The following is a 57,671-nucleotide window of genomic DNA, read 5'->3' as shown; positions in this document are numbered from 1 at the left end:
CAGCCTGACCCTGACCCCACCGACCTACTACCACGGCCAGTTCAACCTGACCGTGACCTCGACGTCCACCGAAGCCCTTGGCGGCTCGGCGGTCAGCACGGCGCAGATTCCTGTCACGGTGTATCCGGCCACCTACAACGCAGTCACCGCCACGTCCGGCAGCGACAACGTCACCGGCACCGACGGCAACGACATTGTGGTCGCCGACATCGGTGGGCTGACCGTGGTGCCAGGGGTCAACTACAACATCGCCTTCATGGTCGACAGCTCCGGCAGCATGAGCGACTCGTCCATCGCAGCGGCGAAGGCCTCGCTGACTTCGGTGTTCAACACCCTCAAGCAGAGCCTGGGCAGCAACTCCGGGACGGTGAATATTTTCCTGGCGGACTTCGACAGCCAAGTGAACAACACGGTCTCGGTCAACCTCAACGACTCGAACGCCTTGACCCTGCTCAAGGGCCTGCTCGACTCGATGGTGTCCGGTGGCGGTACCAACTATGAAGACGTGTTCAAGACCACGGCGAACTTCTTCAAGAGCACCGAAGCCCTGAACAACACCGGGGCGAAGAACCTCACGTACTTCATCACCGACGGCAAGCCGACTTACTACCAGACCGACGAACAAGGCAACCCAACGCTTTACGGCACCGTCAAGCTCGACGACGTCTTGAGCGCGGCCAACTACAGCGTCGGCAAGTACTACACCCAGACGATCGACAGCACACACAAGTACACCATCTACGAAAACGGCGAGATGTACCTGTCGACCAAAAGCGGCAAGAAATGGATCGACAGCTATGTGGGCACGGTGCATGCCGAGGGCAATGGCACCTTCGAAGTGTCGAACCAGGGCGGCACCGGTTATGGCGAGTACTGGAACTATATCGATTCGGCGGCTGGCTCGACCGATAGCTTCACGCTGCTCAAAGGCTTGAGCAACGTCGAAGCCATCGGCCTGAACAGCGATGTCACCCTGAACGACCTGAAGCCGTACGATTCGGACTCGGCACCACAGACCAACATCGACCCGAACAACCTGGCCAACTCAATCATCGGCCACACCGAAGCGACCCTGCCGGGTGCCGATACGGTCAACGGCGGCGAAGGCAACGACATCCTGTTCGGCGACCTGGTGAGCTTCAACGGCATTGCCGGCGAGGGCTACCAGGCCATCCAGGCTTTCGTCGCCCAACAGAGCGGCGTGGACGTCAGCAAGGTCACCACCAGCAATGTGCACCAGTACATCACCGAGCACTACACCGCGTTCGATGTGTCCGGTGCCCACGATGGCAATGACACCCTGTTGGGCGGCGCCGGCAACGACATCATTTTCGGCCAGGGCGGCAACGACACACTCAACGGTGGCAAGGGCAATGACATCCTGTTGGGGGGCACGGGTAACGACACGCTGATCGGCGGCCAGGGCAATGACACCCTGATCGGCGGCCTGGGGGGCGATACCTTTGTCTGGAAGTCCGGCGACACCGGCACCGATGTGATCAAGAACTTCAACGCCGGCGAAGGCGACCGGATCGACCTGCGGGATCTGTTGCAGGGCGAAACCGGCAGCACCATCGACCACTTCCTGAAAATCAGCACGGTCGATGGCGTATCGTCGCTGCAAGTCAGCACTTCCGGTCAGTTCAACGGGGCCAATGGGGCCGCTGCGACGCCGGACGTAACGATCAAGCTCGAAGGCAACAACTGGTCGAACGTGAACCTGAACTCGTTGATCGCCGGCAGCGACCCGACCATCAAGGTCGATCACAACAACAGCTGAGGCTGACACAAAAACCGTGGCGAGGGAGCTTGCTCCCGCTGGGGCGCGAAGCGGCCCCTGTTTTTTTGGGCTGCTGCGCAGCCCAGCGGGAGCAAGCTCCCTCGCCACAATAAGTGTTCATACTCCCCCACAGTTGGCCTATGCTGCCCAGCATGACGCCGCTTCATACATGAGGGATGCCCGATGTTTTATGTGCAACGCGATGCACAAGGCCTGCTGGTGCGCGTAGAAGCCACCGCATACGCCGAGGCCACCGAAACCTTGCCGGCCGACAACCACGAGATCCAGGACTGGTTCGCCAACCAGGCGGTGGAAAACAGCCTCAAGCAACTCAAGCAGAGCGACCTGGAAATGATCCGGGTACTCGATGACTTGATCCAGGTGCTGACCAGCAAAGGCGTCATCCGCGTCACCGACCTGCCACCGGCGGCCCAGGCCAAGCTGATGGATCGCAACCAGGCCCGGGAAGCCTTGGGCGGGTTGAGTCGGTTGATCGATGATGATGAGAAGGGGTTGATCTAGGCTGCCACGCCATTCCAGGCGGCACACAGCACCTGTGGCGAGGGAGCTTGCTCCCGCTCGGCTGCGCAGCAGTCGCAAAAATGGACAACGCGGTCAGCCTGGAAAATGCAGGGGCCTGCTTCGCAGGCCAGCGGGAGCAAGCTCCCTCGCCACAGGGTTTGGGGTTGTCTGGGCGGACGCCATCGCGAGCAAGCTCGCGATGGCAATCGCCAACTCACCGCAGGTCTGTCAGCCCGCCGCTTGAACCTCCAGCCGATCCATCGCCCGCTCCACCAACAAATGCACCCCATCGGCCATTCGGCTGATCGCCAGGATCACACTGCGGCGCGAGCCGTCGACGTCATCGGCCAGGTCGGCGGCGATGGCGCTGATGGACAGCAGGTCTTCGGAGGCATTGGCCAGCAGGGTTTCGGTGTCGATGTCAGGGGAGACCATGAAGAGCTGGGCAGTTTGGGTCTTTTCCGAGGCTTCATCGGTGGGTTTGGGATTGAGGTAGTAGTCGAGGGCGCGTTGGGCGGCTTCGTCGAGTTTTTTGGATTTCGAGGATTTGTCGGAGGCGTTGCCAGGGCTTCCTGGCGGATTCGGAGTGACCTTGAACATTAGAGATTCCCTAAACAGTTAAGTGGAAACCGTCACCGTTCGCTTGCACGCGAATAAGGGTGGCGACCGTACGCAGGTGTGCAAGACCGGGCCTGTTTAGGACACCCAGCAGATCCAAGGATCTCCTGCGTGCAGCCGCCATAAAGCCAGTGGGCAGAAGAAAGCCCCTGAGCGATGTAGCGTCGCATCCTAAACAGTTTGTTCGGACTTGCACGTCCGTGTCACCGTTTTTTCAGTGACAAACCCAGACTAGCCACGAGACAGACGCCGGACAAGTTCACCAAGTTCGCTACAACTCGAAGGAAATCTCCTAGGACGTTACTTTTAGAAGGGGTGTATATCCGTTTCTGCGGTAACGGCTGCTTAGGGTTCCGCCCTGACGGCGGGTCACTTTTGAAAAGCCCGGAAGCCGGCCCAGTCAAAAGTAACCAAAACGCTTCTGCCCCACCACTCGGCACCTCGCTTAGGCTCGGTGTGCCCGAGATCAACGTCCACCGCGAGGCGGCCTAGTAGCCGACCTGGTTCTTCATGGGGACCGCGTTTCTCCTGTGGGAGCGAGCCTGCTCGCGATGAGGCCAGCAAGCCCAACATCCATGTGACTGAACCACCGCTATCGCAAGCTCGCTCCCACAATGTTTACCGTTGATCAATCTGTGGCGTGATGGTTGGGAAGCTTTTGTGGCGAGGGAGCTTGCTCCCGCTTGAGTGCGCAGCGCTCATCGCTTTTTTAGGGCCGCTGCGCGACCCAGCGGGAGCAAGCTCCCTCGCCACAGGGTCGTGCAGTTCCCAAAAATCTTGTGAGTATCCAACACCACCGCAAACTGACCCTCCGCCTTCGCGAGCAAGCCCGCTCCCACAGGAAAAACGCGGTCCCCAGCAAGAGCCAGGCCGGCTCTCAGGCCGCCTCGCTTTTGCTTTTGATCTGGAGGCCCCGTTAACCACGATGGCCGAACGCAGGCATTGCGCAGTGGGCATCCCGGCATGGATGCCGGGATAGCCGCGCTGGGCCATGGATGGCCCTTCGCGGCGGGCCCACGGAGCAATGCCTTCGTTCGGGCATGCCGAGCCTAAGCGAGGCACCGAGTGGTGGGGCAAGCCTTTTTTGCTTACTTTTTTTGGCGTTTGAAAAAAAGTGAGCCGCCGTAAGGGCGGAACCCTAAGCAGCCGTTACCGCAGAGATGGATATGTACTCAATCAGAAGACTCACTCCCAACGCCGAGGCTCACCCACCAACTGCCCCTGCACCCCAAACAACCCCATCTCCCGAATCACCGCCAACTCCCCCTCCGTCTCAACCCGCTCAGCAATCAATGGCAGATCAATACTGTGAGCAGCCCGCTGAATGGCCTCGATGAACAAGCGCTTGTCGCTCTCCTGATCAATCGCACGAATATAACTGCCATCGATCTTCAAGTAAGCCAACCCCAGCCGCGACAGGTTGCCAATCATGCTGAACCGCCCACCAAACCGCTGCAGGCTCAAGGAGAAACCCAGCTCGCGCAATTGCCGGGTCAACTGCTCCAGCACCGCTTGCTCCGGTAGTTGCTCTTCACCAATCTCCAGGGTCAGGCGCAATCCAAGATTGGAATGCGCCCGCAGGATTTCAAAGACCTTGTTCAACGCCTGCGGATCGGCAAGCGTGGCGGAGGACAGGTTCAACGCCAGGGACTGCTCATGCCCAGCCATCTGCTTGAGCACCTGTTCAAGCATCAAGCGGTCCAGGCGCGCCGTCCAACCGAAGCGCTCCAACCAGGGCAGGAAACGCCCGGCGGGGATGGTCTGGCCCTGCTCGTCCAACAGCCGCGACAACACCTTGTAATGCAGCACCACCTGGGTGTCCTGGGCGGCCACCACCGGCTGGAAATACAACTCGAAGCGCTGATGACTCAGAGCCTGGTCGAGCAAATTGTGCCAGGCATGGTGATCATCACCGACACTGGCCGAGGCACTGTGGTCCAGGCAGGCCCAACCCGGTTCACCCTGGCTTTCGGCCTGAGCCAAGGCCTGGTCACCGAGCTGGAGCACCGCTTGCGGCGAGTCGCCATGGACGAACGGCGCCAGCCCGATGGAGGCCACCGACGCCACATCCGTCGCGCCTGTAGCGTGCAGGCTCGCCAACGCCGCTTCGAGGTTCTGCGCCAGTTGCAGCGCTTCCTCGCGCACCAGCCCCGGGGCCAGCACCGCAAACTCGCCGCCACGAATCCGCGTGACCAGGTTATGGGTTTCCGGGTAGCGGGCGCACTCACGCTGCAATTGCTCACCCACCGCCTGGAGCAACTGGTCGGTGCGCTGCCCGCCCAGCCGCTGGTTCAAACCGGCCAGGTCCTTGACCCGCAGCAACAGCAGGTAACCAGAACTGGCCTGCTCCGGGTTGCTCACCCGGGCATTGAGCTGCATTTCGAAATAGCGCCGGTTGGCCAGGCCTGTGAGGTTGTCCTGGTAGGACTCGACCCGCAGTTTCTCGCTGCGCTCGGCCTGCTCCTGGAACAGCGCCTTGAGTTTCTCGACCATCTGGTTCATCGCCTGCACCACACGGCGCAGTTCCGGGGTGCGCGGCAGTTCCGGCAGGCTCAGGAACTCACGGCGGGCAATGGCGTGGGACTGATGGACCATGTAGTCCAGCGGCTTGAGTTGACGACGCAGCAGCAAGGCCCCCAGCACCGCGCTCACGGCGCCGCACAGCAACAGCCAGCCCAGGCTGCCCAACGCGCTCTGCCACAGCTTGGCGAGGGCGAACATCGGGTGGCTGACCACTTCGACCCGCGCCGCCTGCTCCCAGCCGCGGCTGACGATGGCATCGCCACCGGCCGGCTCCAGGCCGATCAGCTTGACGAACCATTGCGGCACGCTGCCGGCGTCCGGCGTACCGGTGCGCTCCACCAGAGTCTTGTCGGTGGCCACGTCGACCACGCGGATGCTGGCGTAGTAGCCGCTGTCGAAGATCGAGCTGACCATCAACTCCACCATCGCGGGGTCGTCGATGTTCGGCGTCAACGACAGCGCCAGCGCCGTGGCCGCGTCCTGGGCGTGAGAGCGCAACTGGTTGACGTACTGGGCCCGCGAGCTTTCCAGGCTGACCATAAAGCTGCCGCTGAAGGCAACCACCAGGAACAGACAGATAGCGATCAACAGCTGTTTGAACAAGGACATCTGAGCGCGCGCTCCTAGTTAGTCGTCTCGACCGGAAAACCTTCGGCCTGCATTTTCTTCAACACATCCTGCCACCGGGACAGGCGCTTGGTGTCACCCACTTTCTTGTTGCCCTTGGCGCCCGGCAGCCACAGTCCTTCGGCATTGAAAGAGTAGACCGGGAGCAAGTCGGTTCGCTGGCTGGCCGGCTGGATACCGTCGATCAGGCTGTCGAGTACCAGCGGCATCGCCTCGGGCGTGGCGTAATAGGTGAGCACCATGTGTGCTCGGTTCTGCCGCAACGCCTTGACGTAGGTGATGCGCAGCTTGTCACTGGACACCCCGAGATGACGCAGACTGAAATACTTGGCGATGGCGTAGTCTTCACAATCGCCGGCGCCCTTCCACAAGGCCTGGATCGGGGTTTCCCAATAGTCGACCTCACGCCACAGGTCGATGTCTTCCACATAGCGCACCTGTTTGTTGAAAAACAGGTTCACCACCTTGAGCTGTTCCAGTTCCGGGATCTGTTTCTGGGTCGCCAGCAGTTGCTGCCACGCGTCGATCCGTTGCTGCCCTTCGCCCAAGGGGCCATATAACGCTTGCGCCCGCCGGCTGATCTGCGCAAAGTCCCAGTCGGCTTGCAGACCGCCCAGCATCAGGCCGGCCAGCAGCAATGCCGAACACAGCCAGCGCAAGGACCTGAGGACTGGGAAAGGTGCAGCCAAGGGAAATACGTCCGAAAAGGGCCGTTGGAAATTCGTTGGATGGTGAAGCCTGGCCCGGTAAAAAACAATGGCAGGTTGCAATCACCGCAAGCAGACTAAACTTTAGTTCAGGAACGGCGGCCGCAAGATTTTGACGGCTTGGCAATCTGTAACTAATGTTGGCCTGGATCCAATTTCGTTACTACCAGTCAGGTGTTGTCGTGACACAGAAGCCCAAACCGCTAAGCACCATCCAAGTCAACGGGCCCATCCCCGCAGACCGGGCGCGCTCGATCATCGAAGAGTCTCTGCGCGAGGCCATTCTCGACGGCCGCCTGCCTTGCGGAACCGCCCTGCGCCAGCAGGAACTGGCCGACCTGTTCGGCGTGAGCCGCATGCCGGTGCGCGAAGCGTTGCGCCAGCTTGAAGCGCAATCGCTGCTCAACGTGGTTCAGCACAAGGGCGCCGTGGTGGCGCCGTTGATCACCAACAATGCGGTAGAAACCTACGCCCTGCGTTCGGTCCTGGAATCGTTCGCCTTGCGCCTGTCCATCCCGCTGCTCGAGGAACGCGACCTGGCATTGGCCGCCCAATACATCGAACAGCTGGAAACGGAAAGCAATCATGCCGAGATCGGCAAGCTCAACCGACTGTTCCATATGTCGCTTTATCACAAGGCGCCCAACAGCAAGCTGCTGGACCTGATCGAGCGCGAGCTCAATGAGGAAGAGCGCTTCCTGCGCTTTCATCTGTCGTCCATGGGACTGGGCAAGTTGAACCAGAACGATCACCGTGCCCTGCTCGACGCCGCACGAGCCAAAGACATCGATAAAGCGATCGTCTTGCTGGAACTGCACCTGGAAAAAGCCTCCATCACCATGCGTCGGTACCTGGAACAGTCGTCGAAGCTGTGATCCCATGTCGGCGCTCCGTCCGGCGTAAAAATTTCTTACACATCCTTCCGACTCACTTGTCGCCAGCGCGGCGCGGCCTCGCCGTGGCCGCGATTCGTCGCCCCATCAGTTCAATGGCACTGCCATCGATTTGGGCTCACTCTTGCGCTTGTCGATTCAAAACAGACCTGAAGAAGTCAACGCCTGGCTGAGGCCAGGCGAATCGAAGCCAATACGCAAGGAGCGTCGTCCAACCGGCGGGATGATCGGATGTCCGACCGACGTCCTGCCCATAACATAAAACTTCTTAACTCCCCGATCCCTGAAGTGCTCCGAGTGAGGCATTCACTCGAACTATTCGATTCTGATCTCGCTAAATCGGAAGGAGCTTCTTCGCCCCAATAAAACTTATTAAACAAGTTTTAAAAGCCCTCTTCGCGCCCAATAAAAATACAACTTTAAATAATTAAAAAAGGTACTTGCCACTGACTTGCTCGATGTATTAGTTTTTTATTCGCCGCGTTACTGGCGGCCCTTTCGACTTGTGACAAGCCCAGCAAATACGGGCATCAAAAGCCGAATTAACGATTAAAAGAGAATACTTAGGCCCGTAGAGCAATTCATGGATTCCGGTTCAGGCACCCGCTCGCCTTTATTAACTAACGAGCCGCCTTCCGGACATAACATCATTGATGAGGACGTTCCAATGCAGCCATCCAAAGAACAACTATCTCTGAAAAAGCATGAACTTGGACAGCACCCGGTTTTTTCCGAGATTACATCAATCGATCTGTTACGCCGCTTTATGGAAAGCCATGTCTTTGCCGTCTGGGACTTCATGTCGCTGACCAAACGGCTGCAACGCGAGCTCACCTGTGTCCAACTGCCTTGGCTGCCGCCAGCCGACCCGCATGCGGCGCGCTTGATCAACGAGATCGTGCTGGGGGAAGAGTCGGATGACCGCCCCGGCGCCGGCTACTGCAGCCATTTCGAACTGTACCTGGACGCCATGCGGGAAATCGGTGCCGATACCCGCGCCATCGAACAATTCATCACCCTGCAGCAGGAAGGCGTCAGCCCCGAGACCGCGCTGGACAGTGTCGAGGTCGAACCGGCAGCGGCGCGGTTCGTCCGCCAGACCTTGCACACCGCCCTGCACGCCCCGGCCCACAGCGTGGCCGCCGCGTTCGTGCATGGTCGCGAGAGTGTCATCCCGCAAATGTTCCAGCGCATGTTGGACGCCTGGGGCATTGGCCTGGATCAGGCACCGACCTTTCGTTACTACCTGCAACGGCACATCGAAGTGGATTCCGAGGACCACGGGCCAGCGGCAGAAAAGCTGTTGGCTCGACTGATCAACGGTGACCCGCAGCGCGAAACCGAAGTGCTGGCCGCCGCGCTCGCCGCCGTCCACAGCCGCGCGGCCTTGTGGGATGGCCTGCGCGAGAGCATGGCCCAACCGGTTGCGCAGGTGATGCCATGAACGCCATCCCCTACCAATCCTTCGCCGACGCCTGGGAAAGCCGCGCCACGATCCGTACCCGACCACGGCGCCGGGTCGAAGACGACGACAAGTTGATCTTCCCCATGAGCCGCCAGCCGCTGGTGCACAGCCAGACTTTCCTCAGCCACTGTCCGCAACTGCGCGACTTCGTGCTGGTGCAGAGCCTCTACAAGTTCATCAACGACGTGGTGATTTTCGAGACCGAACTGGTGGACCACACCGCCCGGCGCATCGCCAAGAACCGCTTCGGCATCGAATTCCCGTTCGCCTGCCGCTACGACGCGATGACGGTGGTGGTGGACGAGGATTACCACGCGCTGGTGGCGATGGACTTCATGCAGCAGACCATCGACATGACCGGCATCGATCCCATCCCGTTGCCTGGGCAGATCGAGCTCAGCCGCGCCATACCGGCGACCCTGGCCCAGGCGCCGGAGCATTTGCTCAGCGCCGTAGAGTTGATCTGCATCGCCATTGCCGAGAACACCGTGACCAACGAAGTGGCCGCCTTCGCCCGGGACGACTCGGTCAAGGCCTCGATCAAGGGGTTGATGGCCGATCACTTGCTCGACGAGGGCCGGCATTCCGGTTTCTGGACGCGGCTGGTGCAGATCTACTGGCGCACCGCGCCCGAAGAGGACCGTGCGGCAATCGCGCGCTTGATGCCCGGTTTCATCGCCCAGTACCTGGCGAGCGACCTGCAACAAGCGTTCGATTTCGAGCTGATCGCGCACCTGCCCGTCGACGAATCGGTGCGCCAGTCGTTGCGTGAGGACGCCAGTGCGCTGGCCTATCCCATCAATCGTTTTCACCCTTTGGTGGGCAACATCACGCGTTTTTTCCGCGGCAGTTCGATGCTCGCGTCTCCCTGCGTACGCGACGCCCTCGCTGATTACCTGACCCCATGAGGACCTTCCGATGAGACGCCTCGACATTGCAGTGCCTGGCACCAGCCAGGCCATGGCCGAACTGGCCCGGGAATTGGAGCAGCACGGTCACGCGGTGGTCGACCTGCAATCGCCGGTCGACCTGTTGATCGACGACGGCACGACACCACAAGCCAATGAAGCCCGTTCATGTCTCCAGATCCGCGTGGCGCTGCGCACGCTGCCCGGCGAGGCATTGCCGCAACCGGTGCTGTTCTTTCACGACGGTGCGCAGCGGCTGTTGTGCCAGGAGACGATCGCGCCGCAACGCGATGGCAACGGTCAGTCCTTGCGCCTGCGTACGTTGGCGACGCTGGTCGAAACCGGCGCACGACTGGTCAGCCAGTTGTCCCGGGAGGAGACCTGCTTCGAGCACTGGCCGACGGTACACGCTGACGCTGCCGACCAACCGCTGCTCGGGCTCGATGCGCTGGAGCCATTGGCCTTCGAGCACGGCCTCAACCGGCCGCCGGTGCCCTGGCTGCTGGCCGCCGCCGACGTGCCGGTGATGCACAGCATCGAACAGCGCCTGCTCGATGATGCGACGCAACCGGCCCTGTGGGTCGATGGGCAATTCATCGACTACAAATCCTTGCGCGACCTGGCGCTGAGGTTGCAGCAGTCGATGTTGAAAATATTGCACCGAGCAGAACATGAAAAAGGCTTTGCTGGAGAGCCTTCCTCCCACAAGCCTTCCCACAAAGTGATCGGTGTGTGCCTGCCCAAGTCCGCACACCTGTATGCGGCGATCCTGGCGGTGCTGGGTTGCGGCGCGGTGTACCTGCCGCTGGACCCGCAGCACCCGGCGCAACGTCGGCGCTTTATCCTGGAAAATGCCCAGGCCGACCTGCTGCTGCACGACGGCGACAGCGACCTCGGCGACCTCTCGCTGCCCACGCTGAATGTCCAGCAACTGCCAGCGCCCAAGCCCGGCATCCCGGCCTCGCTGATCCGTCGTAGGGTAGACAGCGACGAAGCGGCCGTGGCGATCTACACCTCCGGCACCACCGGCCAGCCCAAAGGCGTGTTGCTCAGCCACCGCAACCTCAGCCATTTCTGTGCCTGGTACGGCGACTACGTCGGGTTGCAGCGCGACAGTCGGGCGTTGCAGTTTTCCACCATCAACTTTGACGCGTCGCTGCTGGATATCCTGCCGACCTTCATCCACGGCGCCTTGCTGGTGGTGCCCAGCGAAGACCAGCGCCGCGATCCGCAGCAACTGGTCACGTTGATTCACCAACAGCGCGTCAGCCACGCCTTCCTGCCGCCTGCGCTGCTGAGCGTCATGCCCTTGGAGACGCCGTTGGGCCTGGCGCACCTGATCACCGGCGGCGATGTCTGCGAGCCGTTCGTGATCGAACAGCTCGCACCCCAATGCCACTTCCACAACATCTACGGCCCGACCGAAACCACGGTGTTGGCGACCACGCGGCGCTTCGGCGTCGGCGACAACAACCGCAACCTCGGCGTGCCCATCGCCAACGGTCGGGTGTTGATCCTGGACGAACAACGGCAACCGGTTCCTCAGGGTGTCCCGGGCGAGCTGTACATCGCCGGCCCTGGCGTCGGCCTGGGTTATCTGAACGACCCGACGCTGACCGCGACGCGTTACCTCGATCTGACGCTGCCCACCGGGCAAGCGCTGCGGGTCTATCGCACCGGCGACATCGGCCAGTGGACCGACAACGGCATCGAACTGTGTGGCCGCCGCGATAACCAGGTGAAGATCCGCGGTTTTCGAGTCGAACCCGAGGAAATCGAACACTGCCTGCGGGAAAGCCAGTTGTTTCGCCAGGTGGCGGTGGGGGTCGATGAGCGGCGGCGGATCCTGGCGTTCCTGGTTCATCCCGAGCATGAACACCCCGGCACCGCGCTCCAGGCACTGCGCGAGCACGTGCAGAACAGCTTGCCCAGCTACATGCACCCGGCGGCCTACGTCGAACTGCCCAGCCTGCCCTACACCAGCAACGGCAAGGTCGATCGCCGGGCGTTGCTCGCCATGGCGGTGCAGGTGCAGGTCGACGGCCAGCGCCGCCAGCCGCAGAACGCCGTGGAAACGCAACTGCAGCAACTGTGGGCCGAGCTGCTTGAGTTGCCGGTCGAAGACATTGCCACTGACGAAAGCTTCTTCAACCTCGGCGGGCATTCGATCCTGCTGTCGCGACTGCTGCTGAGCATCCGCCAGACGTTCGGCCGCAGCCTGTCGATCAACCGTTTCATCGAAGCGCCGACGCTGATGACCTTGGCGAAGTTGCTGGACGACCCGGACCACAGCAGCGCATCGGTCCTCAGCCCCCAGGCCTTCATCGATGCCGAGGCCGAGCTCAACCTCGATCCGCTGCCCATCAGCCAATGCGGTGATGTACACAAGGTGGTGGTGACCGGCGCCAACAGCTTTCTCGGCGTGCACATCGTCGAAGCGCTGCTGGCCTGGGGCGCCACCGAAGTCGCCTGCCTGGTGCGCGCGAGCGCTGAGCAGAGCGCAGCCGAACGTTTCTCCCAAGCCCTGCGGGACAATCACTTGACCCACCTCGACCTGGACCGCGTCAGCGTCTATGCCGCCGACATCACCCAAGCGCAATTAGGCTTGCCGGACGACGTCTACGCCCGCATCGACCGCACCTTCGGCGCACTGGTGCACAACGCGGCCCACGTCAACCATGTGCTCGACTACGAGTCCCTGGCGCGGGACAACGTGGAACCGATTTTCGAGTGCCTGCGCCTGTGTGAAGGGCGCAGCAAGAAGATCTTCAATTTCGTCTCCACACTGTCCGCCTCCAGTGCCCTGGATGCCGAAGGCCAGGTGCTGGAACAGCCCGCCGCGAAGACGCCGCCGATCTACATCAAGAACGGCTACAACCTGTCCAAATGGGTCGGCGAACGGATCCTGCAACGGGCCAGGGATCGCGGGGTGTGGGTCAATCTGTTCCGCCCCGGCAACATCAGCTTCAACAGCCTGACCGGGGTCTGCCAGCCCCACAAGAATCGCTTGATGCTGATGCTCAAGGGCTCGATCCAGCTCGGCCAGGTGCCGGAACTGTCGCTCAATTTCGACCTGATGCCGGTGGACTTCCTGGCCCGCTTCATCGCCTTCCACGCCAGCCGCTACCAGCCCAGCCAAGCGGTGTTCAACCTGCACAACCCGCAACCGTTGAGCTGGGACGCTTATGTGGCGTCGTTCCGCGACAGCGGCCGGGAGTTTTCGCTGGTCAGCGTCGCCGAGTGGCAACGGCAATTGGCTCGGGTCGATGCCGACAATGCGCTGTTTGGCGTACTGGGTTTCTACCTCAACGGCTTCGAGGAAGACATCGGCGATATCTCGCTGATCAGCCACGACAACGCCCGCGCCGGCGTGCGGCAGATGGGCGCGAGCTACCCGGAAAAATCCCCGGCCCTGCTACGTCGCGGCGCCGATTACCTCAAGGCCATCGATTTCATCTGAAACACCCTCAACCCAAAAGCAAGGAGCAAGACCATGAGTGCATTTCAACCCGACACCCTGATCAAGAACCCCCACGCCTGCCAGGTCGAAACCTCGGTGGAGGTCGCGGCCGACGCGGCGCGCGTCTGGGACGTGGTGGGTGATTTTGGCGGATTCGACCGTTTCATCCCGGCGCTGGAGCGCATTGAAATGACCGGCAAGGGCGTGAGGTCTCTGCGCAAGAAGTTCTTCCGCGACGGGGAAAACCTGGTAGTGGAACAGCTCAACAGCCGCGACGACCAGGCCATGCACATGACCTGGACGCTGATCTACAACACCCTGGGCATCGACAACCTGTGGGCGGCCATGCGCGTCGAACCCCTGGCGGACAACCGCTGCCGCGCCACCTGGACCATCATCGCCGACCACACCGATGCCCATACGCCGTCAGGCTTCAGGGATTTCCTCCAGGGCTTCGCCGATGCAGCGATGGAGAATGTGCAGGGGATGTTCAAGTAAGCGCCAATCCCTTATGGGAGCGGGCTTGCTCGCGAAAGCGGTGGGTCAGTCAACCCAGCACCCGTGGCGAGGGAGCTTGCTCCCGCTCGGTTCTGTAGGAGCTGGCGAAGCCTGCGATCTTTTGATCTTTCGCTCCAGGCTCAATTGGCAGTGAAAAGATCGCAGCCTCGCTTCGCTCGTCAGCTCCTACAGATCCTGCGGGAGCAAGCTCCCTCGCCACAGGGGATTGGGTCGGTCAGATCTTGAAGCTGTCCACCAGTTGCTTCAACCGGTTGGCCTGTTGGGACAAGGCGTCGCAATCCTTCAGGGTTTCATTGAGGTTGGCGACGCTTTGCTGGTTCAGCAGGTTGATGTGGCTGACGTCCATGTTGAGGGTTTCGACCACGGCGGTCTGTTCTTCGGTCGCGGCAGCGACCGACTGGTTCATGCCGTCGATCTCGCCGATGCGCTGCGTCACGCTGACCAGTCGCAGGCCAGCCTGGTTGGCCACTTCCACGCTTTCTTCGCTGGAGGTCTGGCTGGCGTTCATCGTGGTCACCGCTTCACGAGAGCCAACTTGCAGCGAGGTGATCATCTTGTGGATTTCTTCCGCCGACTCCTGGGTGCGATGCGCCAGGTTTCGCACTTCATCGGCCACCACCGCAAACCCGCGTCCGGCTTCACCGGCACGGGCCGCTTCGATGGCCGCGTTCAGGGCCAGCAGGTTGGTTTGCTGGGAGATACCCTTGATCACGTCCAGGATGTGGCCGATGTTGTCGGTGCTGGCGTTCAGGGTTTCGATCTGGGTGCACGAGAGGCTGATCTTCTGCGACAGCTCGGTCATGGCCTGGATGGTTTTCTCCACCACCTGGCGACCGTCATCGGCCTGTTCGCTGGCACCGCTGGCCTGTTGCGAAGCATCGGCGGCATTGCGAGCGATTTCCTGGGTCGCGGCGCCCAACTGGTTGATGGCCGCCGCCACACTGTTGGTACGGGCGCTCTGTTCATCCGAGCCGACCAGCGAAGCGTTGGACGAAGTCATCACCCGTTGCGACAGGTCATGCACCTGGCGAGTCGCGGAAGATACTTCCGCGATCGAGGCGTGAATCCGCTCCACGAACTGGTTGAACGAACCACCCAACACCGCGAACTCATCCTTGCCCTGCACCACCAAGCGCCGGGTCAAGTCGCCTTCGCCCTGAGCAATGTCCTGCATGGCGCGGCCCATGGTGGTCAACGGACGCATCAGCACCTGGATCAGCAGGCTCAGCAGCAAGGCAATGGCGGCCACCGCAACGAACATCGCAATCAGCGCCGACGTACGGAACTGGCTCAACGGCGCGTAGGCCTTGGCCTTGTCGATCGACAGGCCGATGTACCACTCGGCGTTCGGCAGGCCGGTCACCGGGGTGAACGAAAGGATGCGGTCCTGCCCGTTCAACTCAACGTCCTGGATACCCTTGCCAATGCGCACCGGGGTGCCGGGGTAGATGTCCTTGAGGTTTTTCATCACGTGATCCTTGTCCGGGCTGACGATCACCTGACCGTCACCGCTGACCAGGAACGCATGGCCGATACCACCGAAGTCTACGGAGTTGATGATTTTCACCAAGGTTTCCAGGCTCAAGTCGCCGCCCACCACGCCGAGCAGTTCGCCGTTGTGCTTCACCGGCAGGGCAACGGTCACCACCAGGCCACCCACCGCCGCCAGGTAAGGCGGGGTCAGCATGGTTTTATCGGCACTCACCGCCTGTTTGTACCAGGGGCGCTGACGCGGGTCGTAACCATCAGGCATTTTGGCGTCCGGGCGCTGGGTGAAGACACCGTTGGCCTGGCCCACATAAGTGAACTGGAAGTTCGACGTCAGCGCTGGCTGATCCACCAGCCCCGGCAGATCGGCCGCAGCGCCCTGATGCGCGATGTTTTGCGCCAGGTTTTCCAGTACCAGGATCCGCCCACTCATCCAGTTCTGGATGCTGCTGGCCGTCAGGTCACCGGATTGCTCAATGGACGACTCAAGGCTGCTGCCAATGGTGTTGCGCTGCAAATAATCGTTGTAGAGCGTGAACAGGGCAAAAGCCAGAACCACCACACCAGAGGCGGCCAGAAGGATTTTGTGGCTGAACTTTAGATTCATTGATGGGGCTTCTTATGCAAGGAGTGGGGGTGCATTCCAGGTTGCAACGTCCATATAACAGCGCGGGCGGTTGTCACTTCGCTCCACTTTGGTGCACACGTACAAGTCTGTCGGCAAATCTGTACAAATAATTAGGGGAATAAAGAAATAGGCGACGGGAGGACACGGCGGGCGAACGGTGGTTGCAAATTCGCCGACGGCTGATGACAATGCGACCTATTATCATTTGTAACATCCAGGCCGTCGTGTCCATGTCATCTCCCGAGTTTGCAGTACAGGCGCTCTATAGCCAGCACCACGGTTGGCTCAACACATGGCTGCGCACCCGGCTGGGCAACGCCGCCGATGCGGCGGACCTGGCCCAAGACACTTTCTTGCGCCTGTTGCAGCGTAGCGAACGCCCGGAGCTTCGGGCCCCACGCGCCTTTTTGCGCACCATCGCCCAGGGCCTGGTGATCGACCATTGGCGGCGAGAAGAAATCGAACGTGCCTATCTCCAAACCATAGCTCACTTGCCGGAAGCCGAAACCCCTGGCGCCGAAGCCCAGGCCTTGATCCTGGAACTGCTCGAAGCCATTGCCAGGATGCTCGAAGGCCTCAAGCCGAAAGTGCGCAAGGCCTTCCTATTGGCCCAGTGCGAGGGCCTGACGTACAAGCAGATTGCCGAGCAGATGGGCATCTCGTTGCGCTCGGTGGAGCGCTACGTCGCCGATGCGCTGTACCACTGCTATGTGTTGCGCTATGAAAGCTGAGCCGGCGGATCATTTACAGAGCCGCCGCAACGGCCCGTCGCAACAGGTGGTCAGGCAGGCGATCAACTGGCTGCTGCGCCTGCGCAACCACACCACCCACCCCAGCCTGCGCCAACAGTGCGACACCTGGCGCGCCGCTCACCCTGAGCACGAACTGGCCTGGCAACGGGTGCAATCGCTGCACAGCGAATTGACCTCGAACCTGCGGGCCGTGCCCGGGGCCCACATCGCCTTGGATACCCTGGAAAACAGTGCCCAGCGCCTCAGTCGTCGCCAGGCCCTGAAGTTGCTGTCAGGCGTCGCCCTGGTGGGTGGCGCGACATGGCTGGGCAAGGATCTGGGCTGGCAGGCGTGGAACGCCGATTTCGCCACCGCCACCGGTGAACGCCGAGGCTTCCAGTTGCCGGACGGCACGCGACTCGAACTCAATACCCACAGCGCCGCCGACCTGGACTTCAGCGCCCGGCAGCGCCTGATTACCTTGGCCCGCGGCGAAATCATGGTCACCTGTGGCCGTGATCCGGGGCGCCCGCTGCTGGTACAAAGCCGGCATGGCCTGTTCGAAGGACTGGAGGGGCGTTTCGTCGTGCGCCAGGACAGCGATTGCACACGGCTGAGTGTCACCAGCGGACGGGTGGTTATCCGTTCGCACCCCAACAGCGATGGCTCGCCCCTCCAGGTCGAGGCCGGGCAAAGCTATCGGGTCAGCGCATCGACAGCGACCCTGGCGCCACCGCTGGACATGGACGCAGGCGCCTGGGCCGATGGCTTGATCGTCACGCGCAACATGCGCCTGGAAGACTTTCTCAACGAAGTGGGACGCTACCGCCCAGGCTATTTGAAATGCGCAGCGTCGATTGCCGACCTGCGCTTGTCAGGGGTTTTCCGCCTGGAGGATACCGACAAATTGCTCGCCGTCCTGCCCCGCACGCTCCCCGTGCAGATCCGCTATCGAACCCGTTGGTGGATCACGGTAGAACGCCAGGCCTGATTTTTTTTGGCGGGTTTCAGGCCGGCGTCCGGCTAGGACAGTAAGCAACCCTTATCTGCCTTCAGCGACTCCAACGGAACCTACAATGACTGAGCGCGTACTTCTCAAGAACCCCTTCGGCTTCTCTTCGCAACCGGGCCTGTTGCGCCAGGCCATTCATGCCGCGCTGTTCTCCACGGCATTGGGGGTCAGCGTCGTGCCGATGCTCGCAGTGGCCGCACAAAACGGCGTGACCGCCAGCCGCCAGAGCTACAACATCGCTCCCGGCCCGCTGAGCGATGTGCTGAACCAGTTCGCCCGCCAGGCCGGGATCACCCTGGCCAGCACCCCGGCGCAAACCGGCGGCGTCCAGTCTCCGGGGCTCAAGGGCGAGTACTCCCCCGACCAGGCCCTGAGCCAGTTGCTCAGCGGCTCGGGACTGGTTGCCGTCAGCCAGGATGGCAGCAGCTACGTGCTGCAAACCGAGACCGCTGGCAGCACACTGGAACTGCCGAGCACCGACATCAAGGGCTTCGCCCTGGGTAACGCGTTGGGCAGCATGGAAGGCTACAACGCCACCCACAGCCAGGTCGCCACCAAGACCAGTACCGCCCTGCGAGAAACCTCCCAGAGCGTGTCGGTGGTCACCCGCGAGCAAATGGACGACCAGGGCGCGCAAACCGTCTCCCAGGCCATGCGCTACACCCCCGGTGTACTGACCAACCCCTACGGCGCCACCCACCGCTATGACTACGTGGCGATGCGCGGCTTCAACGACGGCTCGGTGGATAACATCTACCTCGACGGCCTCAAGTCCATGGGCGACAGCGGCACTTACAGCTCCATCCAGGTCGATCCGTACTTCCTGGAGCGGGTCGATATCCTCAAAGGCCCGTCGTCGGTGCTCTACGGTCGCAGTTCGCCCGGCGGCCTGGTGGCGCTGACCAGCAAAAAGCCGCTGTACGAGGCCTATCACCAGATCCAGGCCACGGTCGGCACCCAGGGCCAACGCGGCATGGGCTTCGATTTCAGCGGCCCGGTGGATGACGACAAACGCATCACCTATCGCCTGATCGGTCTGGCGGATACCTCCGACACCCAGTTCGATCACAACAAGGAAAAGCGCTTCGCCCTCGCGCCGACAGTAAACATCGACTTCAGCGAAGACACCTCGCTGACGCTCCAGGCCTACCTGCAGCATGACCCCGACGGCGGCTACCACGGTGGCATGCCGGCCGCCGGCACCTTGCACCAACGCAACGGCCGACGGATTTCAGAGAATTTCTTCGAAGGCGAGCCGGGCGTCGACGGTTACGAACGCGACCAACAGTCGTTCGGCTACCAGTTCGAACACCGCTTCAACGATGTCTTCACCGCCCGGCAGAACTTCCGCTACCTGGACTCCGACGTCACCAACGATCAGGTCTATGCCTACGACTGGACCACGCCCACCAGCAACGAGCTGAACCGCTACTACACCGGCGCCGAAGAAAAGCTCCACGCTTTCATCGTCGACAACATGCTGCAGGCTGAATTCTTTACCGGCGCGACCCAGCACACCGTGCTGATGGGGGCCGACTACCAGCGGCGCAAAACCGTGGTCGACTGGACCAGCGGCAGCCTGGCTCCGATCAACGCCTTCGACCCGGTCTATGGCAACTCGGCCATCACCTACTTCAGCCCCACCAGCTACCTGCGGCGCCTGGAGCAGACCGGTGTCTACCTGCAAGACCTGATCGAAATGGACAAGTGGCGTTTCTCCCTCGGTCTGCGCCAGGACTGGGTCCAAACCTCGGATGAGAACCGCATCGCTGAGTCCGGTCGCCCGGAGGGCACCGAGATCAACGACAAACGCACCAAGCTCACTGGCCGCGCCGGCGCGCTGTATCTGTTCGACAACGGCCTGGCGCCGTACATCAGCTACTCCGAGTCGTTCAACCCGAACTCCTACGCCGACAGCGCCGGCAATCCACTGGCGCCCACCGATGGCAAGCAATGGGAACTGGGCCTGAAGTACCAGCCGCCGGGCACGGATGACTTGTACACCGCCTCGCTGTTCCGCATCGACCAGGAAAACCTCGCGACCAAATTGCCCCAGGAAAACTTCTACCGGGCCGTCGGTGCCGTCCGCTCGCAGGGCCTGGAACTGGAAGCGCACCTGCAGTTGACCGAACAACTCAAAGTGCTGGGCAGCTACACCTTCACCGACATCGAATATTCGAAGTCGATGGTCAGCACCCTCAGCACGCCCACCGACGTCATCGAAAACAAAGGCAACTCACCGACCCAGGCTCCGCGCCACATGGCCTCGGTCTGGGCTGACTACAAGTTCGACAGCGGCACACTCGATGGCCTGCGCCTGGGCGGCGGCGTGCGTTATGTCGGCTACAGCTGGGCCGATGCGGAGAACACCATGAAGGTGCCGTCCTACACCTTGTTCGACGCCTCGGTGGGGTATGACCTGGGCAAGGTCGGCTTGAAAGGTGTGGACGTGCGCCTGAACGCGAACAACCTGACCAACGAAACCTACGTCGCCTCGTGCGCCAGCCTGAGCTATTGCTACATGGGCGAAGAACGCAATGTGGCGGCGACGGTGAGTTACCAGTTCTGACCTGTTCCCGGTCTTAACGCATACCATTGTGGCGAGGGAGCTTGCTCCCGCTGGGCTCTGTAGGAGCTGGCGAAGCCTGCGATCTTTTGATCTTGATCTTGATCTTTCGCTTGAGATTCAAGTGTCTGGGGAAAGATCGCAGCCTCGTTGCACTCGTCAGCTCCTACACAGCTCCTACACAGCTCCAGCAGGCCCGGCGGGAGCTTCCTCCCGCACAAACCGATTCGCCCGCCCAAACGTACCGAAATCATTGAACCGCACCCCCATCTCCCGCATCACTTGGTGGGCCACCGGCACCGTCAGTTGGCGAATGTAGAACGGTTCCTTCACCACGAAATGATGAATGCCATGGCTGCTGCCGAAGTTGAAGCAGAACGCCTGCAACGGCCACAACCACCAAGGGTTGAGCACCTGGGTCTGCTGGATGACATTGCCCGGCTCGATGTCGCCGTAGTAATGCATGTTCGAGCTGACGAAATGCAGGCAAAAGGTGCGCAACACGTTCGGACCGATGATCACCACCGCCGCGATGTCGATCACCTGCATCGTCGCCAGCGTACTGGCCGACCAGTCAATTGAAGTGCCCAGCAGGCTGGCGACACCGTTGGCCCCGTGGAAACCGAGAAACACATACCAGGCGCCCCAGTGCAACAACGCCAGGGGGAAATACACCTTCAGCGTGCGCTTGAGGATGCTGCGCTTGTGTGCCCAAGTCTTGGCCCGCAGCAGACGAATGAAAGCCGACATCACGTTGTCGCCGACCATCAGCAACCGCGCCAGCCCCCAAGGTTCGCCGTTGGTGATGGCCCGCTCCTCCATGTCGGCCTCGCTCCCGGACACCTTGTGATGATTGAGGTGCAGGTGGCGGCGGATCCATGGGTTGATGGTGCTCGGCCGCGCCAGCCAGACCAGGCCCATCATCAGGTTGTGGGGCAGGCGCTGCTTGCGAAAATACATGCTGTGGATCAGGTCGTGTTCCAGCTCATGGGTCAGGGACGCGAAAAACGCGTTGAGCAACAGGCACGCCCAGCCAGCGAGGTCACCGTTGATGTAGAGCAGCGCCGAACCGATCATCCCCGCCAGGGCGAACGCCAGGATGCCCGCGCCCAGCGCATCCTGATGACGCAGGATCGGATAACGCTGGCGCAATTCCTCGCCCCGGGCGAGGACCACCTGGCGAATATGGGCCGATCGCTGTTGTGCATTCAATCGCTCGGGGCTTGCGCAAGTGCCGTGCATGGCTTACATCCTCTGTTGGAGATGTGCTCATCCTGCCGGGCGTTGCCCCACGGGGTGGTAGCCGTAAACGCCAACCTGTTGACCGCAAGCGCCAATCGTCATGACGGAACCGACCTCCCTCGCCAGTTGGACCCGCGCCCTGCGCAAACAGCTCGATGCGCTGGGCCTGGACAGCCATGCCCTGTGCGTCGAGGCCGGCCTCGACCCGCAATGGATGGACGACCCGAACGCCCGCTACCCGCTCTCGGCCACCACGCGCCTGTGGGCATTGGCCGTGCAGGCCAGCGGCGACCCGGCCATCGGTCTGCGGGTGTCGCGCTTCGTCAGCCCCACCACGTTTCACGCACTGGGTTATGCCTTGGTGGCCAGCGGCAGCCTGCGGGAAGTGTTCGAGCGGATCGTGCGCTATCACCCGGTGGTCAGCGATGCGCTGACCCTGCAATTGACCCGGGGCGAAGACCGCTACCGTTTCAGCCTCGATGTACCGGCAGGCCACCCAGCCCCGGCCTTCGAAGCGATTGATGCGTTTGCGGCGATTTACGTGCGCACCTGCCGCAACCGCCTCGGGCGCGATTACGCACCGCTGGCGGTGTACCTGCGACGACCGGAACCGACGGACGCCAGTCCATGGCACAAGGTGTTCCGCTCGCCGGTGCATTTCGGCGCCGCGCAGGATTGCCTGGAATTCAACCTCAGCGACTTCGACAGCCACCTGGACGACGCCAACCCGGAACTGGCCGAGCACAACGAAACGGTGCTCGAACGCACCCTCGCCCAGCTCAAGCCACTGACCTGGGAGCGCAAGGTCCGCGCCGCCATCGAGGCGCAACTGCCCGAAGGCGAACCCAGCGCCGAACGCATCGCCCAGGCCATGCACCTGAGCCTGCGCAGCCTGCAACGGCACCTGGCCGACGAAGGCTGCCGCTTCGACGCCCTGCTCAATGAATGCCGGGAGAATCTCGCGCTGCTGCACCTGCGCGATCCGCAATGTTCGCTGAGCGAAGTCAGTTACCTGCTGGGTTTTGCCGACGCCAGCAGCTTCAGCCGCGCCTTCAAACGCTGGACCGGGATGACGCCGGGGCAGTTCCGGGATGGGTTGCGCTAGGGGTTTGTATTGCACTGGCCCTATCGCGAGCAAGCTCGCTCCCACATTGGGAGCGGTATGAACACGATATATGCGACAACACCAACCCCCTGTGGGAGCGAGCTTGCTCGCGATGGCTTTCGCCCAGACAACCCAAGCCCTGTGGCGAGGGAGCTTGCTCCCGCTCGGCTGCGCAGCAGCCGCAAAACCGGCCTATGCGATCCGCCTGTAGGTTGCTGGGGCCTGCTGCGCAGGCCAGCGGGAGCAAGCTCCCTCGCCACGGATGCCGCGTCGGCTTTAGTTCGTGGTCAGGGCCCGCAGCCGCTCGATGTCGACGATTTCGATCTCGCCATAACCCAAATGCAGAATGCCCTGGGCCTGCAGGTCCTTGAGGATCTGGTTGGTGGTCTGGCGTGACAGCGAGAGCATCAGCGCCAGTTGCTCCTGGGGCAGTTGCAGGACCCGTCGGGCCGGTTCGATTTCGCCGTAGCCTTCGGCAATCATCAGCAGGCGATGGGCCAGGCGGGCCGGGGCGGGCATCAGGCTCAGGTGTTCGAGGTTGATGAACGTCAGGCGCAGTTTGTGGCTCATCAACAAGGCGAGATGCCGCCAATGGATCGGTTGCTCCTGCAGGAAGGCCAGCAACGGCGCCTGGGGCACGTGCAGCAGCGTGCATTGCCCCACCACGACCGCATCATGGGTCCGCGGCTGGCCATCGAACAGGCAGATTTCACCGAACCAGTGAGGCGCCTCCACCACGCTCAGCAACGCCTCCTTGCCCTGTTCGTTCACCGCACCGACGCGCACCGCGCCTTCCAGCACGGCATACAACCCGCAGGGTGGATCGCCGCGCTGGAACAGCCGGTGGCCCGGCGGCAGATGGCGCACCCGCGACATGCCCAGCAGACTATTCTGTAACTCAGCCGGCAGATGGCTGTACCAGTGGCCGGCCATCAGGTGCGAGTGCCAGGGATGCGAATTCATGGAAACTCCGGGACAAGTGTCGGCTAACTGACAGAACGCCGTGTGGTACCCGGGCATCATGCAGGCATCACCTCAGGAGGAACAACAATGAAAAGCCTCGTCGATCATCTCAGTCAATACGCCGCTTATCACCGCGACCCGCGCAACATTGCCAGCCACTTCATTGGGATCCCGCTGATTTTCGTCGCCGTCGCGGTGCTGCTGTCACGGCCCGGCTGGCCAGTGGGCGCGGTGCTGGTGTCGCCGGCGTTGCTGGCGGCGGTGGCCAGTGCCTGGTTCTATCTGCGCCTGGAGTTGCGCCTGGGGGTGTTGATGACGGTGCTGCTGGGCCTGGCGGTCTGGCTGGGCCAGGTGCTTGCCGCACAAAGCACTTGGGTATGGCTGGGCAGTGGCCTGGGAATGTTCGTGGTGGGCTGGGTGATCCAGTTCGTCGGCCACTATTACGAAGGTCGCAAGCCGGCGTTCGTCGATGACCTCAGCGGGCTGATTGTCGGGCCGTTGTTTGTGGTGGTGGAGGCGGGTTTCCTGCTGGGGCTGCGCGGCGAACTGAAGCACGCCATCGAAGAACGCGCCGGCCCCGTGGCCCTGCGCAACCAGCGTTCGGCGGCCTGAAAACAACTACGCCATCCTCTGTGGGAGCGAGCTTGCTCGCGATGGCGTCGGCACAATCAACATCACCGTCAACTGACCCACCGCTTTCGCGAGCAAGCTCGCTCCACATGGATCTCCATAGGTACACAAATAGTGTGTTCACTGAAGTTCCACTGTGGGAGCGAGCCTGCTCGCAATGCTTTTGGCTTTTAAAGGTTGGCGACCTTCTGCCAGACCTTCGGTTTGAAGAACAGCGTCTCGCCCTTCGCCAGGCCCACCAGGCTGTCATGGTCCTTTACCACTTCGGCTTCGATCAGCTCGCTCTGGCCTTCCACCTTCAGGGTCACCCGAGTGGTAGCGCCCAGTGGGCGGATGTCGCGCACCTCGGCGGCGTGGTGGTCTTCCAGCTCCGAGCGCGACAGCGAAACTTCGTGAGGGCGGAACAGCACATGCCGATCCTCCCCCAAGTGCAGGCGGTTCGAGTCGCCGAGGAAGTGGTACACAAAGTCGCTGGCCGGGTTTTCATAGACATCGCCCGGCGAGCCGATCTGCTCGATCACGCCCTTGTTCATCACCACGATGCGGTCGGCGACTTCCATGGCCTCTTCCTGATCGTGGGTCACGAACACCGAAGTCAGGTTGATGTCCTCGTGCAGCCGCGCCAGCCAGCGGCGCAGTTCCTTGCGGACCTTGGCGTCGAGGGCGCCGAACGGCTCGTCCAGCAGCAATACCTTGGGCTCCACCGCCAGGGCGCGGGCCAGGGCGATACGCTGGCGTTGGCCGCCGGACAGCTGCTCGGGGTAGCGGTCGGCGAGCCAGTCCAGTTGCACCATGTTCAGCAGTTCGTGGACCTTGGTCGCGATCTGGCTTTCGTTCGGGCGCTGGTTCTTCGGCTTCATGCGCAGGCCGAAGGCGACGTTGTCGAACACGGTCATGTGGCGGAACAAGGCGTAGTGCTGGAACACGAAACCGACGTTGCGATCCCGCACGTCGTGGCCGGACACGTCCTCGCCATGGAACACGATGCTGCCCTGGTCCGGGGTCTCGAGACCAGCGATGATCCGTAGCAAGGTGGTCTTGCCGCAACCCGACGGCCCCAGCAGCGCCACCAGCTCGCCGCTCTGGATGTCCAGGCTGATCTCGTCCAGGGCCCTGAACGCGTTGAAATTCTTGCTGACGTTACGGACTTCGATCGACATGACTTATTCCTCCGCGGCGCTGGCGCGCAGGCGGTTGATTCGGTTTTCGCTCCACTGCTTGAGCAGCAGGATGAAGAGCGCCAGGATCAGCAACAGGCTCGCCACAGCGAACGCGGCCACGTGGTTGTATTCGTTGTAGAGGATCTCGACGTGCAGCGGCAGGGTGTTGGTCACCCCGCGAATGTGCCCGGATACCACCGACACCGCGCCAAACTCACCCATGGCCCGGGCGGTACACAGCACCACGCCATAGATCAGGCCCCACTTGATGTTCGGCACGGTGACATGCCAGAACATCTGCCAGCCATTGGCGCCCAGCAGGCGCGCGGCCTCTTCTTCCTGGGTGCCTTGTTCCTGCATCAGCGGGATCAGCTCACGGGCCACGAACGGCACGGTGACGAAGATGGTCGCCAGGACAATGCCCGGCAGCGCAAACACGATCTGGATGTCGTGATCCGACAGCCACGGCCCGAACAGGCCCTGGGCGCCGAACATCAGCACGTAGACCAGGCCCGCGATCACCGGTGACACCGAGAACGGCAGGTCGATCAGCGTCACCAGCATGCTCTTGCCACGGAACGAATACTTGCTCACGCACCACGCGGCACTGACGCCGAACACCAGGTTCAGCGGCACCGAGATCAGCACGGCAATCACCGTGAGCTTCAACGCCGACAGTGCGTCGGGTTCAAAGATCGCGGTGAAGAACGCCCCCAGCCCGAGCTTCAGCCCTTGGGACACCACGATGAACAGCGGCAACAGCAAAAACAACGCAAAGATCAGCCAGCCGAGACCGATCAGCACGCGCCGCGACGTCGCACTGCCGCGACGGGCGGCGTTGGTGGAGGCTGCGGAAATAGACGATTGGGACATGTTCGCGCCTCCTTATGGGGTTTCGATGCGCCGCTGCAGCAAGTTGATCAGCAGCAACAGGACAAAGGAAACCACCAGCATCAGCACGCCGATGGAGGTGGCGCCGGTGTAGTCGTATTGGTCGAGCTTGACCATGATCAGCAGCGGCAGGATCTCGGTTTTCATCGGCATGTTGCCGGCGATGAAAATCACCGAGCCGTACTCGCCCACGCCACGGGCAAAAGCCAGGGCGAAGCCGGTCAACCAGGCCGGCAACAGCGCTGGCACGAGGATATGGCGGAACACCTGCCACGGCTTGGCACCCAGGCAAGCGGCCGCTTCTTCGACTTCACGGGGAATATCGGCCAGCACCGGCTGCACCGTGCGCACCACGAACGGCAGCGTCACGAAGGTCAGCGCCAGGGTGATGCCCAGCGGGGTGTAGGCGATCTTGAAGCCCAGGTCGGTGGCGAATTGACCAACCAGGCCGGTCGGCGCATACAACGCCGTCAGCGCGATACCGGCCACGGCGGTGGGCAGGGCGAACGGCAGGTCGATCATCGCGTCGATGATTTTGCGCCCCGGGAAGGTGTAGCGCACCAGCACCCAAGCCAGCAGCGTGCCGATCACGCCGTTGATGATCGCGGCGTACAGCGCGGTGCCGAAACTGAGCTTCAAGGCCGCCAGCACCCGCGGCGCCGAGATGATCGCCCAGAACTGTTCCCAGGTGAGTTGGGCGGCATGCACGAACATCGCCGCCAGGGGGATGAGCACAATCAGGCTGAGGTACACCAGGGTGTAGCCCAGCGTCAGCCCGAAGCCGGGTATGACGGGGGATATGCGACGCGACATAAAGGTCCTTGGTTGTGTGGCGAGGAAGCTTGCTCCTGCTGTGTTCTGTAGAGCTGGCGAAGCCTGCGATCTTTTGATCCTGATCTTTCACTCTCGATTCAATTGGCAGTCGAAAGATCGCAGCCTCGTTGCACTCGTCAGCTCCTACAGGGTTGAGCCCGGCAGGAGTTGATGACGGCGTTTACGGCCAGCTTACTGCGCCTGATAGATCTGGTCGAACACGCCGCCATCGTTGAAGAATTTCGGCTGGGCAGTTTTCCAGCCGCCGAAGTCCTTGTCGATGGTCACCAACTCCACCTTCGGGAACTGCCGGGCGTACTTGGCGGCCACGTCCTTGTCACGTGGGCGATAGTAGTTCTTCGCGGCGATTTCCTGGCCGGCCGGGCTGTACAGGTGCTTGAGGTACGCCTCGGCGATCTCGGCATTACCCTTCTTCTCGGCGTTCTTGTCCACCACCGCCACGGGCGGTTCGGCGAGGATCGACAGCGACGGCACGACGATGTCGAACTTGTCCGCACCGCCATCTTCTTTCAGCGCCAGGAACGCCTCGTTTTCCCAGGCCAGCAACACGTCACCCTGACCGTTGTTGACGAAGGTAATGGTCGAGCCACGGGCGCCGGTGTCGAGGATCGGCACGTGCTTGAACAGCGCCTGCACGTATTCCTTGGCCTTGGCTTCGTCACCCCCGTTGGCTTTCAGGCCATAGGCCCAGGCGGCGAGGAAGTTCCAGCGCGCACCGCCGGAGGTCTTCGGGTTCGGGGTGATGACCGAGACGTCGTTCTTGATCAGGTCGTTCCAATCCTTGATGCCCTTGGGGTTGCCCTTGCGCACCAGGAACACGATGGTGGACGTATAAGGCGTGCTGGCGTCCGGCAGGCGGGTTTGCCAGTCCGCCGGCAGGGACTTGCCCAATTTGGCGATTTCGTCGATGTCACCGGCCAGGGCCAGGGTCACCACATCAGCGCGCAGACCGTCGATCACCGCCCGGCCTTGCTTGCCCGAACCACCGTGGGACTGCTGGATCTTCACGCTGTCGTCCGGGTGTGCTTTCTTCCAGAAGTTGACGAATTCGGCGTTGTAATCCTGATAAAGCTCGCGGGTCGGGTCGTAGGACACGTTGAGCAGCTCGTAATCCTTGGCGACGGCGGAACCTGCAAAAACAGCACTGGCCAGCGCGGCCAGGGCGTAACGACGAATGGACGACATGGTGAAAGCTCCTGGAATTCTGGTTTCTTATGGCTTCTGAATATCGAATCACTTGTGGAAAAGATCGCAGCCTTCGGCAGCTCCTACGTCAAACTCCCCTGTAGGAGCTACCGAAGGCTCGGGCCGCGTTCGGACGATCTTCTGTTTTCAAGACGGCTTATGACTGGGTTGTTGCAGCCGGAATTTTTCCTTGCGTTCGATCTGGACCACCTGGGCGTTGTGCACGGTGATTTCCACTGCCCCAAAGCGTAGATCGCGCAACGCGCTCTGGATCTCGCGCAAGATGGTTGCTTCGTCCTGGCCGTCAACGCTACGTAGAGATGCGCTCATGCTGCTGCTCCTTTGAATGAATGCCTGGCAGTGGGCGGCACTGCTTGCGGCGTGGAGCAATACTAGATAAAGCGAGATATTCTTAAAAAGACTATTTAAGAATTTTTATATAACCAAAATAACAGAAAGTGATCGAGGTCCTACGGCAGGGGTGATTGGGGGCTTTTTACCTGCCAAATCCTCGGAGATTTCCTTCAAGACGCGGGGCTGTTCATGAACTAGGCAGCGTTTCCGAGCGCCGCTAACCTCTGTTCGTCATCGCAAAAAAACGGTGACACGGACGTGCAAGTCCGGATTGGTACGCAATTGGTTATGGCTATTGACCGAGCATTTTTTTATGCTCGCCTCCGTTATGGCAATTGTGCGTGGGAGGCCTTCGGGTCTGCCGGCGGTACCGGACCGGTCTTGCACACCTACGTACAGTTGCCACCTCTTCGAATGCAAGCGAAAGGATGTCGACCCCAACTCTGGTACATAAAATATGGTCAAGCATTCACCGAATCCGCCACAAAGCGGTCACAAATCCCGCGTCCAAACGCAGGAAGAAAAAAAGCTCGATGCCGCCACCAACCGCGCCCTCGACTACTACCTCAAGCCCAAGCCCGCCTCACCGCCCGAACCCGACAAAAACCAACTCTTCATCGTGTCCCCCCACATCGACACCGAAACCCTGCTCGCCAACGCCTCCGAAGACCTGCTCTCCATCAGCACCATCGCCGCCGACCTGGCCGATGACGTGGACGACTCACGCCGCTGCATCGCCCTGGCGATCAGCCGCATGGCCGATGGGGTGCAGTTGTTGGTTGAGCGGGCGTTGGATCATTTGGAAACCAAGGAGATGGCGGTGCCTGGAGCCAAGGGGTAGCGCTTGCATTGATGCAGGCTGAGCCGACGCCATCGCGAGCAGGCTCGCTCCCACAGGTAATGCCGTTCACTTAAGAAAAATGATGACCCTGTGGCGAGGGAGCTTGCTCCCGCTCGGCTGCGAAGCAGTCGTAAACCGGCGGGTGCGGTGTGTCTGATACGCCGCAATTGGCAGGTTTTGGGGCCGCTTCGCGGCCCAGCGGGAGCAAGCTCCCTCGCCACGGATTTGTCGATTGCCTTAAGTGAACAGCATTGCGCTTCCACAGGGGTCCTGTGTCGAACCAAATCTCAAATTCAATGCCCATCCATTGTGGGAGCGAGCTTGCTCGCGATGGCGGAGTGTCAGGCAACAACAATGCAAGCTGAACTGACGCCTTCGCGAGCAGGCTCGCTCCCACAGGAGAACCGTGATCATCCAGAACCAGGTCGGCTACCAGGCCGCCTCGCGGTGGACGTTGATCTCGGGCGCCCCGTTAACCACGATGGCCGAACGCAGGCATTGTGGAGTGGGCATCCCGGCATGGATGCCGGGATAGCCGCGCTGGGCCATGGATGGCCCTTCGCGGCGGGCCCACGGAGCAATGCCTGCGTTCGGGCATGCCGAGCCTAAGCGAGGCACCGAGTGGTGGGGCAGGAGCGTTTTGGTTACTTTTGCGCTCTTCAAAAGTGACCCGCCGTCAGGGCGGAACCCTAAGCCGCCGTTACCGCAGCAATGGATATGTACTCGGTCAACATCAACACCACTGACGATCAAGCAATGACCGGCGCCCGATCCCAATCCAACTGCGCCGCCACCATCGGCCGACCAAACCAGTAACCCTGCCCCAACTCACACGCCTGCCCAAGCAAAAACGCCGCCTGCTCACGCTGTTCGATGCCCTCGGCATGCACCTGCATTCCCATGCTATGGGCCAGGGCAATGATCACCCGGACGATCGCCGCATCGTCCTCATCCCAGGGCAGCCCCGCGACAAACCCCTGGTCGATCTTGAGCTTTTGCACCGGCAAGCGCTTGAGCCGCAGCAGCGACGAATAACCCGTGCCGAAATCATCAATGGCCAGCCGCACGCCCAACTCCCGCAGGCGATGCATCTGCTCCAGCGCCACTTCCGGGTCCTCCATCACCGCGCTTTCCGTCACTTCCAGCTCCAGGTAGGCCGGATCCAGGCCCGTGTCGTGCAACACCTGGGCGACCTGCTCGTACAACTCGCGACGGGCAAACAACCGACTCGAGACGTTGACAGCAACGAACGACAACACCACCCCCGCCTGTTGCCAGCGACACATCTGCCGACAGGCCTGGTCCATGACCCAGGCATCGACCTGGGCAATCAGCCCGGTACGCTCGGCGATGGGAATGAACTCGGCCGGCGACACCAGCCCCCGCGTGGGATGCTCCCAACGCACCAGCGCCTCGACACCGATCAGACGGCTGGTCGCCAGGTCGTGTACCGGCTGGTAATGCACGCGCAACTCCTGCTGCTGGAGCGCGTGGCGTAGCTCGAAGGCGATCTCGACCCGTTGTTGAGCGTGGGCGGTGAGCTCTTCGGTGTACAAGGCGTAGCCGTCGCGTCCGGCGCTCTTGGCCTTGAACAACGCCGAATCGGCATTGCGCAACAACTGCCCGGCGTTCAGCGCATCGCCGGGAAACAGGCTGATGCCGACGCTGGCGTTGATGAACAACGCGTGCTCATCGAACCGCAGCGGTTCTTTCAGTGCATCGAGGATACGCTGGGCCAACGCCGCTGCCTGGCCGGGCTGGGAGCAGTTTTCCATCAGCAGCGCAAATTCGTCGCCCCCCAGCCGGGCCAGGGTAACACCCGGCGCGAACAGTCCACGAAACCGCTCGGCCACGCCTTTGAGCAATTCATCGCCGACGTTATGGCCCAGGCTGTCATTGATGTTCTTGAAATGATCCAGGTCCACCAGCAGCAGGGCACAGCCACGCTTGTGCAACTGCGCCGACGCCAGGGCCTGCTCGGCGCGGTCGGAGAACAACAAGCGGTTGGGCAGGCCTGTCAGCGGGTCGTGATGGGCCAGGTAGGCCAGTTCATGCTCGGAATCCTTGATGGCGCTGATGTCCGAAAACACCGCGACATAATGGCTGGCTTGGCCGCTGTCGTCGTGAATAACGCGGATCGTCTGCCATTGCGGGTAGATCTCACCACTTTTGCGCCGATTCCAGATTTCACCGCTCCACTCGCCCAGGCTGGCCAGGGCGGCAAACATGTCGCGATAGAACTCCGGCCCATGCCGGCCAGACTTGAACAAGTTGGGGCGCTGGCCGAGCACTTCGTCCCGGGCATAACCGGTGATCGCCATGAACGCCCGGTTCACATGCACGATCAAGCCGTTGCGGTCCGTTACCAACACCCCTTCGCGGGTGCAATCGAACACGGCCGCGGCTTGGCGCAGGCGCTCGCGATCGGCACCGTGCTCACCCTTGGCGAAAAACCGCGAGATCCGCGCCCGGGCCAGGAAGATCAGCCCGGCGCTAAGCAGGATCCAGGCATAACCGTTGATCAGGAGCCAGCGCTGCCTGTCGGCGAATTGATCGAAGAAACTGCTCAATAAATAACCAATCAGCTGCAGCCAGACGACTGACAGCACGAGGTAAAGCAGCGCTACGCGCATGGCACTGCGTTGATAGGCAGGCATTCGGCCATCCATGTCCCTACAAAGAGGTGGGGATTATAGAGGAAGAAACATTCAGCCACTCTTATCTGAAAGGCCGACTGGTTTTATCTGTGGGGCTGGTGATAATGCAACGGCGGTTTCTATCTTTATCGAGGGCCCTACAGCCTATGTGGTACGAAGGTTTTCTTGGCTTGTCGGCCTGGTCACTGGTGGCAGTCACCCTGCTGATGACCCACGTCACGATCATTGCCGTCACGGTCTACCTGCACCGTTATTCGGCGCATCGCTCCCTGGAGCTCAACGCCGGTCTCAAACATTTCTTCCGTTTCTGGCTGTGGCTGACCACGGCGCAGAACACCCGCGAGTGGACCGCCATCCACCGCAAGCACCACGCAAAATGCGAAACCGAGGATGATCCCCACAGCCCGGTCATCAAAGGCTTGTCCACAGTGCTGCGCAAAGGCGCCGAGCTGTATCGCGCCGAAGCGGAAAATCCGGAAACCCTGCGCATCTACGGCAAGAACTGCCCCGACGACTGGATCGAGCGCAACCTCTACAGCCGTTTCCCGCTGCTGGGCGTGGCGATCATGGGCGTCATCGACCTGCTGCTGTTCGGCACCATTGGCATCACCATCTGGGCCATCCAGATGATGTGGATCCCCGTCTGGGCCGCCGGCGTGGTCAATGGCCTGGGCCATGCCGTGGGCTACCGCAACTTCGAATGCCGCGACGCGGCGACCAACCTGGTGCCCTGGGGCATCCTGATCGGCGGCGAAGAACTGCACAACAACCACCACACCTACCCCAACTCGGCCAAGCTGTCGGTCCGCAAATGGGAATTCGACCTGGGCTGGGCCTGGATCAAGGTCTTCAGTTTCCTGCGCCTGGCCAAGGTCCAGCGGGTTGCGCCGATCGCCCACCGGGTCGAAGGCAAGGGCCACCTGGACATGGACACGGCCATGGCGATCCTCAACAACCGTTTCCAGATCATGGCGCAGTACCGCCGGCTCGTCATCGCGCCGCTGGTCAAGCAGGAACTGGAAAAGGTCGATCACTCGGTGCGTCACCAGTTCCACCGGGCCAAGCGCCTGCTGTCGCGGGAGACCAGCCTGCTGGACGATCGTCACCACCTGCGCATCCAGAACATGCTCGAACACAGCCAGGCGCTGAAGGTGATCTACGAGAAACGCCTGGCCCTGCAGCAGATCTGGGTCAAGACCAGCAGCAACGGCCACGACATGCTCGCCGCCATCAAGGAATGGGTCAGCGAAGCCGAGGCCAGCGGCATCCAGTCCCTGCGCGACTTTGCCGATCAGCTCAAGACCTACTCGCTACGGCCTGCCACGGCCTGACCAGGCAACGCCATGGGGAGAAGGCTTCTGTGTGGCGAGGGAGCTTGCTCCCGCTGGGCCTGTAGGAGCTGCCGAAGGCTGCGATCTTTTGATCTTTTGATCTTTTGATCTTTCGCTTGAGATTCAAGCGTCAGCGGAAAGATCGCAGCCTCGCTCCGCTCGACAGCTCCTACGGGCCCAGCGGGAGCAAGCTCCCTCGCCACAGGTATCCCCCTCAGTATTCGACTCGCTAAATCCCCCGCCCTTCGTCGCCTGAAAAGGAACTTCGCCCCAAATCCCCTATCTCAAAGAGCACTTCGCCATCCAGGCGGGCTTTGGAGAAAAGTGCGTGCGAACCCACAGCAGTGCACGCTCTTTGAGATTTGTGCCGATGGTCGACAAGAACCTACAGGATTACTCCCTACCTCATTGGCCCGAAGCGGCCCAGACGCTCATGGCGCTGATGCATGCCCAGGGTGAAGTGGCGCGCCTGAGCGAGCGTGAACAGTTGTTCAGCTCGTTGCTGGTCAGCGTCAATGCCGTGCTTTGGGCATTCAACTGGGAAACCCGGCAAGTGCTGTATGTCAGCCCTGCCTACGAGCGAATCTTCGGCCGCCCCGCCGGCCTGGTCCTGGCCGACTACAACGAGTGGCGCGACGCAATCTACCCCGACGACTTGGAGTACGCCGAACGCAGCCTGGCCGAAGTCCTGGTCAAGGGCGCAGTCGAGGACCGTGAGTACCGCATCATCGCCGGTGACGGCCAGGTTCGCTGGCTGAGCGACAAGTGCTTCATCAACCGTCAGGCCGAGCCTGGGCAACCGGTGATCGTGGTCGGCATCGCCGAGGACATCACCGAAAAGAAGCTGCTGGAAAGTGAACTGCAGCGACTGGCGACCACCGATGTGCTGACCCAGAGCAGCAATCGCCGACACTTTTTCGAATGCGCCAACCGCGAATTCGAGCAGGCACGGCTGCAAGGGACGCCCATGGCGTTCCTGTTGCTGGACATCGATGATTTCAAGGTGATCAACGACACCTACGGCCATCAGGAAGGCGATACCGTGTTGCAGAAGATCGCCGAAAGTGGCCGGTCCGTGCTGCGGCGCGGTGACCTGTTCGGGCGGATCGGTGGCGAAGAGTTCGCGGCGGTATTCCCCGGCTGTGCCCCCGACATGGCCTTGCAAGTGGCCGAGCGGTTGCAACGGGAAATCCAACGCCTGATGTTCCGCTGTGGCGAGCAGACCTTCGGCATTACCGTCAGCCAGGGCCTCACCGCCATTACCCCCGAGGACCAGTCCCTGGACAGCCTGTTCGCCCGCGCCGACGCGGCCATGTACGAGGCCAAGCGCAAGGGGAAGAACCGCATCATCGCGGCTTGACGCCAATCTCAGCGCAATTGAATCCAGTCACTGCACCTGTGGGAGCGAGCAAGCTCGCTCCCACAGTGTTTCCAAGATGGAAGCCAAATTTCGGCCATCGCCAATTCCCCGTGGCGAGAGAGCTTGCTCCCGCTCGGCCTGTAGGAGCTGTCGAGCGAAGCGAGGCTGCGATCTTTCTCCAGACACTTGAGTCTCAAGCGAAAGATTAAAAGATCAAAAGATCAAAAGATCGCAGCCTTCGGCAGCTCCTACAGCGCAGGCCAGCGGGAGCAAGCTCCCTCGCCACAAGCTCTAAGTTGTCTGGACTGATGCCATCGCGAGCAAGCTCGCTCCCACAGGGTAGAGGGTGGTGCTACTTGCGGCGCAACCGTGTCAACTCCGGCAAGCCGATCTTCAGCAACCGCGCGGTGCGGCCACGGGCCAGCTCTTCAAGGCCTTCATGGGCCGGCAGATGCGCCATCTGCGCGGCCATGTTCATCACCAAGGCTTCACGGGAATACACCCCGCCCCCCAGGCTGTAGACCGCCGCGATCAACTCTCGCAGCTCCAATGGCAGGCGCCAGCGGGCACGCAGTGCCGAGCCGAAACCGGCGCCGAACTTGTCCAGCGAGTCACCGACTTCCTCCGGTTCATCCAGATCGCCACCGGCCTGTTTCCATTCTTCCAGGCAGCGCAGCAACGCCAGGTCGCCCAGGCGATGCAACAACCCGGCGCAGTAACAGCGCTCCGGCTCCAGGTCCAGTAGCCGCGCCATCGTCCGGGCGTATTCGGCCGTGTGCAGCGACAGCTCCCAGTAGCGCTCGGCATAGTCCGCCAGGCACGGGATGCTGAGCCGGGCGCAGCGCTTGAGGGTCAGGCCGAGGATCAGGTTCATGCTTTGCCCGGTGCCGAGCTGGTGCAGCGCCTGGGCCACGGTCTGCACCGGACCGCCGCCCTGGTGCTGGGCGGCGCTGTTGGCCGCAGCGATCAGCACCGCAGTGATTTGCGGGTCGGTGCGGAGTTCTTCTTCGAGCAGTTTCAGATCCAGGCCGCCAGGGTTGAGGCTGCGCTTGATCGCCACTTGTACATCGGTCATCAAGGCCGCGCCCTCGGACAGGTCACGCCGACGTTCCAGAAAGGTGGGCAAAGTCAGCCCCGGCCCCGGGACCGGCGCATCGTTGGAAGTTTCCTCACCGCCGCCCACTAACAACCCCTGCAAACGCTGGGTCAGGTTTTCCCGATTCAAGGGCTTGGTCAAATACGCGGTCGGCGCCAGCGGCAGGACCTCGCGCACACTGGCGCTGTCGTTGCGTCGGCTCATCAGGATGAACGGCAACGGCGGGGTGCGATGCTGCTGGCGAAGGCCACGCAGGATCGCCAGGCCATCGACCCCCGGCAGCTCCCAATCGGCGATCACTAGGTCATAGGGGTGGCTGGCCAGCAAATCCAACGCCTGCCTGCCCTCCCCGCATGTGTCCACCCGCGCATCGCAGCGCACACCCGACAACACCTGTTCGAGCAGCTCACGGGACGCCGGATCGGCCTCAGCGATCAACACACGCGGTACAGCGGGTAAATCCACAGCAGTCATGCAGCATGCTCCCTTGCCATACTTGCACCTTAGACGCTGGCAGCCGTTCCAGACAGCTCAAAATTCACCGGACAAGTGCGCAAGCATGAAAAAACCCGCCAAAAGGCGGGTTTTTGTGGATCAGTGCACAACCCGGGCTCAGAGCTCGGAGAAGCACTCTTCGATGATCGCCAAGCCTTTGTCCAACTGCTCGTCCGGCGAAGTCAGCGGCACCAGCACCCGCAGAACGTTGCCGTAGGTGCCGCAGGACAGCAGGATCAGGCCTTTGTCACGAGCCTTGGCGACAACCTGGGCCACCGCCGCAGCGTTCGGCTTATGAGTGTCGCCATTTTCGAACAGCTCCACGGCGATCATCGCGCCCAGGGCACGCACTTCCCCAATGACCGGGTATTTCTCCTGGATAGCCTTCAGGCCACTCACCAGACGCTCGCCCACGGCCTTGCAGCGATCCAGCAGGCGCTCTTCTTCGAACACCTCCATCACCGCCAGCGCCGCCGCACAGGCGATCGGGCTACCGGCATAGGTGCCGCCCAGGCCACCCGGTGCGATGGCGTCCATGTATTCGGCCTTGCCGCACACACCGGCCAACGGGAAGCCGCCAGCGATGGATTTGGCAAAAGTGGTCAGGTCGGCGGCAACGCCCATCTGCTCCATGGCAAAGAAGGTACCGGTACGGCCGGCACCGGTCTGCACTTCGTCAGCGATCAGCAGGATGCCGTGCTGGTCGCACAGGGCGCGCAGGCGCTTCATGAATTCTTTCGGCGCCACATAGAAACCACCCTCGCCCTGTACTGGCTCGATGATGATTGCAGCAATGTCACGCGGTTCGGCGTCGTTCTTGAAGATGCGCTCGATGCTGGCTATGGAATCGTCAATGCTCACGCCGTGCAGTTCGTTCGGGTACAGCGCGCGGAAGATGCCACCGGGCATCAGGCCCATGCCGGCCGAGTACGGCACGACTTTACCGGTCAGGCCCAGGGTCATCATGGTGCGACCGTGGTAGGCGCCGGTGAATGCGATCACACCGGCACGGCCAGTGGCGGCGCGGGCGATCTTCACGGCGTTTTCCACGGCTTCGGAACCGGTGGTGACCAGCAGGGTTTTCTTGGCGAAATCACCCGGGACCTTGGCGTTGATTTTTTCGCACAGTTCCACGTACGGCTCGTAGGCCAGGACCTGGAAGCAGGTGTGGGTCAGCTTGTTCAGCTGTGCGGTCACGGCAGCGATGATTTTCGGGTGCACGTGGCCGGTGTTCAGCACGGCGATGCCGCCGGCGAAGTCGATGAACTCACGACCTTCAACGTCGGTTACCGTGGCGTTCTTCGCCGATTCGGCAAAAATCGGGTGAATCTGGCCGACGCCACGGGGAACAGCGGCGGTGCGGCGGGCCATCAAGTCAGCGTTAGTCTTGCTCATTACAGTCCTCATTCGCCGCTCATCGGTCGGCGTGGTCCAAGGAATACATGGCGGGGAGGCAACTGCGACAGCATGCGATGATCGACTGCCGCAGCGTTCCGGCCACAAGAAACAGAACGGGTGAAACGCGCAAGGGGACAGCGCTCTCGTGCCCCTTGCGCTTGAAGCGGATCAGATACCCAGGCAGAGGTATTTGATTTCCAGGTAATCCTCGATGCCGTACTTGGAGCCTTCACGGCCCAGGCCCGAGGCCTTGATGCCGCCGAACGGCGCGACTTCGTTGGAAATCAACCCGGTGTTGACGCCGACCATGCCGTATTCCAGGGCTTCGGCCACACGGAACACACGGCCCAGGTCGCGGGCATAGAAGTACGAGGCCAGGCCGAACTCGGTGTCGTTGGACATCGCGATCACTTCGGCTTCGTCTTTGAAGCGGAACAGCGGCGCCAGCGGGCCGAAGGTTTCTTCTTTCGCCACGGCGGCGTTGTTCGGTACGTTGGTCAGGATGGTCGGCTCGAAGAAGTTGCCTTCCATCGCCTTGCCACCCGACAGAACGGTCGCGCCTTTGCTGACCGCGTCGGCGATGTGTTCCTGTACCTTGGCGACTGCCTTGCCATCGATCAACGGGCCGGTGGTAGTGCCGTCTTCCAGGCCGTTGCCGATCTTGAGCTTGGCCACCGCCGCCTTGAGTTTTTCGGCGAACGCGTCGTACACCGAATCCTGAATGTACAGGCGGTTGGCGCAGACGCAGGTCTGGCCGTTGTTGCGGTACTTGGAAATGATCGCGCCTTCGACGGCCTTATCCAGGTCGGCGTCGTCGAACACGATGAATGGCGCGTTGCCGCCCAGCTCCAGGGAGACTTTCTTGATGTCCTTGGCACACTCGGCCATCAACTGGCGACCGATCTCGGTCGAGCCGGTGAAGGACAGCTTGCGCACGATCGGGTTGCTGGTCAGCTCGCCGCCGATGTCGCCGGCGCTGCCGGTGACCACGCTCAGCACGCCTTGCGGAATGCCGGCACGGTGCGCCAGTTCCACCAGGGCCAGGGCCGAGAACGGGGTTTGCGAAGCCGGCTTGATGACCATCGTGCAACCGGCGGCCAGGGCCGGGCCGGCCTTGCGGGTGATCATCGCGGCCGGGAAGTTCCACGGGGTAATGGCCGCGGTCACGCCGATCGGCTGCTTGATCACGATCAGGCGCTTGTCAGGCTGGTGGCCGGGAATCACGTCACCGTAGATGCGCTTCGCTTCCTCGGCGAACCATTCGATGAACGAGGCGGCGTAGACGATTTCGCCCTTGGCTTCGGCCAGCGGCTTGCCTTGTTCCATCGTCATCAGGCGACCGAGGTCGTCCTGGTTCTCGATCAGCAATTCGTACCAGCGGCGCAGCTTGTTGGCGCGCTCCTTGGCGGTCAGCGCACGCCAGGCCGGCAGTGCCTTGTCGGCGGCTTCGATCGCACGACGGGTTTCGGCAGCGCCCATCTTCGGCACAGTGCCCAGTACTTCGCCCGTCGCCGGGTTGGTGACCTTGATCGTCTGACCATTGTCCGCATCGACCCAAGCGCCATCGATAAAGGCTTGCTGGCGGAACAACTGGGTGTCTTTAAGCTGCATGTCGGCTTTCCTTAACAGCACCGCGCGCACGCGGAGCGAATTAGAGTTGTAGAAAGGCGCCTCGGGGGCTGCCGTCAGGGAAATCATTCACCGGGCTGAAGCACAGAAATAACGCACATAAGCACAGACGTGCGGTTCAGCACCCAGACAAGAGCGTTTGAAATCTCAAACGAATCCTAGGGCCGATGGGGGTGAAGGACAATAGGCTGTTCGAAAAAAAGAACGAAAAAGCGGGATTTGTCCGTTTTTTCTGATCAGCGTAGCCATGAGTCGCCAAGCAGGCCGAAAACAGACGGCAAATCAGCAGCATGGACGCCCGCCACGCATATGAGTATCATGGCGCCCGCGCTGCACCAGTAGCTCAGCTGGATAGAGTACTGCCCTCCGAAGGCAGGGGTCGTGGGTTCGAATCCCGCCTGGTGCACCATATCGAAAGCTAGACCTGTCCCGGACAGTCTACGCGCTCCAAAAAACCCGCCCTGTGCGGGTTTTCTTGTTTTTGCTGCCTTGTGGCGAGGACGCTTGCTCCCGCTCGGCCTGTAGGAGCTGCCGAGCGAAGCGAGGCTGCGATCTTTCCCCTGACGCTTGAATCTCAAGCGAAAGATCAAAAGATCGCAGCCTTCGGCAGCTCCTACAGCGCAGCCCAGCGGGAGCAAGCTCCCTCGCCACGGACGTTGACTCGCCGACCTCAACGCTTCTGCAACGCCTCCAACCGCGCCGGCAAATCCTCCTCGGGAAAGCGCTTATGCAGCGCCAGCAGTTTCTCATCAGCAGCCTTGCTCTCACCCGCCTCGCGCAAGCGCAGGATCTCCAGCAAGCCTTGCTCCAGCGATGGCAGTGCAGCCGGCGCGGATTTGCTCATCTTCGCCGCTGGCTTTTCCGCCAACGATTGCACAGGGCTTGCCGGGGCCCGGGCCAGTTCGCCCTGGGGCGCCATGCGGGTGATCGGTGCTGCGGGGGCGGGCATGGCCGGTGGGGGTGCAGCGGCAGCGGCGGGCGCTTGCCGATCGGCGGAAAACTCCATCGAGGCGGGTGAGGCCAGTTCGTCGTGGGGCACGGGCGAACGCAGCACCAGGCCGATCATCAGTGCGACGCCGGCGACCGTGGCGAATGCCATTTGCCAGCGCGGCCGTTGGCAGGCCTGGAGCCAGCGTTGCCACAGGCTTGGCGTGGGTGTCGGGGCTTCGCGACGGGCAGTGGCCAGGATGAAGGCGTCCAGGGCGGCCGGCGGCTCGCCGCTGGTGTGCTGGCGAAAATGCTCGATGAGTCTTTCGTCGTCGGCATCCGGGGTGTGTTTGGGGTCGATCATGCGGGTACCTCCTCGGCCAGCAGTCGCTGCAATTTCTGCTGGGCGTAACGCAAGCGGCTTTTGACCGTTTCCAGCGGGACGCCGGTCAGGGCGGCAATCTGTGGCAGCTCCAGGTCGCCGTGCAGGCGCAGCAGGAAGACTTCACGCTGGTGCTCGGGCAAGGCCTGCAACGCGGCGTCGAGACGCGCCTGGTCGCGGCTCAGGCTCAGCTGTTGCTCGGGGCCGCTGGTGTCGTCGGGCTGGACGTGCATCTGCTCGTCATAACTGTCGTGCAACGGGTTGTGGACGCCATGTTTGCGCCAGTGGTCGATCAAACGGTTGCGGGCAATCTGGAACAACCAGGTACGAAAAGTCGCCCGGCCTTGTGGCTGGGTGGTGCTGCGAATCAGGCTGAGCCAGGTGTCCTGGAAGACTTCCTCGGCCAGTTCGGCCTTGTTGCTCAAAGACACCAGGAAACGGTAAAGCCCTTGCCGATGGCGGGCGTACAAGGCTTCGAAAGAAGCCCCGTCGCCATTGCGGTAGCGGGCCAGCAGCGATTCGTCGCTGGGAGAATCAAGCGCAGCGGGCATGTGGGTGTGGAACTCCTTTGCGGTCATTGCAACACAGTCCTGGCAGCTAACAAGGGAACCCTGTGGGAGCGAGCTTGCTCGCGATGGCGGTGCATCAGTCGACATCAATGCCAACTGGTCCGACGCTATCGCGAGCAAGCTCGCTCCCACATTTTGATCCTCGTTGTTGCCAGGATCAGCGTTTGGCCGCGGGCTCAAGGCTCTGGGCCAGTTCCACCAACTGCACAAACTCGGCGCGCAGCCCGAACGGATCATCGCCGCGGGCCGAGCGCGCCAATTGCGCGGTGTCCTTCAAGGTCATCGGCCCAGTGTAGCGCCCATCGCCCTTGAGCTGTTGGGCGAAGGCCGCCACGGCGGCGGAGAAACGCAGGTCATCGCTGGGCTTGCGGTCGTCCTGCACGCTGGCGATGGGATGCTCGATCAATCGACTGCTCCCGCCCTCAGCCGGCTTGTAGCGTACGCGCAACATCGCCAACTCCCCTGACGTGCCCTGCGATTGTGGCGCACTCCCGTAGCGCAGCGGCTCCAACCAGCCCGGCGCGCCCTTCGGAACGATTTCATACAAGGCCGTCACCGTATGCCCGGCGCCAATCTCGCCCGCATCGACTTTGTCGTTGTTGAAATCCTCACGCTTCAATGCGCGGTTCTCATAGCCAAGCAGGCGATATTCACTGACCTGGGCGGGGTTGAATTCCACCTGCAACTTCACGTCCCGCGCCACTACCGCCAGGGTGGAACTGAGTTGGTCCACCAGGACCTTGCGTGCTTCGAGCAGGTTGTCGATGTAGGCGTAGTTGCCGTCACCAGCGTCGGCCAATTGTTCCATCAGGTGTTCGTTGTAGTTATCCACACCGAAGCCCAGCGTTGTCAGGGATACCCCGCTTTTACGCTGGTCCACCGCCATCTGCTTGAGGCTGTCGAAATCACTGATGCCAACGTTGAAGTCGCCGTCGGTGGCCAGCAGGATGCGGTTGATACCCTTGTCGATGAAGCTTTCCCGCGCCATCTGGTAGGCCAGCTCGATACCCGATGCGCCTGCGGTTGAACCCCCGGCGTCGAGTTGATCGATGGCGTTGCGGATGGTCACCTTGTCACGACCCGAAGTGGGCTTGAGTACCACCCGGGATTCACCGGCATAGACCACCAGGGACACTCGGTCCTGGTCGCGCAATTGGTCCACCAGCAGTTTCAGCGTGCTCTTGACCAGCGGCAGGCCTTCGCGACGGTCCATGGAGCCGGAAACGTCCACCAGGAAAACCAGGTTGGCCGGCGCCAGGTCCGCCACGGCGCGGTCACTGGCCTTGATGCCGATGCGCAGCAAGCGGGTGTGGGGGTTCCACGGCGATGGGGCCACCTCGGTGGTCACGCCAAAGGGTGAACCGTCAGTGGGCAGGGCATAGCTATACGGAAAATAATTGACCATTTCCTCCAGCCGCACGGCGCCTTCGGGTGGCAGGCTGCCTTGATTGAGCAAACGTCGCACATTGGCATAGCTGCCGGTATCGACATCCACGCTGAAGGTCGAGACCGGCGTTTCGGCGACGCCGTGAATGGGGTTGTCCGGCAGTTTTTCGTACTGTTCACGCGGCTCGGCACGATAACCCGCGATGGCATCGCTCGCCACGCTGGGGGCGGGCATCGCTGCCGGTTTCATGAGCATGCGCTTGACCGTCGACTGACGCACTTCGGCGATCTCGCCTTGCGGTACGACGCTGGGTGCCACAGCCACCGGCTCGGACGGATTGGCCGTCTCCCGGGATGAAGAAGCCCCACAACCGGCCAACGCCACCAGCAATGTCACGGCGAAGCCTTGGGCAGCAGGACGCATAAAAAGAAGTGGACGGGACATGGGCTGAACCTCGTGAATGAATGATTCGTACACAGGGTCAGACGCGAGGCATGTGTGGTTCGGGTTAACGACCAAGAGATATTTTTTTAGCGCTGCGAAAACCGGGCCGGCTACCTTAAAAGTGGCCAGCCCTGTGCTGCGACTGGAGCAATCGCCGGCGCGCTACAGCAGGCATTGCTAGCGGGACGGAATGCCCCGCAGATCGTTGTCGATGAATCCGCTCAAATGGCCGGTGTAATAGTCCTCGACATCAGCGTTGCCTCTGTTCGTGAGGGCGCCTGCAATGCCTCTCATGGCTTCAAGTTGCCCGATCGCCCCGCCCGGCATCAGCCCCTGGCGGGCCTGGGCAAAGTGCAACACCTCGACATCGGCCTTCTTCACCTTGACTTGGTAATTGAAATCGACACTGGCCAGATACGTACCGTCGGCAACGATATTGCTCATGAAGCCACCTTGGGTATCTTGAATACGGCGCGCATAGACGGCATTGATATCCAACAGATAGTCAGCGGTTTCCTTGCTGGAGGCATAACGATTGCCGTCGAGCAGGCGGACGATCAGGTCGGTGTGCAGCTTGTCGCGAACTTGTTCGTCAGGCAGGAAGCGTTCGTTTTTGCCGAGGACTTCAACGTTGAACGTGTCGATCCAATAGGTGGCGGTCTCGGGGATCGCCACCGGCGCAGGGGAAATGTAGTAATCGGGCTTGGAAGCGCAGCCTGCCATAAGGCAGAGGGCCAGGAAGAGGCTAAATACTCGCATGTTTGAATTCGTCCTTGAGGGGTAGCGACGTGAATGGCGGCTGCATTCTACGGGGTTTGAACGCGCGCTCAAGTTGTCTGGTCTTGCAGAGTGCGGTCCGATTGAAAATCCCGATTAGGCTTCACACGCCAATGACTGCTGCGCTGCCTTGCCATGCCGCCCGGGAAAATACGCCGCCGCAGCCACGCCCACCGCGCCCATCACGACGCAATAGCCCACGCACACCCACGGGCTCCATGGCACCAGGGCGATCAGCATCAACGGGGTCATGCTCGCCCACAGGGCATAGGCGATGTTGTAGGTGAGCGAGATGCCGGATACGCGGATTTTCGGCGGGAACAGGCTGACCATCACCGACGGTACCGCGCCAACCACGCCGCAACCCAGGCCGGCCACGGCGTAGGCCACGCCCAGCCAGGCGCTGCCGCTGATCAGGCTGGCGTAGAGCACGGCGATACCCACAGGCAGCAGCAAGCTGTAGAGCATGACGGTGCGCCAGGCGCCGATGCGGTCGACGATCAGGCCGGCCAGGACGCAGCCGATATTCAGGAAGACGATGCCCAGGCTGCTCAGGGCGAAGGTATGGCTGGGGGTCATGCCGAAGCTTTTCTGCATCACGGTCGGGGTGATGACCACGAACACCACCACGGCCGAGGTCAGCACGCAGGTCAGGATGGCGGCGGGCAGCAAGGCCTGGCGGTGGTCGCGCAGGACCGTGCGCAACGGCAGTTCGGCAGCGCCTTCGCGATTGGCTTGCAGGGCCATGAAAATCGGCGTTTCGCTCAGCCAGCGGCGCAGCCAGACACCGATCACACCGAAGACCCCACCCAGCAGGAACGGCAGGCGCCAGGCGTAATCGAGAATCTCCGCTGGCGTGTAGATCCGCGCCAGCGCTGTTGCGGTCAGGGCGCCCAGCAAGTAGCCGAAGGTCAGGCCGGCCTGGAGGAAACCCAGGGCATAGCCACGATGATGCGGCGGCGCGTGTTCGGCCACGAACACCCAGGCGCTTGGCACCTCACCGCCCACCGCCGCGCCCTGCAGGATACGCAACGCCAGCAGCAGCAACGGTGCGAAATAGCCGATTTGCGCGTAGGTCGGCATCACCCCGATGAGCAGGCACGGCAAGGCCATCATCAGAATGCTCAAGCTGAACACCCGCTTGCGCCCCAGGCGATCGGCGAAGTGCGCCATGAGAATCCCGCCCAAGGGCCGGGCCAGGTAGCCGGTGGCGAAAATCCCGAAGCTTTGCAGCAAGCGCAGCCAGTCGGGCATTTCCGGCGGGAAGAACAACTGGCTGAGGGTCAGGGCGAAGAACACGAAGATGATGAAATCGTAGATCTCCAGCGCGCCGCCCAAGGCGGCCAGGCCCAGGGTCTTGTAATCGGATCGGCTGAATCGGTCGCCGGGTAGAACAGGGGTGGCAGTCATAGGCAGATTTGAACGATAGGTTGAAAGAGGGCGACGGCTCAGTCGTCGCGATCAGTGTCCACCGGTTTAACCGGTGGCTGGCCTGGCTCGGCGTCTTCGGCCTCGTCGGCAGGCAGGAAATCCTTGCGGCTCTGGGCGATGGCCCGGCGCATTTCGTCGCCCTTCGTGGGGCAGTTCAGGAGGCGGGCGATGCCGTCGGGTTTCTGCGTCATCGCCATCCTCCGGCATGAGTGAACAGGGGCTCGATAGTGCTCGCTTTTGGTGCTTGATGCCAATGTTGTGTCTGGGGCAGTGCCTTTATGGGGGGCTGCTTCGCAGCCCAGCGGGAGCAAGCTCCCTCGCCACAGGGGTTTCGCGCCGTTCGCGGGTCAGCGGTGGTAGCGGCGCACTACGCTGCTGTTGCGCAGGACGTGGCCTTTGATTTTCTCCATCAGTTGGGGCCGTGTGAGACCGGCGGGCAGGGCTTCCGGTGGCAGGTCCAGGGCGAAGAGCTGGATCAGGTAATGGTGAGCGCTGTCGCCGATAGGCGGGCAAGGGCCGATGTAGCCGTGGGTGTTCTTGCTGTTGATACCGCTCATGCCTTCCAACGAAGACTTTGTGCCGGCACCCGCCGGAATCTGCCGTGTGGTGGCCTTGATGCCGTAGTGGATCCAGTGATCGACTCCCTGGCCCCGTTGGCCGTCCGGGTCCAACATGACGATGGCGTAGCTAAGGGTGCCCGGCGGGCCGGCGTTCCAGCTCAAGGCCGGGGAAATGTTCTTGCCGCCACAGGTGTTGGCGTCACTGGCCGCCGCCGCTGTGAAGAGGCGGTCGTCCGACACGCCAGGGATGCTGAGGGTGAAACGCTCCTCGGCCTGGACAGCCCCTTGTGCGCACAGCACCAGGGCGACGGCCGCCAGCCAAGGGGTGAAAGTATTCAATCGGGTCATACCGGGGCACCTTGTGCGTGTCTGGCCAGGGACGGCTTGCGAACTATAGCCGCAGCTTCGCCCAGGGTGCAGTGACAATTGCGCTGAACCTCGCTCCGGCCCAGCGACTCCAAAGGGAAACGCCTGCCGGAGAACGCTCATGTCTCTGCATCAAGTCGCCCGTTTCGCCGACGTTCGCGAAGACCGTGGCCTCGAAGTCAACATCAACGACACCCCTATTCTGTTGCTGCGTTCAGGCGATCAGGTGCGTGCCTTCCAAGGCAAATGCCCCCATGCCGGCGCCCCACTGGTCAAGGGCGCGGTGTGCCATGGACGGCTGATTTGCCCATGGCACAAGGCGGCGTTCCGGGCCGAAGACGGCGCCCTGTGCGAGCCGCCGGCCCTCGACAGCCTGGCGCGCTATCACGTCGAGGTGCGGGACGGTGACGTCTGGGTCGATGACCAACCACTGCCGGCCGATAAAATTCCGCCGGCCGACGATGCGCGCACGTTTGTCATTATCGGCGCCGGTGCGGCCGGTACGGCTTGCGTGGCGGCGCTGCGGGAGAAGGGGTTTGGCGGACGAATCCTGATGATCGACCGCGAAGCTGAAGCCGGTTACGACCGTACGGTGCTGAGCAAGTATGTGTTGGCCGGCGACATGGCGATCAAAGAGACGGCGCCGCTGCGCGATGAAACTTATTTCACCCAGCAACGCATCGAAAGGCTCCACGGCGAGGTCACCCTTTTGGACCCCGGTGCACGGCAAATCCAGCTCGCCGATGGCCGGCGCCTGGACTACGACGCCGCGCTCATCGCCACAGGCGGGGAGCCGAAGACGCTAGCGCTGCCTGGCATCGATTTGCCGCAAGTCTTCGTGCTGCGTTCGATCGCCCACGCCCGCCAGATTCTCGATGCCGTCCGACCAGGGCAACGGGCGGTGATCATCGGCGACAGTTTCATTGCTATGGAAGTCGCTTCGTCCCTGCGCAAGCACGAGCTGAGCGTCACTGTCGTGGCCCGGCACCCGGTGCCGTTCGCCGCGCAATTGGGCGAGAGTGTCGGCCAGGCCATCCTGGCTCGGCACCGGGCCAACGGCGTGGTGTACCACACCGACGGCGAAGCGGCGCGGATCGAGGGCTCCCACAAGGTCGAAGCCGTGGTGCTGGATAACGGTCAGCGTTTTGCCGCAGACGTGGTGATCATCGGCGTCGGCGTGCGCCCGGCCACCGAGCCGTTTGCACAGTTAGCGCGGGAACAGGACCAGTCACTGTCCGTTGACGCGGGCATGCGTGTGGCTGATGGCGTATGGGCCGTGGGTGATATCGCGACCTTCCCCCTGAACGGCGCGCCTGTGCGCATCGAACATTGGCGCCTGGCCCAGCAACAGGCGCGCATCGCCGCCGCGAACATGCTTGGCGGCGACGAGCATTATCTGGACGTGCCGTTTTTCTGGACCTATCACTTCGGCAAACGCTACGACTACCTCGGCCACGCCGAGCATTGGGACGAAGTGGAATTCAAGGGCACGCCCGAACATCCGCCCTTTATCGCCCTGCTGGGCAAGGACGGCCTCGTTGCCGCCGCGGTGGCCTGCGATGAAGGCCGGGCGATGGCGGCATTGGCCCAGCGCATGAAACAGCCGTTGCCGGTGGACGAGGCATGGCGGCTGGTCCGGGATTTCTCGTCCTAGCCCCAAATCCCCTGTGGGGCTTGCTCGCGATGGCGGTGGGTCAGCTTGCATCAATGCACGGACTGATCGGCCGGCAAATGGATAACCCGTGGCCGCTCCAGCGGTGCCAAGGGCGGTGGTTGCAGCTCCGGGCTGAGCAAGTGGAAATGCGGCACGACATGGCTGATGTCGCCCTCCTGGTTGTTGTGGATGATCTTCGAGCCGGGCTGGCGCAGCGTATCCAAGCGCTCGCCGGTCAACTTGAAACTGGCGCTCAAGCCTTGGTCATCCACCACTGGAGCCGGCAGCCGACGCTGGGCGAAGCTGCGGCTTTTGCGCTGTTGATAACGCGCCCAGGTAATCAGCAGCACCGCGTTGACCAACGCGATCCAACCATAGACTTGCAGGGTTCCCAGGGTGTCGAACAACGACCCTCCCAGACGCGGGCCGGCCTGGCTGTCGAACAACGGCCACAACCCATTGACCAGCAAATACAACAGCCCCACCCACGCCAGCACGGTGAAAAGCGCATCGATGACCACCAGAAAAGGCCGCTGCCGGGTCCTGATAATTTTCATCGGATCACTTCCTCTTCCTGATCATCGAACGGTTTGATGCCGCGATCCGGACTGATCCAGCGCGCACGCTTCTGATGCTGGCCGAACAGCACTTTGGGAAAGCTCACCAGCGTGGTGAACAGGCTGATCAGCCAGAACACCAACGGGTACCAGACCACCCAGAACATGATGTGCCACAGGCCTTTTTCGTAGCGCCGGTCGATCAGGATGCTCACCGCGAACTGCAGCAGGCACACCACCGCCAGCAGCAACCCGGTGAAGGCAGGCGGCATCAGGTGATCCACGGCAATGGCCGCTGGCATTTCGACGAACTTGCCGGCGCCCCAGAAAATCACCGACAGCAGGAAGGTGAACGCCCAGCCGGTGGACAGGCAGTATTCGAACAGCAGCGGCCACAGGTAGCGGTGGCGGTATTGCCAGATGCCGCGGATGTTCTTGAACAGCACTTCGGCGCCACCCTGGGCCCAGCGCAGCCGTTGCCGCCACAGGCCGCGCAGGGTTTCGGGCATGAGGATCCAGCACAGCGCGCGCGGCTCGTAGAAGATGCTCCAGTGATCCAGTTGCAGCTTCCAACTGATGTCGATGTCTTCGGTGATCATGTCCGGGCTCCAGTAGCCGACCCGATGCAGGGCCGTGCGACGGAACGCGACGATCACGCCGGACACGGTGAAGATCCGCCCGAAAACCCGCTGGGTGCGTTTGATCAAACCGATGATCGAGGAGAACTCGCCGACCTGGACACGACCCACCAGGGTCGAGCGGGTGCGGATCCGCGGGTTGCCGGTCACCGCGCCGAGACGGGCATTGTCCAGCATTGGCGCCACCAGATAAGCACAGGTGTTCGGCGCCAGCAGCGCATCACCGTCGATGCACACCAGGTATTCGCTGCGCGCCGCGATGGCGCCCATGCGCAGGGCGACCGCCTTGCCCTGGTTTTCCGCCAAGTGCAAGACGCGCAGACGCGGGTCTTCCGCCGCCAGTTGATCGAGCATCTGGGCGGTGTTGTCTTTGGAGCCGTCGTTGATGGCGATGACTTCGATGTTCGGGTAGTGCTGGCCCAGCGCCGCGTGAATGGTGTCGGCGACATTGTCACCTTCGTTGAAACACGGGATCAGGATGCTGATCAGCGGCTCGCCCGCCAGGGCCGGGGGCAAGGTGTCGTCCTGCCACGACCAGTGGCGCTCCCAGTGCAGCCAGAAATACAGGCCGCCGGCGATCCACAGCCCGGACATGAACAGTGGGTAAAAGAACACGAAGTCCATCAGGAATTGCCCGGTGACCAGGAAGATCAGGCCCAGGGGCACCCCAAGGACGATCGCCAGCACCAGCAGGGCGAGCAGTCTGTCGAGCATGTCAAGGATTCCACTTGTTGGAGAGCGCCGGCCGCACGGTTTTCACAGCGGGCTGGTCTTCGATGAAGTTGTCCGGGTAGTAGCCGAAGCTGGTCACGCCTTTGCGCTTGAGGCGCCCCATCCAGTCGGCCAGTTGTTCGCCGTCGATGTCACTGACCGGCTTGCTGTGCCAATCACGAGCCTGCAGTTCGAACACTGTGCGTTTGAGCGCGCCGGGGCGAGCCTTGACGGTGTCCACCAGGCGTTCGAGCCAGGGGCCGGATTGCTCGCGGGTCTGCTTTTCCATCAGCGGCATGGCCATCGGTGCCGTCCAGTCGTAGGCGCCGAGGAAATCGTCGAGGTTTTGGGCGAACCAGGCTTCGCTTTCCGGGTTGAGCATCGGCTCGGCAAAGATGTTGCGCGCCGTCAGGACCTGCGGGCCACGAATCGCCCGGACCTTGGCGGTCAGCTCATGGGTGAAGTCGATCAGGTAGCGGCTCTTGAAACGGGTCCAGCGGCGCATCGCCGCCGGATCGTCCCGCAGGGCGGCGATGGACGTCGGCAAGCCCTGGGCGGCATAGACTTTCAGGGCCGCGGGGCTGGCATCCTCGAAGTCGGAGAACACGGCGTCGTCATGGTACAGAACGCCATCCAACGAGCTCATCCGCGCCAGGTCCTGGTAGATCTCGCCGATGACCTTGCGCACGTTCGGGTCGAACGGCGACAGGCGCACGTATTGGTCCGGGGCGACGCCGGTCTTGCCGGTTTCCGGATCCCAGCGCTGGACCCGTGGCAACTTCGCGTCCAGGGCGAAACTGAGCACCGGCATCCAGGCATAGACCTTGGCATTGGCCCGGGTGCGCAACTGCCAGGCAACCCGATCGAACAGGTCGGCACGTACCGGCAGATGACGGTTGGGGAAGTACAACGAGTGCACGAGGCCGTCGCCTTTCGGATCGGCGAAGGCTTGCAGGAACACCGTATTGGCGCCCAGGTCGGAAATGCGCTGGACCAACTTGCCGACGTTGGCCTCCTGCTGCACCGGGTCTGGATCGTAGACGTAATCCAGGTCGACGTGCACCACACGCATCGGGTCCAGCGTCTGCACCGACACGATGCTTTCGGCGAAATGAGCGCCATCCGGATCGGACGCCACCAGGAAGCGTGGGCCGCTCATCAGGTTATCCAGGCTGTCGAGACCGTCCTCCAGGGTCAGGGCCATCTGATAGCCCTCGGCGCCAATCACCTGCAACGCCGTACCATCGGCCTCACCGTAAGGCCAGACCCAGACGCGCGGGCTGTAGCCGGCGACCTTGCGGATCTTCTCGGAAATGGCCGCCACGTCCTTGCGCAGCCGAGCCTGGAAATCGGCCTCTGTCTCGTAACGACCTGTGGCGGGGTCGTAGCGTCGGGTGGTCGCAGCGGGTTGCTGGTTGCCTTGCGGGTTGGCCAGTACACCTTTGTGGTTGGCGTCGGTATGGGCGGCGATTTCCACCAGGCCCGATTTCGACACCTCGCGAATCTGTTCCCAGGTCAGGAATTCCGAGCGCTTGCGCGGCACCCCGGCGAAATCCACCGTTTTATCCAACGGCGTGTCTACCCAACTGCCGACCGGGGCGAGAATTGCCGGCCAGTTATAGGCGCGCAGGATGGGCATGACGCGGGTATAGAAACTTGAGTAGCCGTCGTCGAAACTCAGCAGCACCGCACGCGGCGGCAGTTCCGGGCCGCCATTGCGGGCCGTGATGATCTGATCCACCGTGACCGGCTGGTAATTGTTCTCCCGCAGCCACGCCAGCTGTTCGATCAGTCGTTCGGTGCGCACGGCCACCAGCGCCTGGTCCGGGTCTCGGTCATCGACATCGTGGTAGGCGATGCCGAGCACATGGTTCTTCGGCCACGGGGCATCGTTGGCCGCCAGCGGACGTTGCGAAGGTGGCGTGAACGCCGGGGCTTGCTGGGCACAAGCGCTGATCAGCAAGACCCCCAGCAGAAGGATGAATCGCGAAATGACAGGCATCTTCAAACTCTTCTAGAAGCGGTAGGTGAGGTCGACAAGCAGGCGCAGATCGCTTTCGCGATCGCCGTCGTAGGGGCGGTTGAGCCAGCTCAGCGCGGCACCGGCCTCCAGCACGTCATTCCAGATGAAACGTTGGCCGTAGCTGAGCAATCCCATGGCCCCGGTGTTGTAGTCGCGTTGGCTGTAGGTACCGGCACCGACCTGGAACTGCTGGCTCCACGTGGTTTCGTAGCGGCGATACAAGACGTGGTTGGCACTCACGGTCGGCATCACGCTGAAATCCGCTTTCGGGTTGAAATAGGGCACTTCGTTGGAGCCGCTGTTGCGGCTGGCGCCCACTTCCAGACCCAGCTCCACTTGCAGGCGCGGTGCGCTGTAGATGCCCTCGCGGCCGGTCAGTTGGGTTTCGAGACGGTTGTTGCCGTCGCTGAAATGGGACGGGCTGACCGCCAGTCGCCACTCGCGGCTTTCATTGGCCCGCCAACGGACGAAACCACTCCCGCCGTTAGCGCGAATGCCGCTGTTGAGCGCCCGCAGCGGGGTATTGGCCGAGAGATAGTCCAGGCTGCCGCCGTACTGCCAGTGGTCGTCAATGTCTCGTGCCACGGCCACACGCGCGCCCTGCTTGTCGCCGGAGCCATACGAATGATTGGAGACTTCCGCTTCCAGGGTCATGTCCCGGGTGCGACGCTCCACACCCAGGCGCTGCCAACGGTGATGGCCGGTGCCTTCCTCGAAATCACCGGTGGCGTAGCCGGCACCGCCGAACAGCCGCCAGTCTTCATCGATGGGCGGGCTGTAGAGCAGCGTTTCGATACCAAAGTCTCGGCTGCCGGTGACTGCACCGGCATCACCGTTGCCACCGCCATAACTCTTGCCGGTGTAGGCCTCGATGCGCAGCTCGGCCATGTCGTGGACCTCGCGCTGGCGTTGCAGGCGCTTGACGTGAGCGTTCTCCGGGTAGCGGGCGACCACATCGTCGGTCAGCGCATCCATCTGCCGCCATTCCTGCAAATCCATGGCGGCGCGGGCCTGGGCGATTTCCAGATCACGGTTGCGCGGGATCGTCGCCTCGACTTCTTTGAGCAGGCTTTCCGAACGGCGCGGCCAGTCCCGGGCCTGGTACAGATCGGCCTGGGCCAAGCGCATCCCCGTGTTGCCGGGACCTTGATTGACCAGGGTTTCCAGGCGCGCCTCGGCAGAAGGCAAGTCGGCGCCATAAGTACCCGCCTGGGCGGCGAGTTGTTGGGCGTCCATCCATTCATCGTTGGGGTTGCCGATCGGCAGCCCCTTGAGTTCGACGCGAGGACGCTGGGACTTCGCCATGTCTTCGGCCAGTGCACGGGCCTCTTCGGATTTTTCACTTTCCAGCAACGCGTAGTAGAGCGCAGTGCTGTCTTCAAAGCGCTCCGCAGGATCGGCATCCGGCGCGATCAGAACCCGGCGGTACAGATCGACAGCGATTTCCGGCTCTCGTTGCTCCAGATAGGAAGAGGCCACCCAACGCAGGGCATAAGTGGGAATGCTCACGCCCTCGGCGATCAGCTTCTGGAATTCGGCAATCACTTCAGCCCGACGGGCGCGGGCATTGAGGGCGCCCATGCGATCGATGCGCCAACGGAGTACGTCGTCATGGGCCTCGGCCACCGGGGTCCAGGTGGCGAGCAACTTGTCGTAGTCGGCGAGGGCGCGGTCGGCGATGACGAAGCGCTCCTGTTCGCTGCGGCTGGCCATGTCCGCCAGGCGCACTCGTTCGGCGGCAACGTCACCTTCCAGGCGCCGCTGCACGCCACGGTCGATCAACCCCGGCTGCAGGCGCGCCAGGCGCAGCGCCGGCTCCGGCAGCCGCGCGCGTTGCAGGGCGTAGATGTATTCGCGGGCAACCTCTGGACTGTTGCCGGCACGGGTGAAGGCCTGGTCGTATTCGAACAGCGCTTCGTGGGGGCTGTTGGCGCGGGTCAAGGCATAACCCAGTGCCAGCCGACGCATCGGATCTGTCGGCTTGGCAGCGACCAGGGCCTTGGCACGGGTGACAGCTTCGTCGGGCTTGCCGGCATCGGCCTGGGTCAAGGCCAGGCCGAGTTGCAAATCAGGATTCTGAGGGTCGATCACCAAGGCCTGGCGGTACAGCTCGGTCGCCGCATCCCAGCGCTTGAGGTTGCGATAGGCACGAGCCGTTGCAGTCAACGCTTGGACGGGCAGCGCTCGATGGCGGCCCTGGGTCTCGTAGACCTTCACCACTTCGGTGTCGAAGCCGGCCCAGCTGGCGATCTGCAGGTGGTCGCTGATCTGCGCGGCGCTGGCCTGACCGGCCGGTACTTGGCGCAGCACCGTCAGCGCCGGCGTGTAATGGCCCGCCCGGGCGTCGAGCACCATTTGATCATAGGCGGTATCGGCAAACGCCAGCACCGGCCAGCACAACTGGCTGCACAGCGCGAGGCGAAACAACGGGCGCAAACCCTGTTGAATAAAAGGACCCACAGTACGCGGCATTCGTCAGCATCCTTACATGGCCAGCCGGGTCGCAGTGCCCCCTTGCCCATCAAACAGGAAGCCGGATCAAAGGAATCCAGCCAAGCTCTAATGGGCCTAGTCTTGCACTCCCGGGCAGGTCATTTTTCAGAACGCCACAATTCTTCAGAATCGATACAGATTTCGCCGCAGCGCTGATCGGTGGGCATAAAAAAACCCGGCCGTGCGTGATGCACGGTCCGGGCTTTAGGTGCAGCTTGAACGGCTTACTGGATGGCGACGCCACCACCCAACTTGTTCATCACGAATGCCGAGAATTGCTCAACGGTCATTTTCTGGCCGTTGAAATCGACCTGATTGTTAGCGTAGTGCAGCTTGGTCACGACGTCGTTGCCTTCGAGGGTCGCCAGTTGAGTGCCGACTGCCATGGCACTGAACATGTCGCTGGTGGCAGTGGCTTGATCAGCGATCAGCTTGGCGTCCGTCTGGCCTTCCATCTGCGCTTGCACGGTCATCAGGTCCACCAGCATCGGCTTGGACACCTTGAGATTGAAATCCAGCAGGGCGAGCAACTGGCGCCCCAATTCGTCCGGCGGCAGGTCCATGGACTGTGGCTTGGTCAGATCAACGATCAGGCTGGCACGGCTTTCACCGTTGGCGGTGTTGAACGACAGATTTTCCAGGGCCACTTGCGGGGCACCGGCCAGGAGTTTTTCCAGATCGGCTTTGACCTGGGCTTCCTCGGCTTCGGTCAAACTCAACTCTGGCGCTGGCTCACCGGCTGCTGCGGCCTCGGCAGCGGCTTTTTCGTAGGGTTGCAGCTTGGTCTGGTAAATCTGCATCAGCGACATGGTGGCCGGGATGTCCAGGTTCTTCAGGCTGACCGCCATCTGCGCCGACCCAATGGTCTTGTCGTTGAACGACAATTCACCGATCTTGTAATCGGCACGCCCCGAAGCGCTGGTGCCGTTCTCGCTGCTGCTGTTCTTCATTTCGAAGTTCTTCAGGCCCAGCACCGACTTTGGCTCGCCAAAGGTGGCCTTGGTGCTGCTCATCAGCAGGGTGTTGTCACCCATGTAGTAACCGTATGAGCTCTTGCTCAGGTTACTGGCCAATGTCAGGCCGCTCAGCTCGACCTGCACGGGCGTCTGGTCTTCGGTGACGGTGGTCAACTTGAAGCTGTCCATGTAGCCGTCAGCCTTGACCTTCTGTCCTTGGGCGCTGGCCGCCAGGTCGATTTTCAGGCCGGAGAAGGTGAGCTGGGATTGTTCATCCAGCTTCGTTTCCAATGGCAGCAGTTCGTAGGTGCCATTGATGGACTGGTCGTAACCCAGGTTGACTACACCTTTGAGCGGGGACTGGTCCTTGGTGGCAGCGAACCACTTGTCAGTCAGTGGATTGCGCTCGAGAGCGGTGTGACTGGTGGCCATGACCGGCAGCCATTTGAGCGTGATCAAGCGCGAGAATGGCAGTGGACCGTGCTCGATCCGGTCGACGAAGAGCAGCTCGACCGACTCGCCACCGAACATTTCGCCTTCGCCTTTGAGGCGGTAGTGGGCGGTGCTGCTGAATGTGCCACGGTCCATGGAAACCAGCTCCAGAGCGGCGGTGCTGTTGGACCCGGCCAAGGCTGTCTGCATCTGCTTATTGCTATCGGCAATCGCGTTTTTCAATACGCCTTCAAGTTTGGTCCCGGTGTACCAGGCGCCGCCCGCGCTGATAGCCCCGACTGCCACGACAATTCCCAGAAGTACGCTTGCTGATTTATTCATGAGTGACCCGATCGATATCCATGGTTGAAGAAAGCCGTCGTCTTCCGTGACCCGCAAAGGGTGTGGCTCGACGCCGCAAAGAGGAGGGGAGATTACCATCAGGCACCCCTGCGGGCCCAATGTTTATAGGGGTAAAAACGTTTTCTTGAGAGGTGGTCTACGAATATTGGAGTTCGATCTCGTCGAGCTGATGATCAAACGTCTTGAGCCGGGCCGTCCAGGTGTACACCAGCACTTCGAAATCGCGATTGATCACCGCCGCGCCTGATGACTCTGCGCGTGAATCGCAAAAATCCAGCTGGTAGCGCTCCCGCGCCATGGCGTTAGCCACGTCACACAATTCACGGGCATTGTTGAGCCAGTGCCAGTCGTCTTGGGTGACCTGCTTGTCCAGAGCTGCGCACTGGACTTTCAGGGCTTCCAGGCTTTTTTCCAGTGGGGTACCGGTAAGCTCACCCATGACTTCCTGGAACGTGCGGCCAGGCTGCCAATAGCTGCCCCAGAAATAACGGTCAAACACCGTTTCGACACGACGCAGCGCCACCTTGGTGTCCCAAATCAGCACCAGGGTCTTGCCTTGCTCGAGGTGTTTTTTCTTGATGCGTTGGCCCTGAAGCGATGCCCAGGCCACGATTGCAATGGATATCACGCCAATCAACGCCGCCGCGCTATCGAGGAACAACAGCGCCTTGTCGATCTGGTGCGTAAGCATGACGCCATAGAAATAAGTGGCCGAAAGCAGCAGCAATGCCGCAGTGGCGCACCAGAAGCCGGGAGCATAAGGGTTTTTCATTATTGGAATCCCCATGACCAGTGACGTCGCGGGCCCTTTTGATCGCCAGAGCCCGACTCTCACAGCATAGCAACGGCATTGGGGGTTTGCCGGGGCATCAGGGACTCGATCCGATTACCGGCCCAAAACGACAAAAACCCTGTCTGCGATGCAGACAGGGGTTTTGGGAATTCAATCTTGACGATGACCTACTCTCACATGGGGAAACCCCACACTACCATCGGCGATGCATCGTTTCACTGCTGAGTTCGGGATGGGATCAGGTGGTTCCAATGCTCTATGGTCGTCAAGAAATTCTGTGTCCGACCCGTCCAAAAACAACGTGTCGGTAAAATCGATGACTTCTACTAAAAACAAAACCCCTACCTGCATCAGCAGATAGGGGTTTCGGAATTTAATCTTGACGATGACCTACTCTCACATGGGGAAACCCCACACTACCATCGGCGATGCATCGTTTCACTGCTGAGTTCGGGATGGGATCAGGTGGTTCCAATGCTCTATGGTCGTCAAGAAATTCGGTAGCCGGTGCGTGCCTTGCGGTCACGTGCCAGCGAATGGGTATGCGATAGTTTGTGTGTTGCTTTGAGTTTTCGAACTTTCGGTTCGTT

44 protein-coding genes, 1 tRNA gene and 2 rRNA genes (1 of these 47 running past the window's edge) are annotated in these 57,671 nt (G+C 61.8%); 17 read left to right on the top strand and 30 right to left on the bottom strand.

All coding sequences use genetic code 11. The annotated features are described in order from the left end of the window. Together AD659_RS00235 and AD659_RS00230 are read left to right on the top strand one after the other, a co-directional pair. A protein-coding gene (locus AD659_RS00235) for an immunoglobulin-like domain-containing protein (protein ID WP_428838848.1) crosses the window boundary here: on the top strand, positions 1-1,780 show its 3' portion. 9,476 nt of this gene lie to the left of the window's left edge; only the last 1,780 of its 11,256 coding nucleotides appear in the window; its start codon lies beyond the left edge, outside the window; the stop codon is at positions 1,778-1,780. A 183-nt stretch (positions 1,781-1,963) separates the two neighbouring features. Continuing rightward, positions 1,964-2,302: a hypothetical protein gene (locus AD659_RS00230; RefSeq protein ID WP_014335964.1), complete on the top strand. Its 339-nt coding sequence runs from the start codon at positions 1,964-1,966 to the stop codon at positions 2,300-2,302. 228 nt (positions 2,303-2,530) lie between these two features. Here the strand turns inward: AD659_RS00230 and AD659_RS00225 are convergent, their stop codons facing one another. The 3 genes from AD659_RS00225 to lapG all read right to left on the bottom strand — a co-directional run bounded on the left by AD659_RS00225 (position 2,531) and on the right by lapG (position 6,690). Next, on the bottom strand, positions 2,531-2,902 hold the full coding sequence (locus tag AD659_RS00225) for a DUF6124 family protein (RefSeq protein ID WP_053117167.1): 372 nt from the start codon (positions 2,900-2,902) through the stop codon (positions 2,531-2,533). A 1,203-nt stretch (positions 2,903-4,105) separates the two neighbouring features. Then, positions 4,106-6,052 carry a cyclic di-GMP receptor LapD gene (lapD, locus tag AD659_RS00220; protein WP_053117165.1) on the bottom strand — a complete coding sequence of 649 codons (1,947 nt, stop codon included), beginning with the start codon at positions 6,050-6,052 and terminating at the stop codon, positions 4,106-4,108. Between the two features lie 14 nt (positions 6,053-6,066). Beyond that, a complete protein-coding gene (lapG, locus tag AD659_RS00215; protein ID WP_408003321.1) occupies positions 6,067-6,690 on the bottom strand; it encodes a cysteine protease LapG in 624 nt (207 codons plus the stop codon). A 269-nt stretch (positions 6,691-6,959) separates the two neighbouring features. Here lapG and AD659_RS00210 point away from each other — a divergent pair, with 269 nt between their 5' ends. The 5 genes from AD659_RS00210 to AD659_RS00190 all read left to right on the top strand — a co-directional run bounded on the left by AD659_RS00210 (position 6,960) and on the right by AD659_RS00190 (position 14,001). Beyond that, the gene (locus AD659_RS00210) at positions 6,960-7,652 is read left to right on the top strand and encodes a GntR family transcriptional regulator (RefSeq protein WP_053118165.1); all 693 of its coding nucleotides are present in this window, start codon (positions 6,960-6,962) and stop codon (positions 7,650-7,652) included. Between the two features lie 685 nt (positions 7,653-8,337). Further along, entirely contained in the window at positions 8,338-9,114 is a 777-nt protein-coding gene (locus AD659_RS00205; protein WP_053117161.1) for a DUF3050 domain-containing protein, read from the top strand. Then, a complete protein-coding gene (locus tag AD659_RS00200) occupies positions 9,111-10,043 on the top strand; it encodes a diiron oxygenase (RefSeq protein WP_053117159.1) in 933 nt (310 codons plus the stop codon). Before AD659_RS00205 ends, AD659_RS00200 begins: the two co-directional genes overlap by 4 nt. A 10-nt stretch (positions 10,044-10,053) precedes the next feature. Further along, positions 10,054-13,503 carry a non-ribosomal peptide synthetase gene (locus tag AD659_RS00195; protein ID WP_053117157.1) on the top strand — a complete coding sequence of 1,150 codons (3,450 nt, stop codon included), beginning with the start codon at positions 10,054-10,056 and terminating at the stop codon, positions 13,501-13,503. Positions 13,504-13,536: 33 nt separating this feature from the next. Further along, positions 13,537-14,001, top strand: coding sequence for an SRPBCC family protein (locus tag AD659_RS00190; RefSeq protein WP_053117156.1), 465 nt, complete (start codon positions 13,537-13,539; stop codon positions 13,999-14,001). A gap of 235 nt (positions 14,002-14,236) precedes the next feature. On the opposite strand, the gene AD659_RS00185 is transcribed toward AD659_RS00190, so the two are convergent. Next, positions 14,237-16,117 carry a methyl-accepting chemotaxis protein gene (locus AD659_RS00185; RefSeq protein WP_053117154.1) on the bottom strand — a complete coding sequence of 627 codons (1,881 nt, stop codon included), beginning with the start codon at positions 16,115-16,117 and terminating at the stop codon, positions 14,237-14,239. Positions 16,118-16,368: 251 nt separating this feature from the next. On the opposite strand from AD659_RS00185, the gene AD659_RS00180 reads away from it, so the two are divergent. The 3 genes from AD659_RS00180 (at position 16,369) to AD659_RS00170 (ending at position 20,450) form a co-directional block, all read left to right on the top strand. After that, on the top strand, positions 16,369-16,869 hold the full coding sequence (locus tag AD659_RS00180; RefSeq protein ID WP_053117152.1) for a sigma-70 family RNA polymerase sigma factor: 501 nt from the start codon (positions 16,369-16,371) through the stop codon (positions 16,867-16,869). Beyond that, positions 16,859-17,860 (top strand): FecR domain-containing protein, encoded by a 1,002-nt coding sequence (locus AD659_RS00175; RefSeq protein ID WP_053117150.1) that lies wholly within the window; start codon positions 16,859-16,861, stop codon positions 17,858-17,860. The genes AD659_RS00180 and AD659_RS00175 overlap by 11 nt, the downstream gene beginning before the upstream one ends. Before the next feature lie 85 nt (positions 17,861-17,945). Then, positions 17,946-20,450: a TonB-dependent siderophore receptor gene (locus tag AD659_RS00170; RefSeq protein ID WP_053117148.1), complete on the top strand. Its 2,505-nt coding sequence runs from the start codon at positions 17,946-17,948 to the stop codon at positions 20,448-20,450. Between the two features lie 174 nt (positions 20,451-20,624). Here AD659_RS00170 and AD659_RS00165 read toward each other — a convergent pair whose 3' ends face one another. After that, positions 20,625-21,689: a fatty acid desaturase gene (locus AD659_RS00165; RefSeq protein WP_053117146.1), complete on the bottom strand. Its 1,065-nt coding sequence runs from the start codon at positions 21,687-21,689 to the stop codon at positions 20,625-20,627. A 100-nt stretch (positions 21,690-21,789) separates the two neighbouring features. Between AD659_RS00165 and AD659_RS00160 the strand changes: the two genes are divergently transcribed. Beyond that, a complete protein-coding gene (locus tag AD659_RS00160; protein WP_053117144.1) occupies positions 21,790-22,794 on the top strand; it encodes an AraC family transcriptional regulator in 1,005 nt (334 codons plus the stop codon). A gap of 276 nt (positions 22,795-23,070) precedes the next feature. Here AD659_RS00160 and AD659_RS00155 read toward each other — a convergent pair whose 3' ends face one another. Then, on the bottom strand, positions 23,071-23,757 hold the full coding sequence (locus AD659_RS00155; protein WP_053117142.1) for a Crp/Fnr family transcriptional regulator: 687 nt from the start codon (positions 23,755-23,757) through the stop codon (positions 23,071-23,073). 87 nt (positions 23,758-23,844) lie between these two features. Between AD659_RS00155 and AD659_RS00150 the strand changes: the two genes are divergently transcribed. Further along, positions 23,845-24,369, top strand: a complete 525-nt coding sequence (locus AD659_RS00150; protein WP_053117140.1) for an Mpo1 family 2-hydroxy fatty acid dioxygenase — start codon at positions 23,845-23,847, stop codon at positions 24,367-24,369. Between the two features lie 188 nt (positions 24,370-24,557). Here the strand turns inward: AD659_RS00150 and AD659_RS00145 are convergent, their stop codons facing one another. From AD659_RS00145 to oscA, 5 genes are all read right to left on the bottom strand, one after another. Next, positions 24,558-25,547 (bottom strand): sulfate/molybdate ABC transporter ATP-binding protein, encoded by a 990-nt coding sequence (locus AD659_RS00145; RefSeq protein WP_003196507.1) that lies wholly within the window; start codon positions 25,545-25,547, stop codon positions 24,558-24,560. Between the two features lie 3 nt (positions 25,548-25,550). Then, positions 25,551-26,420 (bottom strand): sulfate ABC transporter permease subunit CysW, encoded by an 870-nt coding sequence (cysW, locus tag AD659_RS00140; protein WP_024618577.1) that lies wholly within the window; start codon positions 26,418-26,420, stop codon positions 25,551-25,553. Between the two features lie 12 nt (positions 26,421-26,432). Further along, a complete protein-coding gene (gene cysT, locus AD659_RS00135) occupies positions 26,433-27,251 on the bottom strand; it encodes a sulfate ABC transporter permease subunit CysT (RefSeq protein WP_013692011.1) in 819 nt (272 codons plus the stop codon). A 192-nt stretch (positions 27,252-27,443) separates the two neighbouring features. After that, complete coding sequence (locus AD659_RS00130; protein WP_053117138.1) at positions 27,444-28,457, bottom strand: sulfate ABC transporter substrate-binding protein; 1,014 nt, start codon at positions 28,455-28,457, stop codon at positions 27,444-27,446. A gap of 147 nt (positions 28,458-28,604) precedes the next feature. After that, the gene (gene oscA, locus AD659_RS00125) at positions 28,605-28,787 is read right to left on the bottom strand and encodes a sulfur starvation response protein OscA (RefSeq protein WP_003186967.1); all 183 of its coding nucleotides are present in this window, start codon (positions 28,785-28,787) and stop codon (positions 28,605-28,607) included. Between the two features lie 481 nt (positions 28,788-29,268). Here oscA and AD659_RS00120 point away from each other — a divergent pair, with 481 nt between their 5' ends. Beyond that, on the top strand, positions 29,269-29,652 hold the full coding sequence (locus AD659_RS00120) for a DUF6124 family protein (protein ID WP_053117137.1): 384 nt from the start codon (positions 29,269-29,271) through the stop codon (positions 29,650-29,652). 749 nt (positions 29,653-30,401) lie between these two features. Here AD659_RS00120 and dibA read toward each other — a convergent pair. Next, positions 30,402-32,309 (bottom strand): phosphodiesterase DibA, encoded by a 1,908-nt coding sequence (dibA, locus tag AD659_RS00110; RefSeq protein ID WP_053117133.1) that lies wholly within the window; start codon positions 32,307-32,309, stop codon positions 30,402-30,404. Positions 32,310-32,455: 146 nt separating this feature from the next. Here dibA and desA point away from each other — a divergent pair, with 146 nt between their 5' ends. After that, positions 32,456-33,640, top strand: a complete 1,185-nt coding sequence (desA, locus tag AD659_RS00105; RefSeq protein WP_053117130.1) for a delta-9 fatty acid desaturase DesA — start codon at positions 32,456-32,458, stop codon at positions 33,638-33,640. 370 nt (positions 33,641-34,010) lie between these two features. After that, on the top strand, positions 34,011-35,000 hold the full coding sequence (locus AD659_RS00100) for a GGDEF domain-containing protein (protein ID WP_053117129.1): 990 nt from the start codon (positions 34,011-34,013) through the stop codon (positions 34,998-35,000). 352 nt (positions 35,001-35,352) lie between these two features. On the opposite strand, the gene AD659_RS00095 is transcribed toward AD659_RS00100, so the two are convergent. The 3 genes from AD659_RS00095 to gabD form a co-directional block, all read right to left on the bottom strand. Further along, positions 35,353-36,570, bottom strand: a complete 1,218-nt coding sequence (locus AD659_RS00095) for an HDOD domain-containing protein (RefSeq protein ID WP_053117127.1) — start codon at positions 36,568-36,570, stop codon at positions 35,353-35,355. A gap of 138 nt (positions 36,571-36,708) precedes the next feature. Continuing rightward, the gene (gabT, locus tag AD659_RS00090; protein ID WP_053117125.1) at positions 36,709-37,986 is read right to left on the bottom strand and encodes a 4-aminobutyrate--2-oxoglutarate transaminase; all 1,278 of its coding nucleotides are present in this window, start codon (positions 37,984-37,986) and stop codon (positions 36,709-36,711) included. Between the two features lie 171 nt (positions 37,987-38,157). Beyond that, complete coding sequence (gene gabD / locus AD659_RS00085) at positions 38,158-39,600, bottom strand: NADP-dependent succinate-semialdehyde dehydrogenase (protein ID WP_053117123.1); 1,443 nt, start codon at positions 39,598-39,600, stop codon at positions 38,158-38,160. A gap of 350 nt (positions 39,601-39,950) precedes the next feature. Here gabD and AD659_RS00080 point away from each other — a divergent pair. After that, positions 39,951-40,027: transfer RNA gene (locus AD659_RS00080), tRNA-Arg, on the top strand. A gap of 261 nt (positions 40,028-40,288) precedes the next feature. On the opposite strand, the gene AD659_RS00075 is transcribed toward AD659_RS00080, so the two are convergent. The 7 genes from AD659_RS00075 to AD659_RS00050 all read right to left on the bottom strand — a co-directional run bounded on the left by AD659_RS00075 (position 40,289) and on the right by AD659_RS00050 (position 46,443). Beyond that, positions 40,289-40,909, bottom strand: coding sequence for a hypothetical protein (locus AD659_RS00075; RefSeq protein WP_053117121.1), 621 nt, complete (start codon positions 40,907-40,909; stop codon positions 40,289-40,291). Further along, complete coding sequence (locus AD659_RS00070) at positions 40,906-41,478, bottom strand: RNA polymerase sigma factor (RefSeq protein ID WP_053118163.1); 573 nt, start codon at positions 41,476-41,478, stop codon at positions 40,906-40,908. Before AD659_RS00070 ends, AD659_RS00075 begins: the two co-directional genes overlap by 4 nt. A gap of 175 nt (positions 41,479-41,653) precedes the next feature. Continuing rightward, complete coding sequence (locus AD659_RS00065; RefSeq protein WP_053117118.1) at positions 41,654-43,327, bottom strand: vWA domain-containing protein; 1,674 nt, start codon at positions 43,325-43,327, stop codon at positions 41,654-41,656. 177 nt (positions 43,328-43,504) lie between these two features. Beyond that, positions 43,505-44,086, bottom strand: coding sequence for a hypothetical protein (locus tag AD659_RS00060; RefSeq protein WP_053117116.1), 582 nt, complete (start codon positions 44,084-44,086; stop codon positions 43,505-43,507). Between the two features lie 114 nt (positions 44,087-44,200). Beyond that, on the bottom strand, positions 44,201-45,514 hold the full coding sequence (locus AD659_RS00055; protein ID WP_053117114.1) for an MFS transporter: 1,314 nt from the start codon (positions 45,512-45,514) through the stop codon (positions 44,201-44,203). Between the two features lie 38 nt (positions 45,515-45,552). Continuing rightward, positions 45,553-45,726 (bottom strand): hypothetical protein, encoded by a 174-nt coding sequence (locus AD659_RS29910; RefSeq protein ID WP_167352827.1) that lies wholly within the window; start codon positions 45,724-45,726, stop codon positions 45,553-45,555. Between the two features lie 156 nt (positions 45,727-45,882). Next, positions 45,883-46,443 (bottom strand): YbhB/YbcL family Raf kinase inhibitor-like protein, encoded by a 561-nt coding sequence (locus AD659_RS00050; RefSeq protein WP_053117112.1) that lies wholly within the window; start codon positions 46,441-46,443, stop codon positions 45,883-45,885. Between the two features lie 139 nt (positions 46,444-46,582). On the opposite strand from AD659_RS00050, the gene AD659_RS00045 reads away from it, so the two are divergent. Continuing rightward, positions 46,583-48,115, top strand: a complete 1,533-nt coding sequence (locus tag AD659_RS00045) for an FAD-dependent oxidoreductase (protein WP_053117110.1) — start codon at positions 46,583-46,585, stop codon at positions 48,113-48,115. A 50-nt stretch (positions 48,116-48,165) separates the two neighbouring features. Here the strand turns inward: AD659_RS00045 and pgaD are convergent, their stop codons facing one another. The 8 genes from pgaD to rrf (AD659_RS00005) form a co-directional block, all read right to left on the bottom strand. Continuing rightward, entirely contained in the window at positions 48,166-48,672 is a 507-nt protein-coding gene (gene pgaD / locus AD659_RS00040; protein ID WP_053117108.1) for a poly-beta-1,6-N-acetyl-D-glucosamine biosynthesis protein PgaD, read from the bottom strand. Then, positions 48,669-50,024: a poly-beta-1,6-N-acetyl-D-glucosamine synthase gene (gene pgaC / locus AD659_RS00035; protein ID WP_053117106.1), complete on the bottom strand. Its 1,356-nt coding sequence runs from the start codon at positions 50,022-50,024 to the stop codon at positions 48,669-48,671. Before pgaC ends, pgaD begins: the two co-directional genes overlap by 4 nt. Before the next feature lies 1 nt (position 50,025). Continuing rightward, on the bottom strand, positions 50,026-52,023 hold the full coding sequence (gene pgaB, locus AD659_RS00030) for a poly-beta-1,6-N-acetyl-D-glucosamine N-deacetylase PgaB (RefSeq protein WP_053117104.1): 1,998 nt from the start codon (positions 52,021-52,023) through the stop codon (positions 50,026-50,028). 12 nt (positions 52,024-52,035) lie between these two features. Next, a complete protein-coding gene (gene pgaA, locus AD659_RS00025) occupies positions 52,036-54,516 on the bottom strand; it encodes a poly-beta-1,6 N-acetyl-D-glucosamine export porin PgaA (RefSeq protein ID WP_053117102.1) in 2,481 nt (826 codons plus the stop codon). 245 nt (positions 54,517-54,761) lie between these two features. Continuing rightward, positions 54,762-56,267, bottom strand: coding sequence for a YdgA family protein (locus AD659_RS00020; RefSeq protein WP_053117100.1), 1,506 nt, complete (start codon positions 56,265-56,267; stop codon positions 54,762-54,764). Positions 56,268-56,424: 157 nt separating this feature from the next. Further along, a complete protein-coding gene (locus tag AD659_RS00015; RefSeq protein ID WP_053117098.1) occupies positions 56,425-57,060 on the bottom strand; it encodes a hypothetical protein in 636 nt (211 codons plus the stop codon). 175 nt (positions 57,061-57,235) lie between these two features. Continuing rightward, positions 57,236-57,351 (bottom strand): 5S ribosomal RNA (rrf, locus tag AD659_RS00010). A 107-nt stretch (positions 57,352-57,458) separates the two neighbouring features. Further along, positions 57,459-57,574, bottom strand: a 5S ribosomal RNA gene (gene rrf / locus AD659_RS00005). Between the last annotated feature and the right edge of the window lie 97 nt (positions 57,575-57,671).

Source organism: Pseudomonas thivervalensis (assembly GCF_001269655.1).
GTDB classification, from domain to species: Bacteria; Pseudomonadota; Gammaproteobacteria; order Pseudomonadales; family Pseudomonadaceae; genus Aquipseudomonas; species Aquipseudomonas thivervalensis.
The sequence above is the reverse complement of the archived record's forward strand: the minus strand, read 5'-3'. Positions and strand labels throughout refer to the sequence as shown.

Bases quoted from the DNA above. Each gene is read 5' to 3' on its own strand.
- AD659_RS00230 (WP_014335964.1), top strand. From the start codon at position 1,964: ATGTTTTATGTGCAACGCGATGCACAAGGCCTGCTGGTGCGCGTAGAA.
- AD659_RS00225 (WP_053117167.1), bottom strand. From the start codon at position 2,902: ATGTTCAAGGTCACTCCGAATCCGCCAGGAAGCCCTGGCAACGCCTCC.
- lapD (WP_053117165.1), bottom strand. From the start codon at position 6,052: ATGTCCTTGTTCAAACAGCTGTTGATCGCTATCTGTCTGTTCCTGGTG.
- lapG (WP_408003321.1), bottom strand. From the start codon at position 6,690: ATGCTGGGCGGTCTGCAAGCCGACTGGGACTTTGCGCAGATCAGCCGG.
- AD659_RS00205 (WP_053117161.1), top strand. From the start codon at position 8,338: ATGCAGCCATCCAAAGAACAACTATCTCTGAAAAAGCATGAACTTGGA.
- AD659_RS00200 (WP_053117159.1), top strand. From the start codon at position 9,111: ATGAACGCCATCCCCTACCAATCCTTCGCCGACGCCTGGGAAAGCCGC.
- AD659_RS00195 (WP_053117157.1), top strand. From the start codon at position 10,054: ATGAGACGCCTCGACATTGCAGTGCCTGGCACCAGCCAGGCCATGGCC.
- AD659_RS00190 (WP_053117156.1), top strand. From the start codon at position 13,537: ATGAGTGCATTTCAACCCGACACCCTGATCAAGAACCCCCACGCCTGC.
- AD659_RS00185 (WP_053117154.1), bottom strand. From the start codon at position 16,117: ATGAATCTAAAGTTCAGCCACAAAATCCTTCTGGCCGCCTCTGGTGTG.
- AD659_RS00180 (WP_053117152.1), top strand. From the start codon at position 16,369: ATGTCATCTCCCGAGTTTGCAGTACAGGCGCTCTATAGCCAGCACCAC.
- AD659_RS00175 (WP_053117150.1), top strand. From the start codon at position 16,859: ATGAAAGCTGAGCCGGCGGATCATTTACAGAGCCGCCGCAACGGCCCG.
- AD659_RS00170 (WP_053117148.1), top strand. From the start codon at position 17,946: ATGACTGAGCGCGTACTTCTCAAGAACCCCTTCGGCTTCTCTTCGCAA.
- AD659_RS00165 (WP_053117146.1), bottom strand. From the start codon at position 21,689: ATGCACGGCACTTGCGCAAGCCCCGAGCGATTGAATGCACAACAGCGA.
- AD659_RS00160 (WP_053117144.1), top strand. From the start codon at position 21,790: ATGACGGAACCGACCTCCCTCGCCAGTTGGACCCGCGCCCTGCGCAAA.
- AD659_RS00155 (WP_053117142.1), bottom strand. From the start codon at position 23,757: ATGAATTCGCATCCCTGGCACTCGCACCTGATGGCCGGCCACTGGTAC.
- AD659_RS00150 (WP_053117140.1), top strand. From the start codon at position 23,845: ATGAAAAGCCTCGTCGATCATCTCAGTCAATACGCCGCTTATCACCGC.
- AD659_RS00145 (WP_003196507.1), bottom strand. From the start codon at position 25,547: ATGTCGATCGAAGTCCGTAACGTCAGCAAGAATTTCAACGCGTTCAGG.
- cysW (WP_024618577.1), bottom strand. From the start codon at position 26,420: ATGTCCCAATCGTCTATTTCCGCAGCCTCCACCAACGCCGCCCGTCGC.
- cysT (WP_013692011.1), bottom strand. From the start codon at position 27,251: ATGTCGCGTCGCATATCCCCCGTCATACCCGGCTTCGGGCTGACGCTG.
- AD659_RS00130 (WP_053117138.1), bottom strand. From the start codon at position 28,457: ATGTCGTCCATTCGTCGTTACGCCCTGGCCGCGCTGGCCAGTGCTGTT.
- oscA (WP_003186967.1), bottom strand. From the start codon at position 28,787: ATGAGCGCATCTCTACGTAGCGTTGACGGCCAGGACGAAGCAACCATC.
- AD659_RS00120 (WP_053117137.1), top strand. From the start codon at position 29,269: ATGGTCAAGCATTCACCGAATCCGCCACAAAGCGGTCACAAATCCCGC.
- dibA (WP_053117133.1), bottom strand. From the start codon at position 32,309: ATGCCTGCCTATCAACGCAGTGCCATGCGCGTAGCGCTGCTTTACCTC.
- desA (WP_053117130.1), top strand. From the start codon at position 32,456: ATGTGGTACGAAGGTTTTCTTGGCTTGTCGGCCTGGTCACTGGTGGCA.
- AD659_RS00100 (WP_053117129.1), top strand. From the start codon at position 34,011: ATGGTCGACAAGAACCTACAGGATTACTCCCTACCTCATTGGCCCGAA.
- AD659_RS00095 (WP_053117127.1), bottom strand. From the start codon at position 36,570: ATGACTGCTGTGGATTTACCCGCTGTACCGCGTGTGTTGATCGCTGAG.
- gabT (WP_053117125.1), bottom strand. From the start codon at position 37,986: ATGAGCAAGACTAACGCTGACTTGATGGCCCGCCGCACCGCCGCTGTT.
- gabD (WP_053117123.1), bottom strand. From the start codon at position 39,600: ATGCAGCTTAAAGACACCCAGTTGTTCCGCCAGCAAGCCTTTATCGAT.
- AD659_RS00075 (WP_053117121.1), bottom strand. From the start codon at position 40,909: ATGATCGACCCCAAACACACCCCGGATGCCGACGACGAAAGACTCATC.
- AD659_RS00070 (WP_053118163.1), bottom strand. From the start codon at position 41,478: ATGCCCGCTGCGCTTGATTCTCCCAGCGACGAATCGCTGCTGGCCCGC.
- AD659_RS00065 (WP_053117118.1), bottom strand. From the start codon at position 43,327: ATGTCCCGTCCACTTCTTTTTATGCGTCCTGCTGCCCAAGGCTTCGCC.
- AD659_RS00060 (WP_053117116.1), bottom strand. From the start codon at position 44,086: ATGCGAGTATTTAGCCTCTTCCTGGCCCTCTGCCTTATGGCAGGCTGC.
- AD659_RS00055 (WP_053117114.1), bottom strand. From the start codon at position 45,514: ATGACTGCCACCCCTGTTCTACCCGGCGACCGATTCAGCCGATCCGAT.
- AD659_RS29910 (WP_167352827.1), bottom strand. From the start codon at position 45,726: ATGACGCAGAAACCCGACGGCATCGCCCGCCTCCTGAACTGCCCCACG.
- AD659_RS00050 (WP_053117112.1), bottom strand. From the start codon at position 46,443: ATGACCCGATTGAATACTTTCACCCCTTGGCTGGCGGCCGTCGCCCTG.
- AD659_RS00045 (WP_053117110.1), top strand. From the start codon at position 46,583: ATGTCTCTGCATCAAGTCGCCCGTTTCGCCGACGTTCGCGAAGACCGT.
- pgaD (WP_053117108.1), bottom strand. From the start codon at position 48,672: ATGAAAATTATCAGGACCCGGCAGCGGCCTTTTCTGGTGGTCATCGAT.
- pgaC (WP_053117106.1), bottom strand. From the start codon at position 50,024: ATGCTCGACAGACTGCTCGCCCTGCTGGTGCTGGCGATCGTCCTTGGG.
- pgaB (WP_053117104.1), bottom strand. From the start codon at position 52,023: ATGCCTGTCATTTCGCGATTCATCCTTCTGCTGGGGGTCTTGCTGATC.
- pgaA (WP_053117102.1), bottom strand. From the start codon at position 54,516: ATGCCGCGTACTGTGGGTCCTTTTATTCAACAGGGTTTGCGCCCGTTG.
- AD659_RS00020 (WP_053117100.1), bottom strand. From the start codon at position 56,267: ATGAATAAATCAGCAAGCGTACTTCTGGGAATTGTCGTGGCAGTCGGG.
- AD659_RS00015 (WP_053117098.1), bottom strand. From the start codon at position 57,060: ATGAAAAACCCTTATGCTCCCGGCTTCTGGTGCGCCACTGCGGCATTG.